We start from the raw sequence: 57671 nt of genomic DNA on the forward strand, positions 1-57671 counted from the left end.
TAAAGATACGCTGGGTCACCCAAATAAAAAATACAACTAATCATAAATGCTTGCTAGTCAGTTAATTAAAAATATTTCCTGCAAAAATCCAAGCACTTTTTGAAAAACCGAGGAAAACAGGAGACTAACAGCTTCATTTATTCTATCAGTTCGAAGTGTATTATTTTCAAAATGCAATTTTTCGGGAAACATCGAACTAATAACTTGCCGTTTCTTGTCAATATCTGCCGTTTCATAGATATAATCCAACTTTAAAAGATTGTCAATCCCTTTATCAAGCAGGTCTTTAATATTCATATTATTATCAGAAAGTCCGTTGAGTTTAGCTTCCAACTTTTCAACCTTACTGCTGTAATCGGACTTCATTTCTCTAAAATCTTCCGGTTCAATCTGTTTAGAGGATAATAAGTCTCGGGTGTATTATTACTTAGCTTCCATATCCTTTATTATATTTCAACAATTGTTTGGACTTGCTACCCTCAAGTGCACACTGAGTTAAGAGAAACTTTTATAACTTAACACTTAAGGCTGGAGAAAGAAGAGTATTAGACAAGGATATCAAAGTGATGAGCGTTGAACTGAGCAATAGCCGCACAGACCTTGGTTCACTGGAAAAGGAATTGGATATTTCGTCGGTACTTTTATACCGCTGGCGCAGAGAATTGTCTGCCAAACAAAACGGTAGTTTCTCGGGTAATGGAAAAGTTGTATTGAGCCAAAAGGAGCAGGAGTTAGCTCGTTTGAAAAAGGAAGATCGTGAAACCCAAATGGAGCGCGACATTCTAAAAAAGGCTGTAAGCATTTTCTCCAGGATAGATGGCAAATATTCGGGTTCCTAAAGAGCCATCGGAAGCTATTTTCCATTGAGAAAATGTGTAGGTTTTTTTAGGTAATCAGGAGTGTTACACTTTGGGCTGAGCAATGGATTATAGCATACTGCCATTGAAACCCATGCTATTACAGAGAAAGTCAGGGTTATTCAAAGTAAAAGTAAACAATCTTACGAAAGTCCCAGAATCACTCATGAATTGCTTAAGTTGGATATAATGGTACCCTGTCCGATGGTTGCCAGACTGATGAAGAAAGCAAAAATAAGTAGCATTGTTAAAAGAAAATTCCGTGTCACAACACATTCTGAGTACAAATACCCGGTTGTGGGAAATAAGCTTAACAGGCAATTCAAAGTGGACAAAATAGCCACTGCTTAGGTATCTGACATCACCTGCATTAAGACGACCCAAGGCTGGTTATATCTCACCATCAAATTGGATTTAGCCGCCGGGAGAGTAATTGGGTGGGTACTTAGTTCAACAATGAAAGCTATTGATACTGTGATACCTGCATGGAAAATGGCTCATAAAAACAGGAGTATTACAAGTGAATTAATTTTTCATCGCACGGGCGACCCCGTCAGATAAAGGGACAGAATATTGTGGCAATAGGTAGCAACAAGACCGGGTCATCGAAGCGATATCAATTATATTTAGCTACAGAAGATATTGACCATACTAAAACTAAAGCAAAAAGTACTCAAACAAACGGTATTTGTGCCGCAGTGGAACTGAGCGTTTTCAACATACAATTCAGGATAAATTGTATGTGATAGCCTTTCCTAAAAAATGTATCATTCTTTATCAGAGCTACAAAAAGACTTAGATTCCTGGTTAAATCATTACAATACCCAGAGAACTCAGACAGGCAAATATTGCATTGGTAAAACACCAATGCAAACTTTTATAGATAGTTTACAGTTAGCTAAAGACAAACTATTGGACGAGGTCTTTAAAATAAAAACATTAGAAGACAATAAAAAAATGACTGAAGTGCCAATTCAGTCATCTAATCCAGAGTTTAACTGGAATGCTGTTAATATGCTATCAGACAGATAATTTTAGTACCCTTCTTTCAGTTTAAGTCTTATCTATTACAGATCAAATTTCTCTGGACATTATTTTTCGAGTCAATAAAATTCGTATTTCACTTAAAAAGGCAGTAAATATTCTGAGAAAAAGGTACTTTCTATTTGTACAAAGGATTTTAAACAGTTTTATTTTCCCAAAAACAGGCAAATCACTACAATACAATTGTATATTTAGCACCCTCTGCATTCGATTATTAAAAGCAGTTACTACACCTCCTCCAAGTATATATTTTTTTTTCGTTGCCCAGGCATCAAACAAAGCACGAATTAAAATCTGTAATCTTTTAATTTGGCCGGTACACTTTTCAAAAAAAATAAAAGTAATTTCGGCACAATCGTCTTCTTTGTAGCCCTGTTTAAAAAGGTTTTCACGCTGGTCAGCAGTCAAAAAATCATAATACCTTAAACTAGGATTCCAATTGGTCGTTGATACTGCATAACCTCCCAGAAATTCTGCCTTAGCATTATAAAACAATCTTACTTTGGCATTATTGAGGTAATCTAAACTCGTAGTGGTATTACCTGACGCTTTATCATAAGATTGTGCAAAAAATAAAACGTCTAATTGGTTTTCAGCTAATTTACTCTTCATTTTAAAAAAAAATTGATTACCAATTTTTTCAATGAGAGTCTAAGCCAATATTTATTTTATTTATTGCATTTTATGGTAAAACCATGAGTTAAATCACGCCCTATTTCATAAAAACTGACTCAAAATTAATGGTTTGTTCAATACTATCACAACTGCTTTAATGCGAATGGTTTCCTGATCAGCTCAGAGGTTTTTTTTGGGGATAAAATTATACAAAACAGTTCTTTTTCATCAATATTGCGATGCTTTTAACACTTGCAATCTCAGGATCGTTGAAGAGTAGTTTCCCTTTTTTGATAATCCTCTTTTTTAGCGTATTGATTGTGCCAATTTGGTTTTTAAAAGCTGCTGCCAAATCAGAAGATTTCATCTCGGGATGATAGGCAATTTTGCGAATAATTCTTATTTCCTGAACGCTAAAGAATATTTTATTTGTCTCAAAATATAAAGAAGCATTTTTGCGAAGCAAATCCTCTAAGTTAAACATTTTGTCTCCTTTGGTATCTAAGATTCTAGGGAGTAACTCAGAACTTATATCTTCAAGATATGGGTTTGTAACTGTAAATTCATTAAAGTAATGTGTGAGTTCCTGCCGGTTTTTATCGTACCTCCATTGCCAAGGGCTTAAGGCCCGCTTGCATAAAACATAATGACCTTTTGCGTGTTTCAAAGCTATATCAACCACGTATCTCTGTTCCCTGAAACCTACCCTAAAACCCTTATTGCTTACAATTTGAAAAGTTATTTGAGCTAAATGCGTTAAAAACTCTAAATAGCTAGGATGAATAATGCTTAAATATTTTTCAAGACTAAAATCTTGTTCACTATATCCAAGCCATCTTTCAAGTCCATTGATATGCTCAAGTCGATTGTCATTAGCAGAGACAACGAAAAAAAACTTTTCATGCCGTACTACTTCTTTCATTGACTCTATTTCCTGCTGCTGTTCTTCTATACTTACTGCTTCAGGCAGATCGTGATATTTCTTTCGGGTAATAGCCTTTTTAGCATTTTCAATCTGATGGTTTTGTGTTACCGGAGAGAGCATAGTTTTTTGTATCTAAGGTAGGTACAAAAATATAAAAATTTAGAAAAATACTTGTTCCATTTAATAAGTTCTGGTTAACTTTAGGAGAGTGACAAAAAAGATATCTGCTAAATATACTTCTCTAAGATTGTTTAATTTCTGATAGAAATGATATTTGAGATTCGTTTATCTACCAAGGTTCGATTTCGGAGTTGAATTCTGATCCAAAATAAGAATACAAAAAAAGATTATAATATTCTCAGTAAAGTATAATCGCATATAATGCGCCAATAACAACACTAATATAAAAAAGTAAATGAGCTATTTCTTATATGGAGCCAGTGTACAGGGCATACAGGATTTTATATTCCAGACCAACAAACTTAAAGAAATTGGTGGAGCAAGTGAATTAGTGGAGCAAATATGTACCTCAGAATTCTTCAAAGAAGCAGGTATTGATGCCAACGATGAGAATATTATCATCAATGCAGCCGGTAACATTAAATACCTTTTTAATGATGAAAACAAATGCCAGCAGTTAGTCAGAAAATTCCCAAGAGCTATTGCTGAATTTGCTCCGGGAATCACTATTAGCCAGGCCGTTTTTAAGCTTGAAAAGACCGGGAAACTTTCAGATGCCATCAACGCCCTGGAAGAAAGGCTAAAAGCTCAAAGGAACAACCCTCAAAGTCCGGTAGAGATAGGATTTATGGGGTTAGAAAGAGCACGTAGAACAGGTGGGGTAGGAAGAGAATATATTGAAAACGAAGTATATGATGCAAGTAGCAAAAAAAAGATTGATGCATTTGCTAAGTATAGAAAGCAATCTGACTCACTGAATTTAAAATCCTCCCCCAATTTATACCAAAAATTTTTTGGCGCTGACTTGGAAGTTAACAAGATTCCTTTTGATGTTAATCAAATAAATAAGGATTCCTCAAGCCCCTGGCTTGCTGTAATACACGCTGATGGAAACGGATTGGGTAAACTGGTACAGCGATTGAGTAGTAAATTAAAAGAGAAAGACACTGAAGTGGCAAAAAAAGCATTTGCAGTATTTTCAAGACAATTAGATGAGGCTACCCAAATCGCTGCTAAAACAGCCTTTAAAAATCTAAACTTAAATGCATCTAAAGAAGAAAAATATCCGATTCGGCCGATTCTATTAGGAGGGGATGACATCACACTCATCATTAGGGCAGACTTAGCATTCGATTTCACTGTGAACTTTTTACAGGAGTTTGAATATCAGACACAAAAGCGACTGGCATTTCTGAGTACTGATTATGAGATAACCGAATTTAGAAATGGTCTAACAGCATGTGCAGGTATAGCTTACATAAAATACTCATACCCTATTCATTATGGCTTGCATCTGGCAGAAGAACTTACTAAAAAAGCAAAAAAAGCCTCGAAAAGTATCAAAGATCAGAAGTTGCCACCTTCAAGTATTTCATTTTATAAAGTTCATTCTTCTTTTATTGAAGATATAGAAGAGATAGAAAAAAAGACATTGACTGCAGGCAATGTTAGGTTTGACTACGGCCCTTATTTTCTTATGAGAACTAGTGAATTCCCGGAAGTTAAGGATTTATTAAAACTTTTAGCAGTATTAGATGAGCATAGAAATGATAAATCAAAAGGTGTTTCAAAGCTAAGGCAATGGATTTCAGAACTCTATAAAGCTGAATCAACTGCAGATTTTATGCTAAAACGGATAGGGGTGGTTGATGCTAATTTCTACAAGGAAATGGAATTAGACAAGGCAATTGTGAATAATAAAACAATGATTTATGATGTACTACAACTATTCTCATTTTTATAAGGTATGCTAGAAATTCACTATAAAATTAATTTTCTGAGCGATTGGCACATTGGTTCCGGGCTTGCGGGTGGGCCAGAGGCTGATGCTATCGTTCTCAAAGATAAAGACTCTCTGCCATATATATCCGGCAAGACAATCAAAGGGCTTCTTCGTGATACTTTAGAAGATTTAAAGGCGGTGAATAATCCGGAAATTGATATTGAACAGATTTTTGGTGGAAAAGACTCCAATTGTCGCTTCGTAATTAGCTTTTCGAATGCTGAGTTAGTTAATGGAGAAAAAACAGAAATCACCACTAATGAACTCAGTGAATTCCTGTATCGAAATATAGCCTCAACAGCCATTGAAAAAAGCGGAGTAGCTAAGCAAGGTGCCTTACGGGTAATGGAAGTATGTATTCCGCTAGAACTAACAGGTACTATTTCAAATATTAAAGACCTGGCAATGAAAGAAACGCTCCTGCAATGTTTGAAATGGGTAAGGCATTTGGGAGTAAACAGAAACAGAGGCCTTGGGCGATGCAAATTTACTGAGATTCTAAAAACTGAATAAAATGATTGAAATATTATATACCTGCACATTATTGACAGATATCGTTTTGAACTCAAAATTGGCTACTGAGGGCAATATGGAAACCCTGGATTTTATTCCGGGAAGTAACTTCTTAGGCATTGTTGCTGATGGGATTTATACCAACCATAACCCAGATGCTTACGATGTTTTGCATTCTGATAAAGTTTTATTTGGAGATGCCCATATTTCCGATAAGCAAAATTTAAAAAGTTATGCCATGCCTTTGGCGCTGTTTAAAGAAAAGTCAGGCAAAGGTGAAATATGTGTTCCGTATGCTATGAGTGAGGCTATTTTCGAAAAACTCAGAACTGATGGTATTCAGTTAAAGCAGGAACGCAAAGGATACCTTACTGAAACCGGAGTGCTTTTTAATGATGTCAAAAAGAATTTTGCTTTAAAATCGGCTCAGGATAGAGAAACCAGAGGTTCTTTAGACAGCCAGATGTTTGGGGTTAGTTCTTTAGAAAAAGGGCAGACTTTTACGTTTACTATTAAGTATGAGTCGAAGGATTTGCAGGAAAAGGTAGAAGCCTTTCTGAAAGGCCAAAAGCAAATCGGTAAATCAAAAACAGCACAGTTTGGGCAAGTCTTCATTGAACCCATTGATAAGGCATCGACTGTAAACCAGATTCATAATGAAGGCTACCATGTAGTATATGCAGAAAGTAATCTCTGTTTCTTTAATGAATCAGGTCATCCCACATATCAACCCTCTACCAATGATTTAGGAATAGCTGGAGGTAAAATTTGCTGGAAAAAATCCCAGATTAGAACCTATACCTACTCACCATGGAATTTTAAAAGAAATACGCCTAATACCCAAAGACATTGTATTCTAAAAGGCTCAGTTTTCTATGTGGAGGGTGGTTCTATTAGTAATTCTGAAAATGTTGTTGGTGAATATACTAACGAGGGGCTTGGCAGGGTGTTGTATAATCCAGTTTTTTTAAAAGCCAAAAGTGATGGATTATGGGATTTTAACTTAAGTGAGCCTGAGTTGGACAATGCAGATAAAAAGCCTGAAAAAGTTCCGATTAAATCCCTAATTGGGCTATATCTCAAATCCCAAAAAGAAAAAAATAAAACGGAAAACGAAATCGCAAAAGCCGTGCATGACGCAGTTTATGGTAATACTGGTAATGATAACCCAAAAAATGTTAGTCCCAGTCAATGGGGTGCAATCCGAGCAGAAGCCTCAAAAAGCAGTTCGACCAATAAGTTATACCACTGGCTCTTTAGTGAGGATAGTGGTTTTGTAACTAATGGTGTTTCTGCAAAAAAACATTGGAATAAAGATCGTAACAGAGAGAAACTTGAAGCAATAATTAAAGCTAATTGCCATTTGGGAACTGTATTCGTTGCCAGGTATGCTGAAGAAATGGCTAAAAAAGCATCAAAACCAAATAAAGAAGATGACGTATAATCATAGATATATTGCACGGATTATTCTGGAAGCTAAAACAAGCCTTTTTGTTGGCTCGGGCGAGTCATCCTTGCTGAAGGATGCCATTGTTCAGAAAGACCATCTGGGCTTGCCGATGATTCAAGGTACCTCTTTAGCAGGCGTATTAAGCCATTCTTTTTTTGACCAGTATGATCTGGACAAATTTGATAAAGAAAAAGAAGAACTTATCAAACTATGGGGGTATCAGTTGCATGGTAAAGAAAAAGAAGCTTATCAAGCTTATTTCAAGGAGAATTACCCCGACATAAAAGAAGATAAAATACCTGCCGGCTATGGTTCAAGGTTTAAAATAAGCTCTGCTTATATGCTTTATGAAAAAGACAAGGTAGCCGAAGGCTTAGATAAAAGCGATATTGAGTCGGTCTTGTCAAAATTTGAAAGTCTGCCTGCAAGGCAACATGTCAGGATTACAGATAAAGGTGTGTCAGACCCCCGTGGGTTATATAACCATGAAGTAGTCTATGCCGGAACCCGCTTTATTTTTGAAGTAGAACTGATTGGTAACGAATGCGATAAAGATACCTGGACAGAGATGCTTAACCGCTTGTATCAACCTTCATTCAGATTGGGCCAGGGTTCCAGAAAAGGCTTTGGTAGTTTGCAAATTGAAAGAGTTGATCACAGAATTTATAACCTAACAATCGAAAAAGACTTCGAAGATTACCTGAACTTCGACCCATCATTTAATAAGCAGAACGATGGACTTATAGAATTCAAAGCAACACAATCAGATAATTTATCAGGCTATACTCTTGAATTAAAGCCTGACAGTTTTTTTATTTTCAGTGAAGGGGCTGGTGATGCAGAAGTAAATAACCGCCCGGTTATGGAAGAAACTGTTGAGTATCATGAGAATGGGGGAATTTCATTCAATAATAAAACGCTGATACCTGCTTCTTCAATTAAAGGGGCGATAAGCCACAGAGTAGCATTTCATTATAACAAACTTCATAAAAGATGGGCCGGAACTGCTGAGGCAAAAACCAGCGATGACAATGAAGCGGTAATAGCTTTGTTTGGCACTAAAAAGGACGATAAAGAAGGCCAGAGAGGATTCGTGATTATAAATGACATCTATTTCGATGAAGAAGTAATCAATGACAAAATATTCAATCACGTCGCCATTGACCGCTTTACTGGTGGAGCGTTGGAAGGTGCTTTATTTTCAGAAAAAGTATCAGCATTTACATATAAAGAGGCAAGACTAAAAATTGAGATTTATTTGGAAAAAACCGATTTTGAGGATAGCCATATTATAAAGGCTCTGGAGTTAACTCTTGAAGATATTTGCAAAGGGCTTTTGCCGTTAGGTAGCATGATTACCAAAGGCCACGGTATTTTTACCGGTTTATTAAAAAAGGATAAAACAGAAATTTTCAATTATGAAGCTTAACTTACTAACAGATATCCCTGATTACCAATACGAAGGGTATGTGTGGATGTCAGACAAACAAAAACCGGAGGTATTCATGAATAAGCCATTTAATGCAAATGGACACCAGCAAAACCCATTCATTATTGAAGGATTATTGTGGGCTAAAAAAGAAAAGGTATCCATACATATCAGGCACACGGGTAAGTATCTAATCCATAAGTATGAAATGAATGACCAAGACTTATCTGAGGATATTAATCAATATTTAGCCCATAAAATTGAAGGTATCAAAAAACTTAAGTTTAAACAAGTATGGGAGCCTGAGAAAGACCCTTTTTGTGAAGATATGGAAGTATTGAAAATGAAAGCGTTGGTATTTATCGGTTTTGAATCTGAAAACACTAAATAATTATGGTAAAGTCACCTTATAATTTTGTTCCGGCACCTGAAGAAGGAGAAGTATTTACGCCTGAATGGGCTGCATTAGTGAGTCATGACGTTCCATTTGAAGATGGTGAAAGCGGAGAAATAACCGTGAAAATCACCGCTGAAACGCCGATTTTTATTAGGAATGGCCATGCGGAAGGCAAGGATGAAAATGAATTTTGTCATGTGGGTGATGGAGAAAATAAGAAGTATTTTATACCCGGCAGCTCTATTAAAGGAATGCTTCGTAATGTATTGGAGATTATGAGTTTTTCACGGATGAAGCAGGTAGCAGATGACAGATATGCATTCAGAGACTTAACAAGAAATAGTCTCTATATGCGGTCTTATAAAAGCCAAGAGGTTAAGGCTGGATGGCTGCATCAGTTATCAAATGGCGATTGGCGAATTGAAGAGTGTGAAAGTATGGCATTTATAAGCCATGTTGAACTCGCTAAAGCCCCCTTCAATATGGGTTTTAGAAACGAATTTCTTAATAAAAGTCCAGCTGATAAAAGTAAGAATGCCGTATACAAATATCAAAAAATTGAAAACCAAAGTCTTAACTATAGCTTTAGGGTTATAATTGACAGGCGCAATTCTAATAAACCAACGGCTGAATTTGATGAAATTGGTATTCAAGGCACTTTGGTTTTCACTGGCCAGTCTGGCAAACGTCAAGAAGATGGAAAACGCCATTCCGGAAAAATAAATGAATTTGTTTTCTTTGATAATCCAAATCCAACTATGATTGATGTGAGTGAAAAACAGATTAAGGATTTTAAGTTTATCTATCTTGACCACGACAGCAAGAACATATCAACCGACTGGGAATTCTGGAAAAGTAAATTAGAAAATAATCAACGAATACCCATTTTTTATTCTAAAGATAGTCAAGGGAAACTCAAACATTTCGGATTGGCATTCATGTATAAATTACCATTTGAATATAGTATACATGAGATAAAACCTATTGCCGGTTATAATAAAGGAGGTGTCGATTTAGCAGAGCTCATTTTTGGATACTCTAAAAATAAAGAGTCATTAAAAGGCCGGGTGATGATTTCTCATGCTTTTTCTGAAAATGCAGTACCCTTAGAATTGAGAAGAGAAATATTTGGTAGTCCTAAAGCCTCTTATTATCCATTCTACCTAAAACAATTTAAAACAGCGCATGACGGTAAAACCGAATACTATACCTATCAAAATAATGAAAGTTCGCTAAGGGGATACAAAAGGTATCCAACCCAAAAGGGGATTCCGACAGGATTATTTGATGCTAGGTATTCTGAAGAACAAAGAAAGAACTTTACGGTTTTTTCAAGTTTTATTCCATTAAAAGAAGGAACTGAATTTACGTGTAAAATTCGATTTCATAATTTAAAAAAAGCCGAAATAGGTGCTCTCATTTCAAGCCTTACGTTTCATGGTGATACCAATCAATACTCACATTCTTTGGGCGCAGCAAAGCCTTTCGGCTATGGTAAAGTGAAAGTCAAAATAGTGAAATATCAAGACCTTAAATTCGATGCCTCTGAATACCTGAAATCATTTGAAGATTTAATAGGTGAGGATAAACTGTTTTCAGAGCCTGTCAGACAATTGTTGGCGATGGCTTCTGCCAATGAAAACCTGAGCTATCCTAAATTGGAGGAGTTTGTAACCATAAAAAACAATGAGGAGACTATCAGCAATTATAGTACTTCGCATATAAATGCAATTTCAATTACCAGAAAGCTGCAAAAAGAAAAGAAAAGAGAGGAGTTAAGTATGGATTATGACTTATCGGGAATATTGAGTTTCAGAGAATTGAGAAACAAAATTAAAGCGGATTTTGAAGATGAGGTGCCAGCTGGAATAAAACAGGCAATTTATGAATGCATTAAAAGAGTTTTTGATGAGAAAGAAACAAAAAAAGCATTCAGAGATAAAAAAATCCTGGATAATCCCTGGCAATTACCAATCTCTATCTGGCTTGGCCCAGAGCAGGCAAAAGCATTATATGATGAACTAACCAAACCATGATACAATACAAGATTACGCATTCAGAAAATTGGAATTTATTAGAGTTTGAATTAGCTCAGAATATACAACCTGCAGATTTGAAGAAAATAACACTGCCAGATTTGAAGGACTTCTATAATAAAGGGGTCGTCATTTCTGGTCGTGGGCCTGTGTGGCTTTATGGGGTGCTGATTCATCATTTTCATCCGACTCGTTTTATTGCCACTTTTGAACCCCGCCTGAATGCAGGGGTTGTGATTGAAACACATGAAACTGAATTTCAAATAGGGAATTTGATACAATTATAATCATAAAATGATACAGCTATGAGTAAGGAATTTTACCATTTTATTATACACAAATACTCATCCAAAATATCAATCTGGATAGGAGTATTTGTGTTTTTTGTTATCATTCTAGCCATAATAAATAAGAGAAATAATTTATGTTCTCCTGATGGCTGGTGGTCAGACGTAATTGACCCTGTAATTACAATATTCGGACTTGTAATGCCTGTTTTATTGTGGGTTTTTCTGTTGAAAAATGAATGGGAAGAAAACCTGGATAAGAAATTGACGGTTCATTTTAAACTCAAGGATTACTACGTGATGTCATGTTTTGAAGTGTATCTTTCAAGTGCTTCTGATATACGTAACTGGGGCCAGCAAATCGGGCAGCAAATGAACAGTGGAATGATTTCGTTTTATCCTTATCTGAGCCAGAAAGGGCCAGAAATAAAGGTAGACCAACATAAGAAGAAGTCCTATTTGCTTTATGAGCTCACAATTTATTTAAAATCTGACGAAAGTGGCAAGTATATTCCCATAGCAAAGGGAGCTTCGGAGCTTAATCCGGATGAATATAAAATATGGTTTGACCTTGACAGTGAAATTGCTGGTTATGAAACGTTAATTCTAAAGCCGCAGAAAGTACTGCCCACCTTAGAGGAAGTTAAGGCAGAACACTTCCGAAGGAAACTTTAACAATAATATATGTCAAGTCAAATAATCCCCTCCATTCTGGTAAGATTCCTGGAGTACGAGCTTCGGCCTGACCAGATACAGGATTTTAAAACACAAATTAATAAAATTGTAGATGGGCAGGTGGCCGAGTTTCATAACCATATTGATAATAGCCAGCAAACCCGGCTTGGTTATCCGTACGTACAGTATCGTTCTATTAAAACCCTAATGCAGAACGATAGAGGCGATATGCGAAACTTTCATCTTGCCGGATTGTTCGGTGTTGCCGATGGCGTTGAGATAATTCTTGATTTGCTCAACCGGATTTATCAGACAGGCAAACCTAAAAGTTTATACCATTTTGAGGTAGAAGAATATCAGACATCGGTTATGATGACCCAAACCCCGCAAAAATATAAAATCAATCATTGGCTGCCGCTTAATACGGTTTTCAGAAAAGAGGAGAACCAAAAAACCGATAATTACGGAAAGTGGAAATCTGAAATGAAAATGACAGACAGAGTGCTCTTTTTAGAAAGTATTGTGGCAGGGCATATCAAAGATTTTTGCAGTGAAATAGGCTTTAGAATACCAGACAGGCAATTGTCGGTAAGCCTGTTGGATTACCGCACCCTGGGTAAAATAAAGTACCCTAACAACGACCACCACGATGTACGATACGAGGCCTTTGATGTAATTTATGAGGCCAATATTCAATTGCCCGAATACCTGGGCATAGGTAAAGGCAAGAGCAAGGGCTTTGGCTGGCAAACCACAACTGAACACCATCAATTGATTGACCCGCAACGGTTGAAAGACTACCAAAAACAAAAACAACAAAAAAACTGGCAGCAGAGCGGCTAAACTCAGATTAACTGCCCTTTTACCTACCGGCAATTGATTATTTTAGGTAATTGTATTGTGCTTATGGCTTTAAATACCGAAAATATTAAGTATTTCAGAACCCTGAAGAACGGACTGTTGAGAGCCCGAACTGTTGAGAAAATGTCTCGTTTGCTTGGGGTTGAATTAAGAATACTTGATTTTCTGGCGGTAGAACCATCATACGATGAATTTGATGTACCTAAGAAATCAGGAGGTTTCAGGCACATCGAAGACCCTGACGATGCACTTAAAGAAGTGCTCAGGTTACTCAATGATTATCTTCACAGAATTAGAACAAGAGTGGCAGATAAACTGCTTGGAGCCGGCCTTGAGCGAATTCAATATTCAGTATTTGCAGGGCCTCTTACTGATACGCAAAAAATTAAACTGTTGGTGGACATGGAAAAAATACTAGGAGAACTGCCCAAGAGTAATTTTTTATTGATACCACTCAGCCCGAAAAACATTGAAAATGCCTGTCATTTTGGAGAGGTTCCTCCTGATTGGGAATACCTTCTCGGGAAAAGGCTCACACTTTTTTTATAATTGCAAATTTAGGGCAAATGCATAATTTACGTAATTATAAAAACAACCAAATAAGTAGTATCTTGTTGACTATAAATGTATTATAACCCATTAAGGGTAGAAATGAAGACCTTTTCAAGATAGGATTACGACAATCATGCTTGGGAATGTTGAAGCGATTACTTTGTAGAAATGAAGACCTTTTCAAGATAGGATTACGACAGTCCATTTAATAACTGTGTGATGTTCAGTTTGTAGAAATGAAGACCTTTTCAAGATAGGATTACGACAGTCTCATGCTCTACAACATTGCAAAGCACTGAGTGTAGAAATGAAGACCTTTTCAAGATAGGATTACGACCGTTGAAACCTATCAATTGGAGTTAGTTTCTGTACTGTAGAAATGAAGACCTTTTCAAGATAGGATTACGACATCTGAAGCCAGAAGCTGAAGAGTTATTTCCTCTGTAGAAATGAAGACCTTTTCAAGATAGGATTACGACTTAACAATGTCAAATATTGAAGAATTTCTAAATATGTAGAAATGAAGACCTTTTCAAGATAGGATTACGACTTCAAAGAAGACGTTGCCCAAATACGACCAAAACTGGGTAGAAATGAAGACCTTTTCAAGATAGGATTACGACCCTACTGCCTTACCCAGTACTAAATCTTTGGTAGAAATGAAGACCTTTTCAAGATAGGATTACGACCCTACTGCCTTACCCAGTACTAAATCTTTGGTAGAAATGAAGACCTTTTCAAGATAGGATTACGACTACGTCTTTTTCAAGCGAGATTTTTTTGCCTCTGGTAGAAATGAAGACCTTTTCAAGATAGGATTACGACACTTTCTTTAGTCTGAAAGGTTTCTAAAACTTGTGTAGAAATGAAGACCTTTTCAAGATAGGATTACGACAATAACATTAACCTTTGCCTCGTAATCGTTTAATCTGTAGAAATGAAGACCTTTTCAAGATAGGATTACGACAACAAGTCAACTAAATACCTTTCGATATTCCCGTGTAGAAATGAAGACCTTTTTGAGATAGGATTACGAAATTGTTTACAGAAGTAATTAGATGTGCCATTTTTGTAGAAATGAAGACCTTTTCAAGATAGGATTACGACTATACGTCGGCTGCCGGCACTCCTTTTCTGATTGTAGAAATGAAGACCTTTTTGAGATAGGATTACGACTTTATTAAATCCAACACTTGCACCAACTCTCATAGAAGTAGAAACGAAGACCTTTTTGAGATAGGATTACGACATCAGGCAGAACAACATTAGCGTCTAACGGTTGGTAAAAACGAAGACCTTTTTGAGATAGGATTACGACTCCAAAAACAAAAGTAGATAACTTCCGTTGGAGTAGAAATGAAGACCTTTTTGAGATAGGATTACGACACTACAACAATTGACTTAGCAGCAGAGTCTAGTTTAGTAGAAATGAAGACCTTTTCAAGATAGGATTACGACCATTGTGCTCATCGCAGATGCCGACGATTTCATGGGTAGAAATGAAGACCTTTTCAAGATAGGATTACGACATGATCCATCACACGCTCGCTAAGGACAGCATAAAGTAGAAATAAAGACCTTTTCAAGATAGGATTACGACTTAAACCGAACCATCCAGCACCATACTCATACTTTGTAGAAATGAAGACCTTTTTAAGATAGGATTATTTTTTGCTGTAACTTTATATCACTTCATAAATGGTATTTTACTTTAAATTTCTTTGCTATGATTATGCTTTGTGTTTCAACTGAACAAAATACCACTAACCTTATACCGGCTATTCAGCTCACTGAAATTGATACGGTAGTAATTATTGAATCAGCAAAAGCCGAAATGAAGCATTGGTCGTTTGGGATGATAGAGGTTTTGAAAAAAAGAAAGATTAAGACCGATAAAATTGCCCTGAAAGCCGGTGATGGAAATGGAGGTGAAGACACCCAGGTGGAGTGGATTGTAATGAAAATAAATAAATATCTGGAGCAAAATATTAAGCCTGCAGATCCCATTTACTGGAATATCGGCGGGGGGCTCAAGCCTTTCATCCTTGCCATGTATCAATGCTTTATTCAAAGAAATGGGCGGCTTGATAAAATATGCTATACTAACCCATTTAATTCTAAACCAAGTATTGATTTTATACAAAACCTTAACGGAACACAAATTAGCAGCAGTAGTATCATTGATGTCGATTTGAATGCCTACGAAATTATAGCAACCTATGGTTTGAAAATTAGTAGTGCAAGGCAATTTTACAGCAAGAAAGAGCCAAAAACTATTGATTCATTTCCTGACTATTTTAGATTTAAAGAATTTAGGAATTATGTTTTTGAATTACCGAAAGCAAGAATTGTTGATTTAACAGAAGATATTGATTTAGAAGACCTGGCAGATATTTTTAATGATCCACAAAAGTATGCTTTTTTTATAGACTCCATTAAAAATGAATTATACAAGCGCTTTAGTAAGGAAAGTGTTAGTAAGCAAGAAATTAAATCTGCACATGAGGCCATGCTTGCTGGAACAAACATAAAGCAACAACATTTTTTTGAAGGCGAAAAAATGAACAAATTTGTTGATTATCTGCGCTCGTTCATGATAAAAACAAAAGATGATTTTCATAATTCTCTTTTCGCCAAAACAATTAATTATCAAAATAAAGTTAATGAAATTGACATAAAAAATGAAGAATTACATACCCAATTAAATGCTAAAAGCATTAGGGTTGATGATACTCTTTTGAAAACACTGGGATTTAATAGTGGTGCAAGGTATTTTGAAGGTATAATTGAAAAAAGGGTGTATGAATTTTTAAAATCAAACAATCATAAAATCATAGAAGCATTTTCTAATGTAAGCGTTGCCAGCAACGATACTTTAATTGCCGAGTATGATGTCCTTTTGCTTACTAATCATGGTACAGTCATTGCTCTTGAAGCCAAAACCTTTGATTTTACACAAAAAGATATGGATGCAAGACAATTTAACCTTGAAAAAGCATCAAGTAGAATAGTAGAAATGTATATTGTATTTCCGTATGACCCGGAAGACTTTAATGAAGCCAATTTCCCCGGAAAACTTGCGGATTTACCTTTTAAATTAAAGGAAAGAAATATGAATTTTCTGGTTATTGCCGATAGTGTCAACAGTAAAGACTTCCGGGTTAATCGTGTAAATAATAAATTAGCAGAAGTCGATAACGGCGGGCTTCAAATAAACAAACTGGAAAGCCTTTTTGATAAATTAAGTAAGTAAAGATGTTTTAAGTTTTATAAACGACTAGTCCTAAAAGAGCGATACAGGCTTAATAATATGTCAAGTCCTGAATTAGGTTGACAGGTTTTATTGTGATAAAATTGTTTAAGAATTTTATATCTCGTCCTGAAATAAGTTAACAAATTTAAGTCCGAGTATTTAACTGAAGGCCATCCGATAAATAATCAATTGGATGGCCTTTATTTATTATATTGACCACCTGAACAGCAACCGTGTAGCCTAAAAAGCCAACAAATTTGAATACCAAAATAAAGAAAAGGAAAGTAAGTCTAAATGTAAAGAATTAGCCTTAGCGCAAGGACTTATAATGCGAGTATAGGGCGGTTTAATTTACAGTCTCGTCACGGCTTTTTATCTACTCTTTCAAAACTCCAACTGGCCTTACATTTTTGCCTTCTTTTTTCTGCAAGGCATCGCCTAAATCTTCGCGTGCCACATCAGCGACCTTTAGCAACTCGGCCACAATTTCGGGGTGCTGCAATTTTACATCGTATTCCTCACCTGCATCGCGTCTCAGGTCATATAATGCCAACTGAACCGAAATGATTCCATACTTGCCTGCAAAGCCGTTATTACCCGGCAAAACGCCCTCATAAGAACGTTCATATTGGTGTGGCAACATCAGTTTCCAATTGTCTCGTCGTACGGCTCTTAACTCGTTAAATGCATAATAATAATAGAAGTATTTGCGGGGACTTTCAGTAACGTTACCTTTCATTAAAGATAAAATCTCAACACCATCAATTTTCTGATCCGGTAGCTTCGTGCCACAGATTCTTGCCAGCGTAGGAAAAATGTCTAGCGTAGAAGTAAGCTGGTTACAGATTAAACCCTCAGGGATGGTGCCTTTCCAGCGCATCAGGCAGGGTACGCGCTGCCCTCCTTCAAAAACAGTACCTTTCCCTTCTCTCAATCCTCCTGTAGAGCCTCCATGGTTGCCAAAGTTAATCCATGGGCCATTGTCGCTCGTAAATATCACCAAAGTGTTTTTATCCAGACCATTTTCTTTCAGGGTTTTCATTATTTGCCCTATCGACCAGTCAATTTCCATCATCACATCGCCATACATACCCTGTTTGCTTTTACCTTTAAACCTGGCAGATACCCCTAGCGGAACGTGGGTCATAGAGTGGGGCAAATACAAAAAGAAAGGCTTGTTGCGGTTTTTCTTAATAAAGCCAACTGCTCTTTCGGTATACAGGGTAGTCAGTTTGTCTTGACCGGCCAGGTCATTGATGGTTTCCTTGGTATCATTGTTTTCTATTAAAGGTAAAGCAGGGTAGGTTTGCTTTCTGTAATCGTTTTCATTAGTTATAGGTTTACCGTCATAATCAACCGGCCACATATCGTTAGAATACGGAATACCCAGATACTCATCAAAACCCTGCTGCAACGGCAAAAATTGTTTATGATGCCCTAAATGCCATTTACCGAAAATACCAGTGGCATAACCCTTTTGTTTGAGCATTTCGGCAATGGTTACTTCATCGGTATGAAGCCCGATTTTCTGGGAAGGATCCAAAGCCCCGGCTATACCTACCCTGTTTGGGTAGCAGCCTGTCAGCAATGCTGCCCTGGACGCGCTGCAAACCGCCTGCGCGGCCAGAAAATTGGTAAAACGGATACCCTCCATTCCTAATTTATCCAGATTGGGAGTCTGGTAACCTAAGGCTCCGGTGCTGGTCAAGTCTCCATAGCCCATGTCATCCATAAAAATCAGCACAATGTTAGGGGATGATACAGCAGCCGGTTTTTTCCATGAACTGGCTCCCAGCAAAAAGGTAAATGCCAGTAAAAGAATCAGGTTAAGTCTCATGTTCGTAGTGTTTTTATGAAACAGCACATGCAAATAAAAAAATAACAGCCAATTTTTCAAATGGCTGTTATAGATATTATAGAGGTATAGATTACTGTAGTTTCAAGTCGAAGATTTTATCTGTAAAAATCCACTTTTCACCCGGCTTTGCAACAGGCAGGGCCTGCTGATACTTCCACATCAGGGTTTCCCATTCCTGCACTTTGGCATTAGTGGCATCCATTTCGGCTTTCCGTTCAAAAGAGAAATCATCCTTTGTTTCCATAATCATAAACAGGCGGTTACTGATGCGGTAAATTTCCATGTCCATAATTCCCGCCTCTCTTATACTCGCTGCTATTTCCGGCCAAATCCGTTCATGATATACCTCATATTCGGCTATCAGCGCGGGGTCATCCTTCAAATCAAGTGCCAGGCAAAATCTTTTCATCTTATATCAGGGCTCTGTCTAAATGTACATAACCCCCATCTACATGAATCAACTGACCAGTAGTATGGCTCGAGCGCTCCGATAACAGAAATACCACCATGTTGGCAATTTCCTCGGCGGTGGTCATACGATTCCCTAAAGGTATTTTCTCAGTAATTTTCTGCAAAGTCTCTTCCGGGTTTGGCAGGGTCTTTATCCACTTTTCATACAACGGTGTGTAGCATTCTGCCACAATCACCGAGTTCACCCTGATACCATATTTCAGCAACTCAACGGCCCATTCACGGGTTAGGGCGTTGCGTCCTCCATTGGCAGCCGCATAGGCAGATGTACCTCCCTGCCCGGTCTCTCCGGTTTTTGAGCCGATATTCACAATGCTACCTTTGCTTTTCTTCAACTCTGGCAGGGCATAGTGGGCAATCAGATAATAATGCACCAGATTTTTGTGTATTGATGCCATAAAGGCTTCATAGCTGCCGTTTTCCAGATTCACGCCATCGTTTACACCTGCATTATTTACCAGGCCGTCAATGCGGCCAAACTTGGCTATCACCTGTGCTACTGCATTTTTACATGCTTCGGGTTCGTTCAGTTCAGCGCCAACCTGAAAACCATTACCGCCAATGGCATCCAGCGTTTTCTGATTATCAGCTTCATTACGGCCAATAATTACAGGTATTGCTCCTTCATTGGCCAGAACCTTCACAATGCCTTCGCCAATTCCCTTGGCGCCACCGGTTACTATGATTACTTTATCTTTTAAATCGAGATTCATTTGATTCAGTTTTTTGAATAGTCTACTGCTACTTGTTTTTGGGTTCCCAGTCCATCAATTCCCAGTTCAACCACGTCGCCGGCTTTCAGGTAACGTGGCGGTTTAAAGCCCAGACCCACCCCGAAAGGTGTACCGGTTGAAATAACATCGCCCGGTAGTAAAGTCATGAACTGGCTCAGGTAATGAATCAGGAACGGAATTTTAAAAATCATGTCGTCAGTGCTGGAGTTTTGTAGTTTTTCTCCGTTCACTGTCAGCCATAATGGTAAGTTGTGTGGATTTTCTATTTCATCTTTAGTAGCGAGGAAAGGCCCCAGTGGAGCAAAAGTGTCTGCACTTTTGCCTTTCACCCATTGTCCGCCTCTTTCTATCTGAAATTCTCTTTCTGAGTAATCGTTGTGCAAAGCATAACCGGCCACGTAGTCTAATGCTTCTTCTTCAGAAACGTACGAAGCCTTTTTACCAATAACAACCGCCAGTTCAACCTCCCAGTCTGTTTTTACCGAGTTTTTCGGAATAATCACCTTATCGTAGGGGCCGCAAAGCGCGGTGGTAGATTTAAAGAAAATAATGGGTTCTTTCGGAATCGGTGCGTTTGTCTCTTCAGCATGCTTGGCATAGTTAAGGCCTATACAAACAATTTTTGAAGGGCGCGCAATGCAAGAGCCAATGCGCACATCAGCAGGTACTTTCGGGCAGCTGTCTGCATTGGCTTCTACCCATGCGGCCAGACGCGCCAACCCATCGGTACCGAAAAACTTCTCGGTATAGTCTTCTTCAAACGCTGAAACATCAATCCGGGTGCCATCTACTAGCTCAACACCTGGTTTTTCCTGCTCAAACTCACCAAAACGAAATATTCTCATAATCAAAATTTTTTATCTGTATTTACAAAAATTCATATTACAAATTCACCCCTCTTTTCCAGGGCATGAAATCGTCCTGACCCAGCTGCTGGGCCTTTGTCTGATAGGCACCGCTGGCAAGGCCAATGCAATATTCAAGTAATGCTTCAGCGGTCTGCTCAATGGTTTTTTCACCGGTTATGATTTCGCCACAATCAAAATCAATTATATCAGACATCTTTTTTGCCAACTGGGTATTGGTTGAAACCTTTACAACCGGACAAACCGGGTTACCCGTTGGTGTCCCTAAACCAGTTGTAAACAATATAATTGTAGCGCCAGAGGCCGCCTTACCTGTGGTGGCAAGTACGTCGTTACCAGGCGTACAAACCAGATGCAAGCCTGGCTCTTTAGCTAGTTCGGTATAATTCAATACATCAACAATCGGAGCAGTTCCTCCTTTTTTGGCAGCCCCTGCCGACTTGATGGCATCGGTAATCAAGCCGTCTTTTATGTTTCCTGCCGATGGGTTCATGTCAAAACCAGCGCCAACGGCTTCTGCTTTTGCAGCATAGTCGCGCATCAGGTATTCAAACTTCTCGGCTTTTTCTGTGGTTATGCAGCGGTTAATCAGTTCCTGCTCTACACCACACAGTTCAGGGAATTCGGCCAGATAGGTTGTACCGCCCAAAGCCACCACGAGGTCAGACAAATGACCCAGCACCGGATTGGCCGATATACCCGAGAAGCCATCAGAACCGCCACATTTTAAACCAATATTCAGTTTGGTAAGCGGGGCCGGCTCACGCGTCAGCTTATTGGCTTCAATTAAGCCTTTAAATGTCTCTTTAATTGCTGCCGACATCATGTCGAACTCCGTACCGTAAGCCTGTTGTTCAAATAACAGCACAGGTTTATCAAAATCAGGGTTACGTTTTTTGATTTCGTCCATCAAATCGGTAAACTGGGTTTTCTGGCAGCCCAGGCTCAATACAGTTATACCGGTTACGTTAGCATTATTGGCATAAGCAGCAAAAAGTGCCGCCAGTATTTCAGAATCCTGGTTGTTTTCACCACAGCCCGACTCATGTGTCAAAAACTTGATACCATCCAGATTCGGGAATAAACGGTTATCTGCTATGGAAGCCCCGTTTACGGCCTGATTATAGCTATCAACGCTGGAAGAATCACCTTTCTGATGCAGATGCACCAAATCTTCTACCTGGCGCAGATAAATATCCGGAAAAGCATAACCCAGCGCCTTGTCAAACGCTTCTTTCAGTTTTAGTATATTGCGGTTTTCGCAGAATACCAAAGGTACTACCAGCCAGTAATTGGCTGTACCCACCTGTCCGTCTGAACGATGGTAGCCCATAAAAGTTCGGTCTTTCCACTTCGACACATCAGGAGCCTGCCAGTCTGTCTGAGGCACTCTTTTGTTTACAGAGTACGCTTCCGACTCATGCTTCAGGTTAAAAGTAGTTATCTGTTCTCCACGTTTAATAGGCTGTGTAGCTTTCCCAACCAATACACCATACATGGTTACGTGGTCTCCTGCATTTAAATCCTCCGTTACAAATTTGTGCTTGGCTGCTATAGAACGTGGTAATACGTAATTTTCTCCTTCAAAATCTATACACTCTCCCGCTTCCAGATTCCGAAGCGCTACTATCACATTATCAGAAGGATTTACTTTCAGAACTTTATGTTGCATATACTAATTTGTGAATTAAATAATATCTTACAAAAATACAATTCATTCTTTTGTTTTTTTTATGAAATGTTATACACTTTTGATGAAATATTATCAACTTTACATCTTCAGGCGCATAATGTTAACATTATATCAATAATCAGTGCAGGCAGTACTTCGTAAAGTTAATATTTCGGCAGATTATTCATTCGTTTCCCGTAAGGACAAACTACCTGTTCTTTATGACAAATGGCATTTCCATCCTGAGCTTGAGCTCACCTATATTATAGAAAGTAAGGGTACCCGTTTTGTGGGCGACAGCATTGAAGAATTTGCTGAGGGCGATATGGTTTTACTGGGTGCCTACCTACCGCATGTATGGCGGAACGATGTGGGTTACTATGCCGAGGGCTCAGACCTGAAAGCCGTGGCAATGGTGGTGCAGTTTTTACCCGATTGTTTCGGTAAGGATTTCCTGCACCTGAAAGAAATGGAAAACATCAACCGGCTTATCGAAAAATCGAAGCGGGGCTTAAAGATTTCAGGCATCACCAAAGCCCATGTATTGGCCTTGTTTTCTCAGCTGGTTGAAAACCAGAATGGCGTGCAGCGTATCAGCCTTTTGTTACAGATGCTTGAATTAATAGCCAATTCTGATGAGCTCGACTTCCTGAGCAGCGAAGGCTTTGTTGAGTCTTACCATCGTTTCGGTGCCGATACCATCAACCGGATTTATGAATTTACGCTTTCACATTTTAATGGTAAAATTCTGATTGAAGAAGCCGCCACAATTGCCAATATGTCGGTACCTAATTTTTGCCGCTATTTTAAAAACCGTACTCAAAAAACCTACATACAGTTTCTAACCGAGGTACGCATTGGCTATGCCTGCCGTATGTTGATAGAAAACAAAAAGAGCATTCAGCAGATTGCTTTCGACTGCGGCTTTCATAATCTTTCTAATTTCAACCGTTCTTTCCGCTTGCTAAAAAAACAAAAACCTACCGATTACCGGCAGGTTTTTGGGGGGTTAAAATCCTGATTTTATTATTTCAGTGAATTTATCCAGGTAGCAATTTTTAAGGCATCCTCTTTAGGTACCTGTGGCATAGGAGGCATCTCGGTAGCGTAATCAGGCCAGTTTTTAGGATTCGGCTTTGCAATTAAACCCACAATTTTGGTATCTGAATAATTGCGTTTGGCTACGTCTTTAAAGGCAGGGCCTACCTGGCGTTTATCTGTTTGATGACAGGCAACGCAAGTATGTTTCTGCAATAATGGTTTTATTTCGTCATAAGTCGGCACCACTTTTTTGGCAGGGGTTTTGGCTGTTCTGTCGTCAGGTGTTACCAGTTTTTCAGCTTTTACGCTTGTTCCGGTTACTGGCAGATTAGCAGGGCGAACCAAATGGCCTGTCAGCTTTTCACCAGCCGGAATATTATTAAGTGTATAAAACGCAGTATTGTGCAGCAAACCTTTGCTTTCAGCATCTTTTACACCATCGGCTTTTATTTCATGTATAAAATGGTCTCTCAGGCCTTCCACCAACAATCTTACTTTCAATCCGTCTTCCGACACTTTCAGACCTTTTACATTCAGAAACTTCTCGCCTACTGTCGGGCTGCCATATACCGGATGATACTTGTAAATAAAACTGCGTACCTGATAATTTTTAAAATCGGCAGCGGTAGCTTTGTTTACGGGTTTGGTAAACTCAATTTCAAAACCATCAGGCATTGCTCTTACGGCTTTCATTTCAAAAGGTGTTTTGCCCGTCCAGACAAGACGTTCTACTCCGGCAGTTGTATTTCCGGCCGAACCCCATCCACGGTTGGTTTCCCCTAGAAATAATGAGCCGTCTTTGCCCCAGGTCATACGTAAAATACCAGACTGAAAGCCCTCACGGAACATGAAAGAAGCGCCCTGGTATTCGCCGTTTACTTTTTCAATAAACACTCTTGAGATATTACTCTTACCCTGGTCGCCAACAAAAAGCTGCCCTGCAAATGGCCCGAAGCCCCCTGCAGTTTCATCTTTCAGTATTTCAGAGGTAGAAATCCCCAGCACACCGTGCGGCAACCACACGGCAGGTGTTTTCAGTTCAGGAATATCCTTTTTCAGTTCAAAAAGATACACGCCTCTTTCGTTTTCAATGTTTTCGGGCTTTATGTAATAGCCATTGGCATCTTTGTCTCTTCTTGGGTTCACTTTGGCAAACAATTGCTCTGCCGTCAACTTCACCGGCGATGCCGGGTCGCTTGTCCAGCGTAAACCTGCCGGATGCCCCATAAAATCGCCTTTGTTAACCTGAGCAATAAACCCAGAACCCATCCAGTCTCCCTGGTTGTCGCCATACCAGAACTCCCCGTCAATCATACCAATACCACACGGAGACCGCATACCAGTGGCATAAGGCTCTATTTTGCCGTCTTCGGTAATTCTTACTGCCCAGCCTCTCCAGGGTACTCGGCTTTCGCCTCTCCACCATTCTTCATCACCAAAAGCTACGTTGCCGGTAACAATCATTGAGCCATCCGGTAAAAATTTAGGGCCGTAGCTGTATTCATGATAATGGCCTGAAATCGGCAAAGTTGCTATGGTTTCATATACATCTGCTTTGCCATCACCGTTTTTGTCAATCAGTTTGGTCAATTCGCCTCTTTGTGCACAATAAAAGGCTCCGTTTCTGTAAACCAGACCCAGAATCTCGTGTAAACCACTGGCAAATTTCTTAAAATAAGGTATAGCCGTACCTGCCATTGAGGGGTTGCTAACTACCCAGATATCTCCCCTGCGTGTGGCAAGCGCTATGTCTCCATTGGGCAAAGTAGTAATACCGCCCACTTCAAGCAGCATGTTTTCTGGCACAGGAAGCGTAATGATGCGGTAATATTCATTTTCGGCGGTATTCTGCGCCCATGCAGCAGACATTATAGCCACCGAAAAAAGGATTGTTTTAAATATTTTCTTCATGCTTATAGAATTTTAAAGCCTCTGTTTTACCAAATAATCGAATAACTGATTTTCTCGCCCAACGGAGCCACCAACTCCTGCCTGCCACCTAGCGTTCTGATGCTGGCAGTTCCTTCATTTATTTTAATCAGATAGGCGTTGTCTCCTATAATGAAAGTTCCGTCAGCTTTCTTGCTGATAACCTCTGCACTTGCCAGTCGTGCGTACAAGTTGCTTGCTGTTCCGGCAACAGAAATATCGCGTTTCAGCATTTTGCCTTCTTCTACAGGCACTATTTTGTCTGATACCTTAGCGCCATAAATTTCATATTTAAAAGTAGGCTGTCCGTTTTCATCGAGTTCATATCCTTTGGTACGGAAAGTCGCATCAACCAATCCCCAGGGTTTGTCTTGCGTTTCTAAAACAGCCAGCAAGGGGGAATCGCCAAAAGGCATTACACTGCCCATAGGTTTCGAGCTGCCATCGCCTCTGTCAAGCCACATCGGGGTGGTGTTCAGATAATTTCCTTTCCAGGCCTGAAACAACGCACCGTTATCAAGATTATAAGTAAAGTGTACATTTTCTTTGTTACCAACCGAAATGGCATGCACAATACGCTTGTTTTTACCTCCCTCAGTAATATCCATAAACGAGCGCAGCAATACCGGTTCAGCAGCTGTACCTAACAATATAGGCGACGACGGACTATTAACCATTGCTGAATTAGCCGAATGCAAAGGATGCTTACGTACCGTTTCTGATTCTGCATATAAACCCAACATTGGCTGTAACCAGCCGTCGGCTTTCCAGTAATATAACTCAAACGGTACTTCTCCGGCTGGCAATGTTACTGTTACGCTTCTTCCCTCCAGGTCAGATGCCCTCCAACCATTTTTAAATGCTTTCTGGCCGTTAATGCTCATTTCTGTATTACCGCCATGCGTAGTAGTAAAAGTGTATGTTCCGGCATCAGGCACTACAATTTTACCTGCATATTTTACGGCAAATTCATTTTCAGCGTTTGATACCGCCCAGTTCAGAATATTACCGGCACCGCTGTATTCAGGTTTTATTTTTTCTATGTCGGCAATTGTTCTGAAGTTCCCTTTATACACACCATATTTCAGGTCTTTAAAGCTCAACACTTTCTGGTTATAGCTTTTGTACTTAATGTTTCTGATAGCCACATTGCCGTGGTCTCCCTGAAAACGAAGAGGTCCCATGGCTACTTCGTTGTCTTCCCATGCACCTCTGGTTTGGCCGGTAAGCTCTACATTCTCATGGATTAATATTCCGTTCAGGTAGATTGACAGAATTCTTGCGTTAGCTATTTTTTTGCCAGAGGCATCAAACCTTGGCGCTTGAAAAGAAATCTTAATATTTTGCCATATACCCGGCGCTTTGGCCACGTTGATGCGCGGTGCTACACCCTGATACCCTTTTGAGCCCTCTGGCTTTGTGTCGTCCCATCGTTCGTAAATTCCGCCCAGGTCGTTGTATTTCGGTAATTTTTTACCCCAGCTGTCAAACAACTGAATTTCGTAACGGCCTTGCAGATAGATGCCCGAGTTTGACCCCTTGGCCATCATGAAATCTAAATCAAGGTCCAGGTCTCCGTGCTCCATTTTGGTGAGCAGATCCATTTCAATGCCATATTTTCCCTGAGGGTGCTCGCATAATAAAATGCCTGTATTTACACCGTTTGCAGCATCTTTTTTATGTAAATCATTAGCTTTAGTGAGGTCTGCTTCCACCGCACCGACAATACTCCATTGTCCTTTGGTAGGTCTGAATGCATCCATGTTATTCAATGGAATTACCTGCTGTGCTGAAACGGCACCGGCAAATAACCCACAGAAAACGAGATTCGTGAGGAATTTTTTATTCATTGCTTGGTTTGATTTGAAACAACAAATGTAATAGCATTTATCATTAATTGAAAATAGCTATGGTTAGAAATGAATTTCAACGTCTTCTGAGAGATATATCTGCAGCACCTCTGTGCCTGCTTCTAACACTTTCTTATAAAGTCGCTCATAAATACCTGTTGTCATTCGTTTTGTTTGTAAACTTGCATCAAAAACCCTTAGCCTTTCCTTAGTAAATGAAATCGAATCGTATCATTCTGCTGCTTATTTTCTTTGCCGTTGGTTTTGTTCTCTATTATAAAGACCAACCCGGGCCTCTAGGCAAAATATGGCAAACGGCCAGCCATTACATAAAAAACAAAGATTCTGCTCAAAATCAGTTAAATCCGTATAAAGCGCCTGAACCGGCCAGCCAACCGTCTCAAACGGGCAGGAAATCAAAAAACCATAAAAAGGAAGACAACTTTTCTGCAACCAATGAGCCAACGTATGAACCTGACCAGATAGACCTTACTTTACCTGATTACGTATTACCTGCCATTCAGAAAAACGATGAAATTATCAGGCACAAAAACTACACGCTGCGGTATGAAGAAAAATACGAAATACCTGCCTGGGTAGCCTATCAACTGCGTGGAACGTTTACAAAGGGTAAAGCCGACAGAAGTGAGAACCAGTTTGTTCCAGACGGTAAAGTAAAAGAGGCGTCTGCTTTATCTGCCGATTATACAGGTTCTGGTTATGACCGGGGCCATATGGTACCTGCCGGAGATTTTAAATGCTGCCAGGGGTTAATGAATGAAACATTTTTTATGAGCAACATCTGTCCGCAAGTGCCTGAATTGAATCGCGGAATATGGGAAAACATCGAAAGCCGTATCAGAAGCTGGGCTTTAAGAGATAAAGAATTGTTTATTGTAACAGGGCCTGTGCTGAGCAAAAACATGAAAACCATTGGTAGATATAATACGGTTTCTGTACCAAAACACTATTATAAAATTGTGTTGTATTACCCTAAAGGCAGCACACAAAAGCCACGGGCCATCGGGTTTCTGCTCCCCAATTCAGCCGAATTGAATAAAAAGATGAACACCTACGTAGTTTCTATTGACGAAATTGAGCAGAAAACCGGCCTTGATTTTTTTAGCAAACTGCCCGATACCATTGAAAAACAACTGGAAGCAGCAAGTGATTGGTCAGCCTGGACAAAAACACAAAAGTGAAGCGTTTATAACTACAGTATTTGCATTGAAAATCCCCCTCCTTTTTCAAGGAGGGGTGGTTAAATTTCATAAACTCTATAAGCCTTTGTTCGTAGAACTTGCCTCACTACAAAACCCTTTGAATGATATTTCCGGTGGCCTTTTCTTTCAGAATTACCTTCTTGCGGCCGTCTGGTAAAAATTCATCCTTTATATGCCAGTGGTCTGCATCAAAATCTACAAACGGCGACGGCTCCGTTACATCTGTTCTCCCTCGCCAGTCTATAATTTCTACCGGCTCCCACTTTTTAGTTTTAGCCGATTTGTAGCAGGCATCTATTACCGCATTAACTATGTAGCCGTCATAGAAACTTTCCATTGGCGTACCTCCGTTATCCAGGCTATCAAACATATCCGTAAACATATGGGTATAGCCCAATGAATTTACCTCATCGCCCACCGGAAACAACCAACCTGAGGCACTTTCTGCCTTTTCAGCCACGTAGCTAGACTCCTGCGCTGCCGTAAACATTTCAAAACCGGTACGCATAAAATGGTCTGTTCTGATAACCCCTTCCGTGCCTGACACTTCGTCTCTTAAATCCATGCCTCCCCTGAACGACCAGCTCACTTCAAACTGTGCAATAGCGCCACTGGCATATTTTACCAGAGCAATGGCATTATCTTCTGCTTCTATGGGCTTTACCTGTGTGGCAGCCCAGCACATCACCTCAACGGGTCTTATATCTTTGCCTATGTAGTTGCGGGCAATTTCAATACAATGGCAGCCCAGGTCTACAATTGCGCCACCACCGGCTTTCTTTAGATCCCAAAACCAGCTTGAGTGAGGCCCGGGATGCGCTTCTCTGGAGCGCGCCCACGTTACCCGCCCGATTACCCCGTTTTTCACCGACTGCAGGGCATGCAGGGTTTTAGGGGTATAGGCCAGGTCTTCCAGATATCCATGAAAAATACCGGCCTTCTCAACCATTTCAAGTATTGCTCGGGCTTCATCTCCTGTGCGGGCCAGAGGCTTTGTGCATAGCACCGCCTTTTTATATTTGCAACAAAGTTCAATAGCCTGAAAATGCAGGTCATTAGGTAAACCTACAACTACTACGTTTATGTTCTCATCTTTGATGGCGTCTTCCATGCTGGTGGTATACTCGGGTATCCCCCACTCTTCGGCAAAAGCTTTGCCGCGTTCTTCGCTTCTTGAATAAACAACTTGTACACGGTCAGGTCTGCGATGCTCATGAAGAGATTTGGTATAGAACCAGCCAATAAGGCCGGTGCCCAGCATAGCAATTCTATGAGGTTTGTTACTCATGGTTAAAATATTTTAAGGTTGATAGATTGGGGGCGGCTTGTCTATACAAGCCCAATGCAAGATACTAAAGAATCAGGAAACCCAAGAGGTAGAAATAAAAAAGAATCTGCCACACAGGTAGCAGATTCTTTTCCGGTAATATCGGTATGCACGGCAGGCTTAGCCGTTAAGTTTCAGACGCATTTCTTTTTTAGCGGCTCTGAACCAGATAAAAATCAGAGTAGGCACTGAAAGGTAAGTAATAACAAGCAGATACAATATTCCGTCATTAATACCTGTTCCTATTTCGCCTCTGCCTTCACTTAAATTGCTGCCAACGGTGGCACGGCACATAGCACATTGCGCCATTGAAACTGAGCAATTAAATAAAACCACAATAACCGTTACCGCAAATAATTTTAAGGCTTTCATGTTTTTAAACATAATATGGTCTGATCATAATATACGCAATCACACCTGTTATTGAAACATACAACCAGATAGGAAATGCAATTCTTGCAATCTTTTTGTGTCTGCTCATCTGATTACTCCACGAAAAATAATACGTTCTTAAAACCAGTGGCAACACTATAAAAGACAAACCTATATGGCTTATCAACACAAAGAAATAAATGTAGCGTATGGTACCTTCGCCGCCAAACTTAGTGCTCGGATTCGAAATATGATAAGCTACATAACACAAAAGGAATAATGCACCTAATGCAAACGCACCCGTCATTACACGCTTATGCTGGTCAATCTGCCCCTGCTTAATTAAGTAGAAACCATACAATAACAATACTGCCGTTAAAGAATTAATCACCCCTATTACATGAGGCAAAGTACTTGTCCAGGCACCAAAATCTATCTTTTGGGGAATCCCCAACAACAATGCTACTGCTACCGGTATCACAACCGACAACAGGTTTATCCACAACATGGATTTTCTTTCTAATTGCGCTTCCATCTGCTTATTTTCCTCTATCGAGATTTGTTTTGATCTTTATAAATTTCTTCTAAAACTTTTATTTCTGCCTGCAAACGTTCTATATCTGCATTAAAAGTTCCATCATATATTCCTCTTATGTAGCCATCTTTATCTATCAGCATTATCTTCTCTGAATGGATAAACATCTCATCTACATTTTTTATGTTCTTATCATACTCTGACGCATCTGCCACAGGTAATTTATAACCTTTAATAGCCAAATCATAAATTGCCTTTTTTTCGCCCGTCAGAAAAAACCACTTCCCGTTTTTGGCATCAAATTTCTTTGCATATTCTTTCAATACCTGAGGGGTATCATGGTTCGGGTCTACCGAGTGAGAAATCAACAATACATCCGGGTTATCCATAAACACATCCTGTACCCTAAGCATGGCCGAACTCAGTTTAGGACAAATAGTGCCGCAGCGGGTAAAGAAAAAATCTGCAACGTAAATTTTGCCTTTGGTTTGCTCTGAAGAAAACTTCTGCCCATTCTGATCTGTCAATTCAAACGCAGGTATCTGATGAAAAACCGTGTCGGCACCTTTCATCAAAACCATTCCCCTATCGTCCGTTTCAGGCATAAAATAGGGTAGCTTGTAATAATTATTTCCGAACAACTTCAGAAATATAAATATAAAAGCCGGAACTACCAGTATCACTACTAGTATTCCGGCTTTGATAGTATTTTTACTCATTTTGGAAATATGAAACGTTCGAAACCGATATACCCACCTTCCACAATCAACGCTATAATCAACCAAACCACAAAGATACAAGGTAAGATGATTGTCCATATCAAAGATTTCACTTCATGCTTTAAGTGCATAAAGATACCCACAATATAATAGGCTTTGACGATAGTCAGAATCACAAAGATTCCAATCTTTGTCCATTTATAGTGGTCTGCATCAATTAAAAATGCAATTACGAACTCAAATGAAGTAATGATTAAAAGTATCCAAAACGTTTTCCAGATCTCTTTTGTTTGCGCTGGAAGTTTTTCTCCGTGAGGTTCTGAATGATGAGCCATTTTTTGTCTAATATTTTAAGTTTACTCAATCTATAGATTGAATTTTCTGAAATCAATATCCAAGCCAACTACACAAGGTAGAAGAAAGTAAATACAAATACCCAAACCAGGTCTACAAAGTGCCAGTATAAGCCAACTTTTTCAATCATTTCGTAGTGTCCGCGTTTTTCATATACACCATTAGCGGTGTTATAAAAAACCAGTACGTTAAGCACCACACCAGACAACACGTGAGTTCCGTGGAACCCTGTTATGAAGAAAAAGAAATCAGCAAATGCAGGAGGCCCATATTGGTTTTGAACAAGGTTGGCACCAAAAATTTTGGTTCCGTTTGCCAGGGTTAGGCCCTCTTCTGTACCATGAATAAAGTGTGACCACTCCCATGCCTGAGAACTTAAGAAAGCTATACCACCAAGGATAGTCCATAACATATATTTCTCAACATCAGCTTTATCACGACGATGACCTGCCTCAACAGCTAACACCATCGTAACCGAACTCATGATTAGAATAAAAGTCATGATACCCACAAATACAAGTGGAGCCTCTATACCATGCAAAAAAGGTACGGCTTCAAATACACGTTCTGGTATTGGCCACCAGGTAGTAGAGAATTCAAAGTTTTTTCTTAATCCTTCAAAGGTCGGAAAACTAAACCGTACCAAACCATAAGAAACCAGTAACGCTGAAAAAGTAAACGTATCTGAAAGGAGAAAAACCCACATCATCAGTTTTCCATATCCAACTTTCATAGGTTGGGTTCCACCTTTCCAAATCAAATGTTCAGCGGTTGTTGAGGTATTTGCACTTGCCATAGCTGATAGTTTCTGAATATCAAACCGGTCGGTTAGGAACCAGCCTGAATCTTGAAATTGTAAAATGTTTATCTAAAATACAATAAAAATACAAATAAATACACCCATAGTAGGTCAAGGAAATGCCATGAAGTGGCGCAAACCTCTACCAGTAAAGTATTCTTCGAGTTAATCTTGGTTCTGAACGCCATAATAAAAGTGGCTATCAGAATACCCAGACCAATAACCAGGTGCGCCATGTGCAGGCCGGTGAAAATGTAAAAGAATGAACCCGAAGGATTACCCTTTAAAAAAACACCCTGCTGCTGCAGATTTTGCCAACCCAGGTACTGCATAACCAGGAACGCAATTCCAAATCCGAAGGTAAGCGCTACTGCCAGCTTTAATGTCGGTTGTTTATCAGCCTTAGCTGCCCTCAGGGCAAAATGCATAGATATACTACTGATAACTAAAACAACAGTGCTAAACCAGAATATTTGAGGAATCTCGAATTCTACCCAGTTACCTTCTGCTCTTCTTACCAGATATGCACTTGTTTGCGATGCAAACAACATAATAATGGTAATAATAAAGAGCCAAACCATAAACTTCCACTTGTTTACCGACAAAACCACTTTGGGCTCTTCGGCAATTTTATTTGCAGGAATCTTTACTATTTTCTGACTCATCTTTTTTCGATATCTATAGGTCTTAAAGTTTATCCAGAAGGTATGCAATCTGCACAACTGGAAGATAAATAAAAGACCCGAACATTAATTGAAGTGCGGCTTTACGATCAACCTTTCGCATTAAGTGAAAAGTTTGCGCCAGAAACAACACCCCGAAAATCATGGCCACAACGGCCGAATTGATACCCGTAATACCCATGTAATATGGAACCCAACATAAGGGTAACAAAAACAAGGTGTAAATCATAATCTGAATAGCCGAGTTTAAATTTTGTCCACCTTTAGAAGGTAGTAACTTAAACCCTGCCTTATTATAATCTTCATCAAGCACCCAGGCAATTGCCCAGAAGTGCGGAAACTGCCAGAAAAACTGAATAGCAAATAAGATGCCTGGCTCCATTCCGAAATGGTTAGTAGCGGCTATCCAGCCAATCATCGGAGGAAAAGCCCCCGGTAATGCGCCAACCGCAACGGCAATGGGTCCCACACGTTTCAGCGGAGTATAAACAAAACCATACAGTACCATCGATAATAAGGCTACCAGACCGGCTCTGAAATTGAACTCATAAAACAAAATATACATGGCAACCGCAGCCAATACCCAACCAAAAAAGGCCGCCTCTTTAACAGAGAGCCTGCCACTGGGTAGAGGTCTGTCTTGGGTGCGCTTCATTAATTTATCCAGATCTTTTTCAATTATCTGATTAATAATGTTCGCCGCCGCCGTAGTTGAAAAAGCAGCTATACAGAAAAGAACTAACTTAAATGCATCAACTTTGTCAGCCCCTAAAATAAAACCAAAAGCACCAGAAAAAACCACTGTCGCCGATAACCGAAACTTAGTTATATCGTAGAGAGCTTTTAATTTTACACCAATTATATTTTGACTAACGGATTGATTCATTACTTAAATAAAACTCCTGAACTCCTCTAAAAACTCTTTCTTTATTTAATAAAAGATACAAAACAAATTGTATCCCCAACATCAAAATAGCTACTGTTAAATGTACAGGCTGGGCAAAATACGGGAAACCCAGATAATTTAAAAACAAACCTGTTAACATTTCAACACCTAACAAGGCTATCAAAGCAATCGAAAAACGGTTAATAATCCCTTTGCTACTACTATTTCTTTTTAATCGATAGTAAAAGAATAAATGCAAAACTGTAACTACAATTGAGAACCATCTGTGCATTTGAAACTTACCACCCAAATTAGCAATCCATTCAGACCGCATATCAGACCCCATTAGTATCGCAACCTGATCTATCGTTTCTCTTACCTGTGTACCCAAAAGAACCTGTCCAGTAGTTACCAGAATCAAGGCAGTAAGTAGAAAACTCAACGACCCTGCATCCTTTACCTCTTCAACAATTACAACTTTTGTGTAAGAACGGGCAACTGCATACAAAAGAATGAAAACAATTACAACAGAAAGCAACATGTGCAAGGTAATAATTACCGGATGCAATTCAGTTGATACAACAATTGAGCCCAGCCATCCTTCAAAACCAACCAGAACAAACGCCAGAAAACTTAACCAGACAATTGCTCTATCCTTCGCTCTAAAGGCTAAAAACGAAGAAATAAATGTAGCAAATATTAAAAGACCAATTGTAACGCCAACCAAACGGTTTACATACTCAACCCAGGTTTTAACGGCATTAAATTCAACTTCACCTTTAAGTTTTGCACCAAAAATCTCTTTATAATTAGGCGGAAGCTGCGAAGCGTCAGTAGGCGGAACCCAACTTCCAAAACACTTTGGCCAATCAGGGCAACCCATTCCAGAGCCAGAAGCACGAACAATCCCCCCTACCAGAATCAACACATAAACTGCGCCGATTGTCCAAATACCCAGTCTTCTGAAAACTTGCATACTTCTACGCTTTTCTTTAACCGGTAGTTCTATTGCTAAAACTACCGGTCTATATTATAACCTGAAAATCAATCAGGAATACTGTAATCATATTTGATACCTTCAATATCCTTCTCAGTTTTAATTTCTTCGTTCTCTTCTTCCAGATTTGATTCAGGAGTAGCCGAGAAAGGTATATTCTGAGGGATAAAGTCTTCAGCAGCACCGGGCTTGCTGTAATCATAAGGCCAACGATATACGGTTGGTATTTCGCCAGGCCAGTTACCATGGCCAGGCTCTACAGGAGTTGTCCACTCTAAAGTGTTCGAACGCCAAGGGTTTGCAGTTGCCTTCTTACCCCAGAACATTGAATAGAAGAAGTTGAACAAGAAAATTAAGTTAGCTGCAAATACTACAATGGCAGCAATGGTACTTAACTCTGCTAAATCCTGATATTTAGATGTAAAATCGAAACCTGTATAAGAGTAATAACGTCTTGGGAAACCAGCGATACCCAGATAATGTTGCGGGAAGAACACCACATAGACTCCGGCAAATGTTATCCAGAAGTGAATATAACCCAGAGTTGAGTTCATCATTCTACCAAACATCTTAGGGAACCAGTGGTAAACACCAGCTACCATGCCAAAGAATGCAGCAGAACCCATAACAAGGTGGAAGTGAGCTACCACAAAGTAGGTATCATGCAATTGAATATCCAAAGCACTGTTACCAAGAATAATACCTGTAACACCACCTGATACGAAGAATGAAACAAGACCAATTGAGAACATCATGGCTGGCGTAAATACTATATTCCCTCTCCACATGGTAGTAATATAGTTAAAGGCCTTAACCGCCGACGGTACCGCAATAATCAGGGTTAGCAACATGAATACCGACCCAAGGAAAGGATTCATACCAGACATAAACATATGGTGAGCCCATACAATAAACGCCAGGAACATAATTCCCAACATTGAGAAGATCATAGCACGGTAACCGAAAATCGGTTTTCTTGAGTTAGTAGCAATGATTTCAGAGGTCATACCCAAAGCAGGAAGGATTACAATGTAAACCTCAGGGTGACCCAGGAACCAGAACAAATGCTGGAACAAAATCGGGCTACCACCCTGGTTAGGCAATGCCTGCCCGTTAATATAGATATCTGACAAATAGAAACTTGTGCCAAAACTACGGTCGAAAATCAATAACAATGCTGCTGACAACAATACAGGGAACGAAAGAATACCCAATATGGCAGTAAAAGTAAATGCCCAAATCGTTAGCGGCATCTTATCAAACGTCATACCTTTTGTACGTAGGTTGATAACCGTAGTTACGTAGTTTACACTACCCAACAAACTAGATACAATAAATATGGCCATACTTACCAACCATAGTGTCATACCGGTACCAGAACCAGGAGCAGCACCAGATAATGCACTTAAAGGTGGGTAAACAACCCATCCGCCACCGGCAGGTCCATCTTGCACAAACAATGATGCAAACATAATAACACTTGAAAGGAAGAAGAACCAGTATGACAACATGTTCATAAAACCTGATGCCATATCTCTTGCTCCAATCTGAAGTGGAATAAGGAAATTTGAGAAAGTACCACTTAAACCTGCAGTCAATACAAAGAATACCATGATGGTTCCGTGCATTGTTACAAGCGCAATGTAATAGTTAGGGTCAAGCTTTCCGGCATCATCAAACCATCTCTCACCCAGAATCGGTTTTAACCAACCCAGGTCAATACCAGGATAACCTAATTGAAGACGAAATACTAATGACAGAAAACCACCAATCAGCGCCCATACAATACCTGAAATCAAATATTGCTTAGCAATTACTTTATGGTCTTCAGAAAAGATATACTTTCTGATAAAACTTTGCTCGTGGTGTTCGTGAGCGTGGTCATGGTCATTGGCATGTACGTCTGCGTGTGCTACTGCTGCCATAATTTATTACTATTTTAAGAATTTTCTGTTGTTATAAAGAATTACATAGAAGCCGCTACTGGCTTAGCTGTTGTGGTTGAATCAGATGCGGCCGCTTCACCACCAGTATATTTCAAGGCTTTGGCTTTCAGATTGGCCGGAACCTTGTCAATAAACTCAGGTTTAACAGACAATAATGGTTTTTGCTCTTTTTTCCATTTTTCATAATCTGCCGGCTCATCAACAATAAGATTCAGCTTCATAGCAAAGTGGCTACGACCACAAACCTCAGTACATGCAATCTCATATTTAAAATCAGGGTTACCTAATTCAGCACGCATATCAGCAGTACTTTTATCGGCAACAAACCAGAACTTGGTAGGCATACCCGGCACTGCATCCATCTTCACACGCATGTGAGGAATAAACACACTGTGCAACACATCTCTTGCTCTGATCTTCAACAATACAGGTTTTCCTTTTGGAATATGTAGTTCTGTATTACTTGTAAAATCATCAAATGAATGTTCGTCGGTGAAATCAACACCAAACTCATTACCTTCCGAATCGTTGATTAATTTGTAATTGTAGTTACCCAATTTCTCATCATCCACACCACTATAACGCACCATCCATGAAAACTGTTTTCCTACAACCTCAATTACTTCTGCATCTTCAGGCGCATCAGACATGATTCTGTTCCAGGCTCTTAAGCCCGTGAAAACCAAACCTGCCATTACAATCGCAGGAATCAAAGTCCATACAATTTCAAGGGTATTATTATGAGGATAATAATAAGCCTTTCTGTCTTTTTTATAACGGTACTTTAAAGGGAAGTAAAAAAGAACAGAGTTAACCAAAAAGAAAGCCAATGTAATAACAGTGATACCAAACCAGAACCAGTAATCAGTTTCTTTTCCATGTACAGAAGAGGCAGAAGGCATATCACCAAAAGCCATCAGGAAATCTTTCTTGGCATAGTTAAATGACCATACAACTCCGATTACACTAACAATCCAGAATATAAATAGACCAATGGCATTAGAATTATTTGCACCATCAACCACCGAGTCATTTTCTTCCTCCGTCTTTCCCTTTACACCTTTCAATAGAGTTTGGGTTTTGGAAATAACCAAAATGGTCAGTACCAAAAACACAACAGCTAAAATAACAATTAATGAGGTCATGTTACTAAAAATTTACAAGTTATAAGTGCCTAATCCTTGTATGTTTTAAAATTTAATCGAAAAAACCGGTACCTTAAAAAACTTTTCTGTATTAGATATCGTGGTGCAAAGCTTCCTCTTTAAACGGATGTTTCTGAGGAATAAGATTGGCTTTCGACAACTGATTTGCAACAAAATAGATAAACAAAGAAGCAAAAGTAAGTGTAGTACCCCATTCAATGATACCAATTCCACCCTGGTCTTTGGCAATACCAGGCATGTGCATCTGATAAAAGTCAAACCAGTGACCAATCAAAATAGCACCACAGGCAAGTTTCAGGAAGGTAGGTCTTCTTTTAGAATCACGTGCCATCAGCACAAGAATCGGGAAGAAGAAGTTGAGAACAAAGTTAATGTGGAATGGCCACCAGTAACGTCCGTCATACCCTGTGAAACGCTCGCGGAAATAAATTGTTTCTTCAGGTAAATTGGCATAGAAAATCAAAAGATACTGCGAGAACCAAACGTAAGTCCAGAAAATCGAGAATCCAAAGATGAACTTTCCAAGGTCATGCAAATGGCTGTCATTCACATACTTCATATAACCTTTATCTTTCAGAATCAGAACCGTAAACATAATAGCCGCTAAACCAGATACATGCCAGCTTGCAAGGTGATACCAACCAAACATAGTAGAGAACCAGTGCGTATCAATTGACATTGATAAGTCCCAGGCTGCAGTAGATGAAGTAACAGCAAAGAACAATAAGAATACTTTAGAAATATTACGGCTTTTGTAATAGTTATCCAAACCGGCTTCCTGATCTTCAAGTAAAGAGAACTTGCGAACCTGCATCCATAGGAAGTACCACACACCAACATAGGCAATCAAACGGATGGCATAAAAAGGAGTGTTCAGATACCATGCTTTGGTTGCGATAATCTTGTCATAATTCTCGCTTCCTTTATCCATAATTCCCTCGTGAGTCCAGTGAAGAATCATGTGGCGGGTTGAAGGAATAGCAAAAAGGATAATAAGAATGATACCCGGAACAATAATGAATGATGGGAAGGCTTCAGCTACACGTTTGATAGAAACAGACCAACCCGCTTTAGCAACGTAATTGTAGGCAATGAAAAACATACCTACTACTGAAATTCCAAGAAAATAGACACTATTCATCCATAGGTTTCCGATGAGACGGTTGATAAGAGTAGCACCATGATGCTCTCCACCACCATGCTCGCCATGACCACCGCCATGGGCTGCAGCGGCTCCATGCTCGGCGCCGTGCGACTCCCAAACGCCGATTGACCAGCCTTTGTGTAAAAGAAACATTCCGAGCGCAACCAAAACCACACCTAAGGCTGCAGCAATCAACAACTTGCTTTTCAATCCGGAAGTAAACTCAAATCTTTCTTCTGTTGAAGGAATTTCGTGAGTATTATGAGCCATTATTCTTGAAATTTGAACCCCTCCCCTAAAGAGGGGTAATCATATTAATATTTCTAACACGCCCCATTAGGGATGGGGGTGAGTTATTAATTTCCTAATTGTAATCTGTGAACGTAGTGTACAATTTTCCAACGTTCTTCAGGATTAACCTGAGAAGCATGAGGCCACATTCTGCCTTTTCCATAAGTAATTACATGGAAAATATGTCCGTCGTTCATATTCTTGTAAGCATCACTGGCATAATTCGGTACCCCTTTGTAAACCTTACCTACAGGGCCGTCACCTGCTCCGCCGTCGCCATGGCAGTGCGCACAGTTTCTTTCGTATAAAACCTTACCTTCTTCTTCTGCGGCTTCAGACCACGGAATAGGGTTCTTCAAGGTTACTTCTGCAACGGCAATACTGTCTTTAGGCAGATTATAAATCATCAGGTCATTTACCTTAGTGCTATCATCCAGCATGAAAGAAGTATGATAGTTTGAGCGAGGAATAGTACCCGCCACTGGCGACCTCATGTTTTTGCCATCCACATTTATAGTATTCTCACGCCATTGTGTCAAGGGCTCGTAAGCACGAGAATTGTACATGTTAGGTGCAAACTCCCAACCAGTGCTGTTATTATCTTTACATGAAGATAAAACAACTGATGAGAAAGATGCAACTGCTACTGCAAGCGTGATATTTCTGACTGAAAATTTCATTTGAAAACAAATTAATGTATAACTATCTGAGCCCGTTACCGGATACCCGTCAATGTTCTGTATGTAAATTGTATTGAACAACCCTTCGGCAGTTCATTGTTTTCTGATTTTATGCCTCTTTCACATTTACTTCAGCGGCACCTGACTTCTTTAAAATATCAGTTATCTCGCCTTCTGATAGTTTATTTTTAGCTAAATCAATTGCCATCACAAACTTATCATCTGTACTTCTTACATCAAAGATGATTGGTTTGGCGGTTGGCCCCATACCCTCCATAATAAAGAAAGTAAACGACATACCAAATGAAGCTAAAAGTACGGTCAGCTCAAATATGATAGGTACGTTGGTAGGCCATGGGAAAAAGTTCTTACCACCCACGTTAATCGGCCAGTCGATACCCATTGTCCAGAAGGTTAAAACAAGCGCGCATATTGTTCCGGTAATACCAAACAGGAATGCAGCCACACCCATTCTTGGGCGGTCATAACCTAAAGCACGGTCAAGTCCGTGGATAGCGAAAGGAGTATACACCTCATGAATTTTAACACCGCTGTGTCTTACTGAACCCACTGCGTGTAATACCTCATCTTCGTCTTCAAAAACACCAACTAAATATTTGCTATCTGCCATTGTCTGATAATGGTTTCTTAAATCTAATAATTATGCTTGTTTCTTTACTTTTTCAGGATATTTTTCTGAAGATGACTTCAAAACTGATTTTACCTCGGCCATATTGATAACTGGTAAGAATTTGGCAAAAAGGAAGAATGCAGTAAAGAAGAAACCGAACGAGAAAATATAGTCTGAAATATCTCCCATACGTGGGGTAAAATATGTCCAGCTTGATGGAAGGTAATCTCTGTGAAGAGAAGTTACGATAATTACAAAACGCTCAAACCACATACCGATATTTACTACAACCGCCATCACGAAAGATATAACGATATTCTTACGGATTTTCTCAAACCAGAACAACTGCGGAGAAAGAACGTTACAAGTCATCATGGCTGCGTAAGACCACCAAAGCGGCCCCGTAGCTCGGTTAATAAATGCATATTTCTCATACTCAACACCCGAGTAGGCGGCAATGAAAAACTCAGTGATATAAGCAATACCTACAACAGAACCCGTAAGGGTTATGATTTTATTCATTAACGAGATATGCTCAAGAGTAACGTAATCTTCCAGTTTATATACAACACGCGTAACCAGCATCAGGTTTTGAACCATTGCGAAACCTGAGAAAATAGCACCCGCCACAAAGTACGGAGGGAAGATGGTTGTATGCCAGCCAGGAATAACCGAAGTGGCAAAGTCGAAAGATACGATGGTGTGAACTGAAAGTACCAGAGGAGTAGAAAGACCTGCAAGAATTAACGAAACGTCTTCATATCTGGCCCAGCTTTTCGCACCACCTGTCCAGCCTATTGCCAATGCACCGTACACTTTTTTGCGAACACCGGTTGCACGGTCACGGATAGTTGCCAAATCAGGAATCATACCAATGTACCAGAATAAACATGATACTGAAAAGTAAGTAGAGATAGCGAAAACGTCCCAAACAAGAGGAGAGTTAAAGTTAACCCATAACGAACCGAAAGTATTTGGTAATGGTAATGCAAAATAAGCTAACCAGGGGCGACCCATGTGCATTACAATGAATGAAGCCGCACAAATTACGGCAAAGATGGTCATCGCTTCTGCCGCACGGTTAATGGAGGTTCTCCACTTCTGACGGAACAATAACAATACTGCCGAGATAAGTGTACCGGCGTGACCAATACCTACCCACCATACGAAGTTGGTGATATCCCAGGCCCAACCTACAGTTTTATTTAAACCCCACACTCCCAGACCTTCCCACCAAGTCCACAATACCCATGCAGTACCATACAATAATACCAGTACTGATATTCCGAATGCTACTTTCCACTCTTTGGTAGGGGCGCCTTCAACCTGCTTACAAATATCTTCTGTTATATCATGGTAAGACTTACCACTCAATACCAGCTTCTCTCTTATAGGTGAAACTACGTGCATAGTTTTTTTTGTTTATTGAAAATGCTAAATTCTTAAAAAATTGACTTTAGAAGTCTTAATTATGAATGTGCTTCGTGTGCCGCTTCTTCTTTAACTCCTGCAGCTTTAACTTTATCTTTATTACGGATTTTAGTTAAATAACTGATTTGCGGTTGCGTGTTAATCTCTTCAAGTACGTGGTAAGCTCTTCCTTCTTTTTCTACTGCCAGTACTTTTGAAATTGCAGACTCGGGGTCAAGCATATCTCCAAACACAATTGCATTAGTAGGACAAGACTGCGAACAAGCTGTTTGGATTTCTCCATCAACCGGACGACGTTTTTCTTTTTTGGCTACCAGCTTACCTGCCTGAATACGTTGCACACACATTGAACACTTCTCGATTACACCTCTTGAACGAACAGTTACGTCTGGGTTCAATACCATACGACCCAGGTCGTTGTTCATGTTGTAATCAAAATTGTCATTTTCAAAGTATTTAAACCAGTTGAAACGACGAACTTTATACGGACAGTTGTTGGCACAATAACGAGTACCGATACAACGGTTATAAGTCATTTGGTTTAGACCTTCAGAGCTGTGGGTTGTTGCCAAAACTGGGCAAACAGTTTCACAAGGAGCATTAGAACAGTGCTGACACGTCATCGGCTGGAATACAACCTCCGGGTTATCAGAAGCAATTTCCATCGCTCTGAAACCACTTGGGCTATAACCTTCTTCATGTGGCGCATCTGAGCTATAATAGCGATCCAGACGAATCCAGTGCATTTCTCTGGCACGGGCAACTTCTGCCTTACCTACAACCGGAATGTTGTTTTCTGCCTGGCAGCTTACAAGACATGAACCGCAACCGTGGCAAAGGTTCAGGTCAATGACCATTCCCCAGCTATGGTTTTTCTTTTCATGACCATTCCAGAGGGTAATCTGGTTGGTTTTCTTGATACCATCTGAAGTCTGCAAAGTAGGCTCAAAACGGCCTGCTTTAACATTCTTAACATATTCACTTAGAACAGACTCCTGAATTATAGACTCACGACCCATTACGGTGTTGTGCGTTTGTGTCTGAGCTAGGGTATATCCGCTCTTGGTTTTTTCTAATTTAACATCACCAGCCCAGTATTGACCGTTGGATACTAATGGGAAAACATTGGCACCTACGTTACCAGCCTTACCTGCTGCTGTACGACCATAGCCTATTGCTACAGAAACGGTTCCATGCGCCTGACCCGGTTGAATCAACACAGGTAGTTCAATTGTTTTACTACCTACAGTTAATTTAGCCCAGTCTCCCTGATCAATACCTGCTTCTTTGGCTGTTATTTGCGAAATAGCAATGGTGTTTTCCCAGGTTACTTTAGAGATTGGATCGGGCATTTCCTGTAGCCAGGGGTTATTTGCCTGATTACCCGTACCTATGGCAATAGATTCAAACGCAGAAAGCTCAATACCAGCACCTTTTATACCAGCTATAGCAGTAGCTGCACCGGCCAGGTTACCGCCAAAAGAAGCAGCAGTTGCTAGAGCTCCTGCACCCGGCTCATAAACACCGTCATGCAATGCCTGCACCCAAGACTTACCACTTAATATATTTTTGGTCCAGTTTGATTTCAGATAAGCCTGATAATCACCTGAAGCACCAGCCCAAATCAATAAGCTTGATTCAGCCTGACGGGTATTAAATATAAGAGAGATAGTTGGCTGAATTAAAGAGTAGAAACCTTTCTTTGGTTCAGCATCACCCCATGACTCAAGATAATGTGGAGCCGGAGCAATATATTTACATCTTTGAGCTGTTTCGTCGGCATTAGCTGCAAAAGAAACCGAAGTGGCAACCTTGCTAAGCGCTTCACCTAACTCAGCACCTCTGATGTGGTCATAAACAGGATTTGACAGGAACAATACTGAACTTACCTGACCGCCTTTCACTTCGTTGATGAAGGCGTTCATTTCAGTATCATTACCCTGACGGAAATAAACCGGATTGCTCAAATCAATAGTTGTTCCGTAGCTGCCAAGCAGGCTATTCAGAGCATTTACTACCGTTTGAACTGCCGGATTATTTGAACCAGACACTACCAATGCCGAACCTTTGGCAGCAACCAAATCTTTAGCACATTTGTCGAGGTTCTGAACTTCAATGGCAGCACCTGAAATGACGGCACCACCTAAAGCAGCTGCTACTTTATTATATAGTGCAATTGCTACCGCTCCTTCTTGTGAAGGTTTAATCATTGAGCGATAATCAGCAGATGCACCTGTAATCGTCATACCGGTTTCAAACTGATAATGACGTGACATATCGTTTTTACCGCCCTTGCCACTAATTAAACGGCGATTTTCAGCCCATTGAGTAGCAAAAATATCTGGTGAAATCCATGTTCCCAGGAAGTCAGCATTGATACCTACCATAACCTTAGCCTTGCTGAAATCGTAGCTTGGCACAACTGCCTGTCCGAATGATTCGGCATTGGCTTGTATCAGACCTGATGCTGAATTAGCATCGTAAGTTACATGCTTGGCAGTAGGGTATTTGGCAACAAAATCAGCAATTACTTTCTTGAAAGTTGGAGAAAGTATTGTATTGGAAACAATTCTGATATTACCTCCTTTTGAAAGCCCGGCAACCACTTCTTTATCCAGGTCTTCCCACGATATGTCTGAAGTGCCTTTTTTAGGGGCTTTCAGTTTTTCGTTATCATAAAGACTCAATACTGAAGCGTGTACACGTGCGCTTACTCCGCCTTTGGTAAGGCTCGACATCTTGTTACCTTCAATTTTAACAGGACGTCCCTCACGGGTTTTAACAAGAATGCTTGAGTAATCACCACCTTCAGCGTAAGTTGAGGCATACCAGTTAGGAATACCCGGCTCAACATCTTCAGGTTTGTTCAGATAAGGAATAGCCTTACGTACCGGTGCATCACAAGCAGCCAGCGAAACCGCAGCCAATCCAAAACCTAATACTTTCAGGAAATCACGGCGGTGAGTAGGTTCAACCGTGTCAATATCGTCTAAATTAAATTCACGATTGGCGTTTTTAACGAACTCAATATCGTTCTTTAATTCTTCAACCCCTTTCCAATACCTTTTATTAGTATTCTCCATGAGCAAAAATGCTGATTTAAGTATTTATATGTTAAATCCTTGTTAAAGGGACTTAATATCTTTGATTAATTTATTCTAAAACTTTACGTATTCGGTTTACAGATTAATAGTGGCATCTTGCACACTCTAAACCACCGATATCAGAAACTTTCATTGTACCGTTACTTGCGGCATTGTGGGCTTCCATTAGCTTATCATAATAAGCGTTATCTTTACCATTTACCTCAGTTTTACGGTGACAATCAACACACCAGCCCATTGTAAGTGTGGCACGTTGTTGCACTACTTCCATTTTAGCTATCTCACCATGACAATTGTTGCAATCAAGACCGCCCACATTTGTGTGTTGCGCGTGGTTGAAATAAGCAAGGTCTGGCAAATTATGTACACGAACCCATTCAATTGGTTTGTTGGTTTCAATTGCCGTGTAAATCTTCTGGATTTCAGGCGACTCACGCTTGATTGTGTTATGGCAGTTCATACAGATGTTAGCTGAAGGAATACCAGATTGTTTTCCTTTATAAACACCTGTGTGGCAATAAGCACAGTTGATTTTCATTTCACCGGCATGTAGTTTGTGAGAGAAAGAAATAGGTTGTTTAGGAGCATAGCCCTGATGAACACCTATACCATACAAACCGTCAAAGGTAGCTTTGGTAGCCAGTAACACAAACACCCAGATAATGGCTGAACGAACCGTTTTGTTAGAAACAATCTGCTTAATGCTCAATTGAATTTTCTCACCCGCTGACACCGCAGAACCTTCTGTGCCTTCTGTTGTACCGGTAAGCTTGTTTAACAACTGTAGAATACCCAACAAAGCAACCAGTACAAGACCCATGATTACCAGCAGGGCAATCATAATTACGGTTACAAACTTGCCGCTTCCGGTATCACCGGCAGTAGCAGTAGCAGTTGTACCACCACCGGAACCTGCCGTAGGAGCAGCCGGAGCAGAAGCAACTTTAACGTAATCAAGTATGGCGCGCACCTGCTCGTCAGTAAACGACGGGAAGGCGGTCATAGGAGTTTTGTTAAACTTTACGAAAAGCTCGTTTGCATACTTGTCGCCGCTTGCAATAACACCCATTGGGTTGTTAATCCATTTTTTAAGCCAGGCAAAGTCTCTGCGGGTTTCTACACCGGCCAGACCAGGCCCTACTACTTGCTCACTCGTCGGAGCATGACACTGCGCACAGTTTTCTTTGAATAATTTCTCTCCAAGTGCTGTGTCTCCTCCCCCTGCAGGTGCTGCTGCGGTAGCTGTTGAATCTTGTGCAAATGCGTTGCTGAAAGAAATGGTAACAACAACAGCAAGAGCTAAAAGTGATTTATAAAAATTACGAATCATATTATAAGTAAGTAGTATAACCTAATTTTCTGACTGCAAAACTACGCCAGTAATGTTTTCAATCAAATAGCTTTTTTAACTTTTTTTATTTTTTGCAGTAATTTAGAATAATTTTAAATAAAAACATAAAACACTGCAAATCAGCATTTTAACAAAAAATACCATTCCATGATTCACCCGTGCAGGGGTGCCTGGAATGGTATTTTAGCAAGATTATACGCACAAAAGAAACGTATATTCATTCTTAAATGTTAATTTTTTTCAGTTTAGGTCAGGGTATTAATGTCGTGACAAATATACGGCCAAGGGCGCTCTGTTACAATAGTTTAATCATAAATTTCTAGCATTTTAATCCTGCTCGCTGGCAGTACTCTGTCTTCAGGCATCTGCAAAAGGCTTAAAACCAGTGCGTTGTATTTTTACCTGTTATACGCAACTCAATGCATGCTGTATTTCTTTACAACAAAATAATTTGGCCTGCACTTCAAAAGTATATATACGCACAAAGCTAAAACCGGCCAATCTCTCTTATCTTAGGTGTGTACTATCAAAATAATAGGCTAAAATTCCGCACAAGGCTTTTAAAAACATAAGCCCATCAATAACTGTAAGATAAAAAAAGATGGTTCTTCGCTGTTTGAGCGCATAAGCCACCAGAATCATAGCCAGAAACGGAATCAAATTAAAAAGCAAACGGGTAACAGAAAACCCATTATAAATTGCAAAAGCAAGAAAACTGGCCATGCCAGCCAATGTAAGCGGCACAATGATACTGAAAATGGTAAACCGCAGCCCTTTGGCTACTACAAAAGTTTTGATATTGTGATTGGCATCAGAAGCATAGTCTTTGATATCGAACATGATACAAAGCACTGAAACAAACATGAAGTTCTTTAGAAAAAGCCACCACCCGGTGGGGCTCATGCTTTGGTTGGTCTGATGCGTAATATGGTAAAACACCACAGGGGTAAGGGTTATTAAACCCGCCCAGGTAAAGCCTATGATAAATGGCTTCAGCCACCCTATTCTTCTGAGATTAAAACTGCCCAAAAAACTTAAACCATAATAAAGCAGCGCGGCCAAAGGCGTAAGCAGCAATGGCCATAGTTGCCCTTTGCTGATGCCCGTTAGGCCAAACCTGTATTTGTACAAAAAATACAGAAGTATGATACCACTGCTTATCAGACACAACCTCTGGCTATAAAGAACGTAAACTCTGTACTGAATAAACCAACGGGTTCTGGGGTTTCTGGACGTCTTAATTGACGGGTCTTTTATGTACGCCAGCGTATAAAACCAGACAGTAATCGTAAATACCAGAACATAAAACAAGGGTGGGTTTAAAGAATAATTTTGCTGCAAAGAAGCCTCAATAGCCAATGCCACTGCACAAATGCCATAAAAATAGTTTCCGAAGAAAACTGTTTTGATAATAGACTGAAACATTAGACCGGCTAAATAATAAAACAGTTAATAAATGCCTGCGGGGCAATTCAGTTTCTGACCCAAACAACTGGAATACCCAGGTAAAGATAGTTGCTTTTGTAAGAAAACAAATGTCATAAACTTATAAATTGCCCATACACTCTGTTTGCTGTTGAAGCAAAACCATAAACCTATAACCCCGCTGCAACGGGTGCTACTACCGGCTTACAATAAATTATAAACTAAAAAGAGCGCACCCGAAAGCACGTTCTTTAAAACCAACTAAACCCCATTGAATGCCGATACCACTTAAGATACCGGATACTTCTTCATTATTTTGGCTACTCCTTTTTCAATCTGCCTGTCAAGTTTTTGGTTATTGATAGCAGACGAAATACTACCCTGCCATACCAGCTTATTGGTTTTGGCATCAATGGCATCAATTACCAGTGTACCCTCAGTGTAGGTGTATGGCGATGAATACCCCCCACCCCAGTATCCCATGTTATAAGGTACAATGAAACGGCCAATACGGGTGTATCCTATCATTGGGTAGGCTCCGCCATAACTAAAGCCACGGGTGGTTTCTTTCTCGGCATTCGTATGAAACCTCAACAACAAATCCGGTTGGCTGGTATCAATACTCAAGCCTTTGCTTAGCAAAGCCTGGTCAACATCCGTCTGAATTTTCTTGCTTACCAGTTCATTATTATATAATGGATTATTCGTCCGTATATCCGGCTCAACCCAGGCAAAAGTTCTGAACTTACTAAAATCGGCCGAAGGGTCTTTATGTGTAATAACCTGTGCGTCGGCACCTGAGATGCCCAGCCCAATCATCCCGATCAGCAGGGCTATGTTCAATAGGCTTTTCATCTTTTAAAAATTGTTTGTTCTGAATGATTGAAAACAACTTTTAGACAGCCCACGGTAAAAAAAGTAAATTACTACCTGCATTAAAATTTGTTAAAAAAATAAGCAGACTCAAACATAAAAAAGCAACAGATTAAACCAGTAAAATTGTTTTTGTAGATACCATTTAATCAAAAATTCAGGGTGAAAGATATGAACTCTAAGAATTTTTATTATTTTTGATTACAATTGCCAAACCAGAACTTATATGATTTTTAAAATTCAAATTAGCACTGATTTTGATAATCATCTTGAAAAGAGCTTTACCTATAGCCGTGAGCTTTTAACTTTCGACCTCCACACTGTGCCGATTGTAAAATCCACACTAGATTCAGACACCACATTGAGTAATTACCCTGAATACGTTTCGTATAACCACACCCTTGAGGGCCAAAGGCCTTACCAGTATTCTTAAGTGGTATTCCATACAACCAAAGTTAAAAATTTAAATCAGGTTTATTTTTAATTCAATTACTATGGAAAACATCTACCTTAATCACTGGGCAGTGCTGGCTTGTGCTGTCTTAAGCCTTGCCTTGGGTGCCTTATGGTATTCACCGCTTATGTTTCTAAACGGCTGGAAAACGGCCAATAATCTGACAGATGAGCAACTGAGAGCTAACAATCCGGCAAAAACCTTCGGCATTACTTTTGTGCTGGCGCTGATAACGAGCTATAATCTGGCGTTTTTTCTGGGAGACGACAAAACCGATATGGCATGGGGCGCTACGGCAGGCTTTTTAACCGGTTTTGGTTTCTGTAGTGCCATTTTTACAATTGTTGCTTTGTTCGAACTACGTTCGCTTAAATACATCCTCATTAATGGTGGATACATAACTGTTTACTATACCCTGGCCGGTCTTATTCTGGGTGCCTGGAGGGGCTAAGTATCGTTTTACATAAGCATATTTAAAAAACACCATCGCACATTGCAAGGGGTAAACGTAATTCATTAATAACTAAAACCTCTTGCTTTGCGCTAAAAAACAGTCACCCGGGTCTACCGGAAGCACCCTGCTGATTATTGTTAAAACCGATACTCAGCAATACTCAAATATTATATAGATTCCTTCCACCGATATCCCTTTCTTTTTTTGTACAAATCCACATTTTTTATAGAATGCTATAGCCGCCTGGTTGGCCTGCAGGCATTTCAGAGTAATTGGGGTCTTTAATTGCTGAATCATGGCATCAACCATCAATTTTCCAACTCCCATTTTCTGATATGACAAATGGACATAAATATGGTGTATAAAGCTATCAGGCTCATAGGCAGAAATAAACCCAACTATTACCTCATCAATAAACGCAACAAGGGTGTATTCACCCTGGGTATCGGTGTCGTAAGATTCTAATTGATAATGGCTGGTATTTAACCAGGTAAAGGTAGCCTTTCTTACCTGCATGTATAATTCTCTTAAAGCAGGTAAATCTTTCAATTGAAATGCTTCTATTTTTACTTTCAAAGTCTTTTAATTTTTTATTTCGGGATTGTCGCCAAAACTATTATGGTTTTTTGAATTTGCCAAACATCGCTTTCCAGTATTTTGAATATTTAATACCTCTGCAATGGCGTAGGCATAATTTTTATTAATTTAGCTTTATAACAACAGCACAACAGATATGAACGAAGAACTACTGAAAGAAATAGCAGCCCAACTGCGCCAGCCGCATGGCGAAATGGGCAATGAAATGGGCGACAGAATGAACCAGAGTAATGCCCTGATGAACCGCTTTGTCATTAAAAACCTTAATGCGGCTCCCGGTGATGCCGTTCTTGAAATAGGCATGGGGAACGGCTTTTTTGTAAATGAAATACTCAACAATAACCACGCGATTGTCTACACCGGTTGCGACTTCTCTGAAGCCATGGTTACAAGGGCTATACAACTCAATGAAACTTTGATAAACCAAGGGCAGGCGACATTCAAATTAGCCAGCGCCAACGATTTACCTTTTGATGCTGAAAGCTTTGATAAGGTTTTTACCGTAAACACCATCTATTTCTGGGATAACCCAACAAGTGTATTGAATGAAGTAAAGCGTATAATGAAACCAACTGCGCAATTGCTGATAACGCTGAGGCCAAGGTCTGTAATGGAAAAATATCCGTTTACCAGATTCGGCTTTACTATGTATAGTGCTGATGAACTAACGGCTTTGCTACTGGCAAACGGTCTTTCGGTAATCTATATACTGGAAGAAAACGAACCAGATCAGGAAATGGCAGGAGAAGTGATTAAGTCTTCTTCAATGATTGTCTGTGCACAAAAAAACAATTGATATACCTCTCAGCTAACCCACCATACGATTTGCAGCCTGGGATGGCTGAAAGCCGAAAAATTATCTGACCGATAGCCTTACAAAAACAATTATTTACCTTTGATGTAGATTTGAAGGTTTAAGCAAAAAAAATATGATCCTTAACTTATTAATATCGTTGCTACTCATTCACGCCGGTGAGCATCCGTCTGTAAACAACTTAATAAATGTAAAGGCAAATGCAACCAGTGTGGCTACACTCCAACGGCATGCACTTAAAGACACCACTTTTACCCTTAAAATTGAAAACGATAAGCGAGTAGTTGACAATGCCCTGAAGGCCAGACTAACAAAAGAAATAAAAACAGCTATTGTGGCCAATAAGCTTAAAAAACCTTACAAACTGGCAATGGGCTTTACTCGTGGTGCCCGGGATGTGGAGACCTTTCTGTTTGGCGAGCAGCTATTCTACTCTCTGGCCGAGAGTGGCTTTACAATTAATGGCAAACCCATTGAGTTACCTGATGCAAAACCAAACCCCATACCGCAGATAAAAGTCATAGACAATATAATATACGTGGTGCTGTCTAAAATGTAACCTGTCTGATGCTTTACTATTTTATAACGTCTATGAAAATTCTAAAAACCCTGCTTTTAATATGCCTGCGTCTTGGTTTGTTGGCTCAGTCAGAAACCAGCACGCTTAAACCTTTTGTATTAGGGTACATTGATGAAATCAACTCAGTACAACTGGGAGAGAAAAGGATTTTGAACATTTATCTGCCAGAAGGTTATTCAAAAACAGACACCACCCACTACCCTGTTGTTTATCTGCTTGATGGCTCTTATGATGAAGATTTTATTCATGTAACAGGCCTTTATCAGTTCAATAACTTCTCATGGATTAACCGCGTACCAAAATCAATTATAGTAGGTATAGCCAATGTAGACAGGAGAAGAGATTTTACATATCCAACTACGATTCAGAAAGAAAAAGATAGTTTTACAACCGCCGGGAAGTCCGCCCGGTTTATAGGTTTCATAGAAAAAGAACTGCAACCTTATATTACAAAAAAATATAATGCCGGTGGGTCAAAAACCATTATCGGGCAATCGCTGGGTGGTTTGCTGGCAACAGAAATTCTTCTTAAGAAACCTGCCCTGTTTAATCAGTATATCATTATCAGCCCAAGTATATGGTGGGACAACGGCTCATTGCTTGAACTGGACTCAGACATTCTGAAACCTAACTTTAACCAGCCGCTAAAGGTATATATCGGCGTTGGTAAAGAGGGGCTGGCGCCGTCTGAAACCCCAAGGATAATGGAAGTAGATGCCAACCTGCTGGTTGAAAAACTGAAAAAAGCGACAAACAAAAATCTGCATGTATATTTTGATTATCTGCCTCAGGAAGACCACGCCACTATTACGCACCAAGCCGTTTTTAACGCTTTGCGCTTGTTGAATCCGGTTACTGATAAAAACTGAATTTTAAATCGTTGATTAATCTCTTACCTTATTTTAATCGGCAAGGAAGGTCATTAAATAGCTTATGATTTCTTTGCGCTGTGGCTCGGTTGCATCCTCGTCCATATCATTATGAATAGTAGCCGGCAGTTTAATAACCGTCATTTTGTATTTCTTTTGTTCTTCTGCTGTTGGCAAAACACCCTCATCTGCGGGTTGGTCGCTTGACCGTAATGAATAAACCCTGGGCTTTGTTGTACGCGGCAGTTCCATTCTGCGGTTATCCAGAGTAACAATCTTGCTAATTAAATGTGGGTACTTATGCGCAAACAAAGCTGTCATGTCTCCACCGTTAGAATGCCCCACTAAAATTACGTGCTTAAAGTCAAGATGCGGACTCCTTTTTTTAAGTTCACTCAAAACAAAAAGTAGGTTAGCTGCACCCCTTTCCCAATTAGAACGCCTTACCACTTGTGGTTTACCGGTTAGTGGCAAAAGGCTGTCGGTAGGCAGTTCATGCTGTACACTAGCTACCAGGTAACCCTCTGATGCCAGATGATGAGTCAGGTAATTATACGCCAGATTAGCGCCTCCTTTGTTTTCGCCATAACCATGGCTGAAAATAACCAATCTCTGATGTTTAACCTTAACAGCAGGTGTAAAAAATGCTATAGGAATTACCCTTTTACGGGCAGTATCAAACCATCTGACGGTGTCAAGCTTTACCTCAAAATTCTTTTGAGCCAGTAAAACAGAAGAAAATGCAGAAAAAAAGAAAGCTAGTATAAATGCAGCAAAGCTTTGGTGATGGTTGTTTTTCATTAAGCACGTTTTTCGTGCAATTTATGAATTATCCAAAGAGTCTTACAGAGTGCTTCAAAGAAAATTGCTAGGCAGAAACCTTGTCATTCCCCTTTCAATCTTAAATGGTCTTCCATGACCGTTCAAATAATTTTACGGCACAAGAACTATAACATGATATAGTTTTGCCAGATATTTTAATCATAAAAGTTTCACCCTATTGTTATGAAATTTCTTAGTTCGTCGTTAATGCTATGCCTATTTGTTTTGCAGGCCATTTGCCAGCCTTTAAATACCAATAAGCTGGATAACCTCTTCAATACACTTGCCGAGAAGAAATTGGCAATGGGTAGCCTGGCTATCAGTATAAATGGCAAAGTACAATACAAAAAAGCAATTGGTTATGCTGATATTAACAACCATATAGCTGCAAATACGGGTACCAGATATAGAGTCGGTTCGGTATCAAAAATGTTTACTGCTGTAATGGTGTTCCAACTGATTGAAGAAAAAAAGCTCTCATTAACTGATAAACTAAGCCAATTTTATGGTGATATTCCTGATGCTGAGAATATTACGATAAGCCACTTGCTCAATCACAGAAGCGGATTGCACAGTTATACAGAAGATACCGACTACTCTACATGGATGAGCAGCGCTCGATCGCACGCCCAGATGCTGGCAATCATCAGAAAACTAAAACCTGACTTTGCGCCCGGTACAAAAGCCTTTTATTCTAACACCAATTATTTATTGCTCAGCTATATAATTGAGCAAATAGACCAAAAGCCTTATTCAGAAGCTCTCAAGCAACGCATCACCTCAAAAACAGGCTTGAAAGACACATACTTCGGGGATTTAACTGATATCTCCAAAAATGAAAGCTATTCATATAAATATAATGAAGGAAACTGGCATCAAATAAAAGAAACAGATTTGAGTATACACAGCGGAGCAGGCTCAATCGTATCAACCCCAACAGACCTGGTCAAATTTATTGAAGCGCTTTACGAGCGCAAATTAATTGGCAGTGCAAGCCTTAATGAAATGCAAACCATGAAAGACGGCTATGGAATGGGGATGTTTCCTTTCAGTTTTGAAGACAAAACTGCCTTTGGACACAATGGGCGGATAGAAGAGTTTTATGCGGCAGTCAGGTATTTTCCTGAAGAAAAAATGGCAATGGCCTATTGCACAAATGGTATTCTTTATCCCAGAGCAGATATTCTTACAGGTATTCAGCGTATATGCTTTAATAAGCCTTATGCTATTCCGTTTACTAATCCTACTCCATTGAGTTCGCATGATTTAGACCAGTACACAGGTATGTACACTTCAGACAACAGGGCAATAGTAGTGAATGTAGGCAAAAACCAATCAGAATTGCTTATAGAAACCAGAGGTAAAGCATTTGAGGTGCAACCCATTGGAAAACACTACTTCATGCAGCAAGGTTTGGGTTATTTCTTTGAATTTGAACCTAAAAAAAACACACTCCTGATTAAAGAAACAGATAATATTTACTACCTGAAACGTCAATAGAAATTTAATGACAACAGGAACGCTCTCATCAGCAATAACAGAATCCAGTAGCACAATACCACGGGATTCTGTTAGCGGACTTCAAAATTATGCCTTTTTACGGCAGGTATTTATACCGAATATTGAATAAAGCGGACAATAGTTTATCAAAGCAGTAATCAGGAAAATACCTCCTGCTACTAATGCCACTATGCCCCAAACCCCCGTTAATACTTTTGTAAAATAGAGTATCAGGGCCAGAAGTGCAACCAGGAATCTGACGATACGGTCGGTGCTGCCAATGTTTTTCATAGTAAAAGAGTTTAAAAATGGTATTGTACTACTGAAACTAATTATCGCCGCCGGGTTTTTGCGGTTGTTTATTCAAAAAGTCTTTCAGTAAATCGCCGAAAAAGAACCCGAAATACCCCCCGATTGGAATCATGGTCTGCCACTGCGATTTAAGCGGGCAGGTACCTGTCAGGCAGCCTATTTCTTTCCAGTACAAGTAACCGCCCAGGGCGCCGATGGCTGTAAATACCCAGACAATGAATCTTTTGTTTTTCATATAATATTATGTTCTGCGTCTATACCGGCGGTTATCAGGGATACTGCAGCCACCGGGGCCGCAACCAAAATTCATTACGGCCTGCACCACCAACAGCAGCCCGATAACACTGAGAAGCAACTGGTTTTCAATAAAGGCCATGATAATAATACCCATACCAGCTACCAGCCTTATGATGCGAACGGCGTTCCAGTCTTTCAATAAAGTTTTCATATTGCCTTTGTTTATCGCGGATAGCTTCCTATACCACCTGAAAGGTTGTAAACATTTTTAAAGCCCTTACCTGCCATTAAATGACAGGCCTGCGCACTTCTGGCGCCACTTCTGCAATAAAGCAGGTAAGTTTTCTGAGGGTCCAGCCCATCCAGCCGATTTTGAAAATCGCCGCTCATGATATCTGCATTAATGGCCCCTTTAATGGCCCCCTGTCTGTATTCCATGGGTGTGCGTACATCCAGCAACACAGCCTCTTTATTTTCGTTCAGCAGTTGCTTGAAGGCTTGCCCTGACACATCCTGATACTGCTTTTTGGTTTTAAAGAAATCGAACATTTTTTTGCCGTTTATAAATTAATTATAAACCAAATGTCAGCAAAAAATGATACCCCTGCAGTGATTTTTATCACACAGAGATAATTTATTTCAGAGCAGGGTTGTTGGACAAACATAGTCTGTTACAGCTACCCTGCCGGTTTGCTTAATTGCTGCAAAACCACCGGCCACGTCAATCAGGTTATGAAATCCGCGTGCTTTAAGAATAGAAATGGCTATCATAGACCTGTATCCTCCGGCGCAATGTACATAATAAGTATTGCCAGGGTTTACCTGAGCCATGTAATCATTCAGAAAATCAAGCGGCATATTCTCTGCACCCAAAATATGTTCTGAGTCATACTCACTTTTCTTTCTTACGTCTATTACGGGCAAGGCTGTTATTGTATTCATTAAATCGGCAAACTTTTCAGCGTCTACCTGCTGTACACTATCAGTCTCATGGCCTGCATTTATCCATTCCTTAACACCGCCTTTTAGGTATCCAATGCAATTATCATATCCTACACGAGCCAATCTGGTAATGGTTTCTTCTTCTTTGCCTTCTTCTGCAACCAGTAAAACCGGCTGTTTTAAATCTTTGATTAGCGTACCAACCCAGGATGCAAACTGCCCGTTAAGACCAATATTTACCGACCCCGGAATAAATGCCGCGGCAAATTCTGCCGCACCTCTTACATCCAGTATCAGGGCATCAGTTTCTTGTGCGGCTGCTTCAAACTCGCGCACATTTAATGCCCGCATGCCACGGCTCAACACATTGTCGAGGCTTTCGTAGCCTTTCAGGTTCATTAACACATTAAACGGAAAATAGGCCGGAGGTGGTACAAGGCCTGTCAATAAATCTTTAATAAACTGCTCTTCAGTAAGCGACGGGTTCAGCGCGTAGTTTACCTTTTTCTGATGCCCCAGTGTATCAAAAGTGTCTTTGCTCATGTTTTTACCGCAGGCACTACCCGCACCATGGTTTGGATAAACGATGAGGTCGTCGCTTAATGGCATTATTTTGTTTCGAAGCGAATGATACAGGTGCGAGGCCAGTTTTTCCTGTGTCAGCTCTGCTATCACATGCTGCGCCAGGTCTGGCCGGCCAACATCATTAATAAATAGGGTATCGCCTGAAAAAAGCGCCGTCTCTTTGCCACTTTCATCAATCAGCAAATAGCATGACGACTCCATTGTATGCCCTGGCGTGTGCAGCAGTTTTATCTTTACGTTACCTAAAGTAAATACTTCGCCATCGTGGGCTACGTGTGCTTCATAGCCCG

General features: G+C 39.8%; 58 protein-coding genes and 1 CRISPR repeat array (1 of these 59 running past the window's edge). Of the genes, 22 read left to right on the forward strand and 36 right to left on the reverse strand.

Annotation, left to right across the window (positions count from 1 at the left end; genetic code table 11):
* Positions 1-57 precede the first annotated feature (57 nt).
* Positions 58-366: a hypothetical protein gene (locus tag NZ848_RS08275; protein ID WP_259015098.1), complete on the reverse strand. Its 309-nt coding sequence runs from the start codon at positions 364-366 to the stop codon at positions 58-60.
* Between the two features lie 200 nt (positions 367-566).
* Between NZ848_RS08275 and NZ848_RS08280 the strand changes: the two genes are divergently transcribed.
* The 3 genes from NZ848_RS08280 to NZ848_RS21565 all read left to right on the forward strand — a co-directional run bounded on the left by NZ848_RS08280 (position 567) and on the right by NZ848_RS21565 (position 1889).
* The gene (locus NZ848_RS08280; protein ID WP_259015099.1) at positions 567-839 is read left to right on the forward strand and encodes a hypothetical protein; all 273 of its coding nucleotides are present in this window, start codon (positions 567-569) and stop codon (positions 837-839) included.
* 117 nt (positions 840-956) lie between these two features.
* On the forward strand, positions 957-1208 hold the full coding sequence (locus tag NZ848_RS21560) for an IS3 family transposase (RefSeq protein ID WP_390890873.1): 252 nt from the start codon (positions 957-959) through the stop codon (positions 1206-1208).
* 411 nt (positions 1209-1619) lie between these two features.
* Complete coding sequence (locus tag NZ848_RS21565; protein WP_390890870.1) at positions 1620-1889, forward strand: hypothetical protein; 270 nt, start codon at positions 1620-1622, stop codon at positions 1887-1889.
* 42 nt (positions 1890-1931) lie between these two features.
* On the opposite strand, the gene NZ848_RS08290 is transcribed toward NZ848_RS21565, so the two are convergent.
* A complete protein-coding gene (locus NZ848_RS08290) occupies positions 1932-2513 on the reverse strand; it encodes a hypothetical protein (RefSeq protein WP_259015100.1) in 582 nt (193 codons plus the stop codon).
* 208 nt (positions 2514-2721) lie between these two features.
* Positions 2722-3561 (reverse strand): hypothetical protein, encoded by an 840-nt coding sequence (locus NZ848_RS08295; protein ID WP_259015101.1) that lies wholly within the window; start codon positions 3559-3561, stop codon positions 2722-2724.
* Between the two features lie 295 nt (positions 3562-3856).
* On the opposite strand from NZ848_RS08295, the gene NZ848_RS08300 reads away from it, so the two are divergent.
* The 11 genes from NZ848_RS08300 (at position 3857) to NZ848_RS08350 (ending at position 16857) form a co-directional block, all read left to right on the forward strand.
* A complete protein-coding gene (locus NZ848_RS08300) occupies positions 3857-5365 on the forward strand; it encodes a Cas10/Cmr2 second palm domain-containing protein (RefSeq protein ID WP_259015102.1) in 1509 nt (502 codons plus the stop codon).
* A gap of 3 nt (positions 5366-5368) precedes the next feature.
* A complete protein-coding gene (locus NZ848_RS08305) occupies positions 5369-5917 on the forward strand; it encodes an RAMP superfamily CRISPR-associated protein (protein WP_259015103.1) in 549 nt (182 codons plus the stop codon).
* A gap of 1 nt (position 5918) precedes the next feature.
* Complete coding sequence (locus tag NZ848_RS08310; protein WP_259015104.1) at positions 5919-7361, forward strand: hypothetical protein; 1443 nt, start codon at positions 5919-5921, stop codon at positions 7359-7361.
* Positions 7351-8796, forward strand: coding sequence for an RAMP superfamily CRISPR-associated protein (locus tag NZ848_RS08315; RefSeq protein WP_259015105.1), 1446 nt, complete (start codon positions 7351-7353; stop codon positions 8794-8796). The genes NZ848_RS08310 and NZ848_RS08315 overlap by 11 nt, the downstream gene beginning before the upstream one ends.
* Positions 8786-9187 carry a TIGR04423 family type III CRISPR-associated protein gene (locus tag NZ848_RS08320; protein WP_259015106.1) on the forward strand — a complete coding sequence of 134 codons (402 nt, stop codon included), beginning with the start codon at positions 8786-8788 and terminating at the stop codon, positions 9185-9187. The genes NZ848_RS08315 and NZ848_RS08320 overlap by 11 nt, the downstream gene beginning before the upstream one ends.
* A 2-nt stretch (positions 9188-9189) precedes the next feature.
* Positions 9190-11229 (forward strand): TIGR03986 family type III CRISPR-associated RAMP protein, encoded by a 2040-nt coding sequence (locus NZ848_RS08325; protein WP_259015107.1) that lies wholly within the window; start codon positions 9190-9192, stop codon positions 11227-11229.
* Positions 11226-11516, forward strand: coding sequence for a CRISPR-associated ring nuclease Crn3/Csx3 (crn3, locus tag NZ848_RS08330; protein ID WP_259015108.1), 291 nt, complete (start codon positions 11226-11228; stop codon positions 11514-11516). Before NZ848_RS08325 ends, crn3 begins: the two co-directional genes overlap by 4 nt.
* Positions 11517-11534: 18 nt before the next feature.
* Positions 11535-12191 (forward strand): hypothetical protein, encoded by a 657-nt coding sequence (locus NZ848_RS08335; RefSeq protein ID WP_259015109.1) that lies wholly within the window; start codon positions 11535-11537, stop codon positions 12189-12191.
* Positions 12192-12200: 9 nt separating this feature from the next.
* The gene (locus NZ848_RS08340; RefSeq protein ID WP_259015110.1) at positions 12201-13034 is read left to right on the forward strand and encodes a CRISPR-associated endonuclease Cas6; all 834 of its coding nucleotides are present in this window, start codon (positions 12201-12203) and stop codon (positions 13032-13034) included.
* A 141-nt stretch (positions 13035-13175) separates the two neighbouring features.
* Positions 13176-13601, forward strand: a complete 426-nt coding sequence (cas2, locus tag NZ848_RS08345) for a CRISPR-associated endonuclease Cas2 (protein WP_259015111.1) — start codon at positions 13176-13178, stop codon at positions 13599-13601.
* Positions 13602-13697: 96 nt separating this feature from the next.
* Positions 13698-15275: direct repeats of the CRISPR family, unit length 36 nt; unit sequence GTAGAAATGAAGACCTTTTCAAGATAGGATTACGAC.
* 55 nt (positions 15276-15330) lie between these two features.
* Positions 15331-16857: a hypothetical protein gene (locus NZ848_RS08350; protein WP_259015113.1), complete on the forward strand. Its 1527-nt coding sequence runs from the start codon at positions 15331-15333 to the stop codon at positions 16855-16857.
* A gap of 376 nt (positions 16858-17233) precedes the next feature.
* Here NZ848_RS08350 and NZ848_RS08355 read toward each other — a convergent pair whose 3' ends face one another.
* The 5 genes from NZ848_RS08355 to NZ848_RS08375 all read right to left on the reverse strand — a co-directional run bounded on the left by NZ848_RS08355 (position 17234) and on the right by NZ848_RS08375 (position 22458).
* Entirely contained in the window at positions 17234-18694 is a 1461-nt protein-coding gene (locus tag NZ848_RS08355) for a sulfatase family protein (RefSeq protein WP_259015114.1), read from the reverse strand.
* A gap of 91 nt (positions 18695-18785) precedes the next feature.
* A complete protein-coding gene (locus tag NZ848_RS08360; protein WP_259015116.1) occupies positions 18786-19124 on the reverse strand; it encodes an L-rhamnose mutarotase in 339 nt (112 codons plus the stop codon).
* 1 nt (position 19125) lies between these two features.
* Positions 19126-19899, reverse strand: coding sequence for an SDR family oxidoreductase (locus NZ848_RS08365; RefSeq protein WP_259015118.1), 774 nt, complete (start codon positions 19897-19899; stop codon positions 19126-19128).
* 5 nt (positions 19900-19904) lie between these two features.
* Entirely contained in the window at positions 19905-20765 is an 861-nt protein-coding gene (locus NZ848_RS08370) for a fumarylacetoacetate hydrolase family protein (RefSeq protein WP_259015119.1), read from the reverse strand.
* 37 nt (positions 20766-20802) lie between these two features.
* Entirely contained in the window at positions 20803-22458 is a 1656-nt protein-coding gene (locus NZ848_RS08375; RefSeq protein WP_259015120.1) for a UxaA family hydrolase, read from the reverse strand.
* Between the two features lie 142 nt (positions 22459-22600).
* Here NZ848_RS08375 and NZ848_RS08380 point away from each other — a divergent pair, with 142 nt between their 5' ends.
* A complete protein-coding gene (locus NZ848_RS08380; RefSeq protein ID WP_259015121.1) occupies positions 22601-23479 on the forward strand; it encodes an AraC family transcriptional regulator in 879 nt (292 codons plus the stop codon).
* A gap of 5 nt (positions 23480-23484) precedes the next feature.
* Here the strand turns inward: NZ848_RS08380 and NZ848_RS08385 are convergent, their stop codons facing one another.
* Positions 23485-25410 (reverse strand): c-type cytochrome, encoded by a 1926-nt coding sequence (locus NZ848_RS08385; protein WP_259015122.1) that lies wholly within the window; start codon positions 25408-25410, stop codon positions 23485-23487.
* 26 nt (positions 25411-25436) lie between these two features.
* A complete protein-coding gene (locus NZ848_RS08390) occupies positions 25437-27278 on the reverse strand; it encodes a family 16 glycoside hydrolase (protein WP_259015123.1) in 1842 nt (613 codons plus the stop codon).
* Positions 27279-27493: 215 nt separating this feature from the next.
* Between NZ848_RS08390 and NZ848_RS08395 the strand changes: the two genes are divergently transcribed.
* The gene (locus NZ848_RS08395) at positions 27494-28480 is read left to right on the forward strand and encodes a DNA/RNA non-specific endonuclease (RefSeq protein WP_259015124.1); all 987 of its coding nucleotides are present in this window, start codon (positions 27494-27496) and stop codon (positions 28478-28480) included.
* A 106-nt stretch (positions 28481-28586) separates the two neighbouring features.
* On the opposite strand, the gene NZ848_RS08400 is transcribed toward NZ848_RS08395, so the two are convergent.
* The 19 genes from NZ848_RS08400 to NZ848_RS08490 all read right to left on the reverse strand — a co-directional run bounded on the left by NZ848_RS08400 (position 28587) and on the right by NZ848_RS08490 (position 49197).
* The gene (locus NZ848_RS08400) at positions 28587-29789 is read right to left on the reverse strand and encodes a Gfo/Idh/MocA family protein (RefSeq protein WP_259015125.1); all 1203 of its coding nucleotides are present in this window, start codon (positions 29787-29789) and stop codon (positions 28587-28589) included.
* 159 nt (positions 29790-29948) lie between these two features.
* Positions 29949-30200: a hypothetical protein gene (locus tag NZ848_RS08405; protein ID WP_259015126.1), complete on the reverse strand. Its 252-nt coding sequence runs from the start codon at positions 30198-30200 to the stop codon at positions 29949-29951.
* A 4-nt stretch (positions 30201-30204) separates the two neighbouring features.
* Positions 30205-30735, reverse strand: coding sequence for a DUF420 domain-containing protein (locus NZ848_RS08410; RefSeq protein ID WP_253529731.1), 531 nt, complete (start codon positions 30733-30735; stop codon positions 30205-30207).
* Positions 30736-30749: 14 nt separating this feature from the next.
* On the reverse strand, positions 30750-31454 hold the full coding sequence (locus NZ848_RS08415) for an SCO family protein (RefSeq protein ID WP_259015127.1): 705 nt from the start codon (positions 31452-31454) through the stop codon (positions 30750-30752).
* A complete protein-coding gene (locus NZ848_RS08420) occupies positions 31451-31789 on the reverse strand; it encodes a cytochrome C oxidase subunit IV family protein (RefSeq protein ID WP_101724295.1) in 339 nt (112 codons plus the stop codon). The genes NZ848_RS08415 and NZ848_RS08420 overlap by 4 nt, the downstream gene beginning before the upstream one ends.
* Before the next feature lie 68 nt (positions 31790-31857).
* Positions 31858-32604, reverse strand: coding sequence for a cytochrome c oxidase subunit 3 (locus NZ848_RS08425; RefSeq protein ID WP_101724296.1), 747 nt, complete (start codon positions 32602-32604; stop codon positions 31858-31860).
* A 68-nt stretch (positions 32605-32672) separates the two neighbouring features.
* A complete protein-coding gene (locus tag NZ848_RS08430; protein WP_259015128.1) occupies positions 32673-33272 on the reverse strand; it encodes a cytochrome c oxidase subunit 3 in 600 nt (199 codons plus the stop codon).
* 22 nt (positions 33273-33294) lie between these two features.
* Positions 33295-34176 carry a heme o synthase gene (gene cyoE / locus NZ848_RS08435; RefSeq protein WP_253529759.1) on the reverse strand — a complete coding sequence of 294 codons (882 nt, stop codon included), beginning with the start codon at positions 34174-34176 and terminating at the stop codon, positions 33295-33297.
* Positions 34160-35152, reverse strand: a complete 993-nt coding sequence (locus NZ848_RS08440; protein ID WP_259015129.1) for a COX15/CtaA family protein — start codon at positions 35150-35152, stop codon at positions 34160-34162. The genes cyoE and NZ848_RS08440 overlap by 17 nt, the downstream gene beginning before the upstream one ends.
* Before the next feature lie 68 nt (positions 35153-35220).
* Positions 35221-37098, reverse strand: coding sequence for a cytochrome c oxidase subunit I (locus tag NZ848_RS08445; RefSeq protein ID WP_253529774.1), 1878 nt, complete (start codon positions 37096-37098; stop codon positions 35221-35223).
* Between the two features lie 41 nt (positions 37099-37139).
* Complete coding sequence (locus tag NZ848_RS08450) at positions 37140-38264, reverse strand: cytochrome c oxidase subunit II (protein ID WP_253529777.1); 1125 nt, start codon at positions 38262-38264, stop codon at positions 37140-37142.
* A gap of 91 nt (positions 38265-38355) precedes the next feature.
* Positions 38356-39699 carry a quinol:cytochrome C oxidoreductase gene (locus NZ848_RS08455; RefSeq protein ID WP_253529780.1) on the reverse strand — a complete coding sequence of 448 codons (1344 nt, stop codon included), beginning with the start codon at positions 39697-39699 and terminating at the stop codon, positions 38356-38358.
* Between the two features lie 86 nt (positions 39700-39785).
* Positions 39786-40400 carry a c-type cytochrome gene (locus NZ848_RS08460; protein ID WP_253529783.1) on the reverse strand — a complete coding sequence of 205 codons (615 nt, stop codon included), beginning with the start codon at positions 40398-40400 and terminating at the stop codon, positions 39786-39788.
* A 109-nt stretch (positions 40401-40509) separates the two neighbouring features.
* Positions 40510-41031 carry a DUF3341 domain-containing protein gene (locus tag NZ848_RS08465; RefSeq protein ID WP_253529786.1) on the reverse strand — a complete coding sequence of 174 codons (522 nt, stop codon included), beginning with the start codon at positions 41029-41031 and terminating at the stop codon, positions 40510-40512.
* A gap of 30 nt (positions 41032-41061) precedes the next feature.
* On the reverse strand, positions 41062-42441 hold the full coding sequence (nrfD, locus tag NZ848_RS08470; RefSeq protein ID WP_101724305.1) for an NrfD/PsrC family molybdoenzyme membrane anchor subunit: 1380 nt from the start codon (positions 42439-42441) through the stop codon (positions 41062-41064).
* 59 nt (positions 42442-42500) lie between these two features.
* Positions 42501-45545, reverse strand: coding sequence for a TAT-variant-translocated molybdopterin oxidoreductase (locus NZ848_RS08475; RefSeq protein ID WP_259015131.1), 3045 nt, complete (start codon positions 45543-45545; stop codon positions 42501-42503).
* Between the two features lie 103 nt (positions 45546-45648).
* On the reverse strand, positions 45649-46896 hold the full coding sequence (locus tag NZ848_RS08480; RefSeq protein ID WP_259015132.1) for a c-type cytochrome: 1248 nt from the start codon (positions 46894-46896) through the stop codon (positions 45649-45651).
* Positions 46897-47424: 528 nt separating this feature from the next.
* Entirely contained in the window at positions 47425-48342 is a 918-nt protein-coding gene (locus NZ848_RS08485; RefSeq protein ID WP_259015133.1) for a hypothetical protein, read from the reverse strand.
* A 288-nt stretch (positions 48343-48630) separates the two neighbouring features.
* Positions 48631-49197, reverse strand: coding sequence for a DUF4136 domain-containing protein (locus NZ848_RS08490; RefSeq protein ID WP_259015134.1), 567 nt, complete (start codon positions 49195-49197; stop codon positions 48631-48633).
* A 244-nt stretch (positions 49198-49441) separates the two neighbouring features.
* Here NZ848_RS08490 and NZ848_RS08495 point away from each other — a divergent pair, with 244 nt between their 5' ends.
* Both NZ848_RS08495 and NZ848_RS08500 read left to right on the forward strand, forming a co-directional pair.
* The gene (locus tag NZ848_RS08495) at positions 49442-49648 is read left to right on the forward strand and encodes a hypothetical protein (protein WP_253529800.1); all 207 of its coding nucleotides are present in this window, start codon (positions 49442-49444) and stop codon (positions 49646-49648) included.
* A gap of 61 nt (positions 49649-49709) precedes the next feature.
* Positions 49710-50120 (forward strand): DUF1761 domain-containing protein, encoded by a 411-nt coding sequence (locus NZ848_RS08500; protein WP_101724310.1) that lies wholly within the window; start codon positions 49710-49712, stop codon positions 50118-50120.
* A gap of 153 nt (positions 50121-50273) precedes the next feature.
* On the opposite strand, the gene NZ848_RS08505 is transcribed toward NZ848_RS08500, so the two are convergent.
* Positions 50274-50699 carry a GNAT family N-acetyltransferase gene (locus tag NZ848_RS08505; RefSeq protein ID WP_253529804.1) on the reverse strand — a complete coding sequence of 142 codons (426 nt, stop codon included), beginning with the start codon at positions 50697-50699 and terminating at the stop codon, positions 50274-50276.
* A gap of 157 nt (positions 50700-50856) precedes the next feature.
* Here NZ848_RS08505 and NZ848_RS08510 point away from each other — a divergent pair, with 157 nt between their 5' ends.
* From NZ848_RS08510 to NZ848_RS08520, 3 genes are all read left to right on the forward strand, one after another.
* The gene (locus tag NZ848_RS08510; protein ID WP_259015135.1) at positions 50857-51516 is read left to right on the forward strand and encodes a class I SAM-dependent methyltransferase; all 660 of its coding nucleotides are present in this window, start codon (positions 50857-50859) and stop codon (positions 51514-51516) included.
* Between the two features lie 133 nt (positions 51517-51649).
* Positions 51650-52093, forward strand: coding sequence for a hypothetical protein (locus tag NZ848_RS08515; protein ID WP_259015136.1), 444 nt, complete (start codon positions 51650-51652; stop codon positions 52091-52093).
* A 32-nt stretch (positions 52094-52125) separates the two neighbouring features.
* Positions 52126-52983, forward strand: a complete 858-nt coding sequence (locus tag NZ848_RS08520) for an alpha/beta hydrolase (RefSeq protein WP_259015137.1) — start codon at positions 52126-52128, stop codon at positions 52981-52983.
* A gap of 33 nt (positions 52984-53016) precedes the next feature.
* Here the strand turns inward: NZ848_RS08520 and NZ848_RS08525 are convergent, their stop codons facing one another.
* Complete coding sequence (locus NZ848_RS08525) at positions 53017-53784, reverse strand: alpha/beta hydrolase (RefSeq protein WP_259015138.1); 768 nt, start codon at positions 53782-53784, stop codon at positions 53017-53019.
* Positions 53785-53988: 204 nt separating this feature from the next.
* On the opposite strand from NZ848_RS08525, the gene NZ848_RS08530 reads away from it, so the two are divergent.
* Positions 53989-55305, forward strand: a complete 1317-nt coding sequence (locus NZ848_RS08530; protein WP_259015139.1) for a serine hydrolase domain-containing protein — start codon at positions 53989-53991, stop codon at positions 55303-55305.
* 87 nt (positions 55306-55392) lie between these two features.
* Here the strand turns inward: NZ848_RS08530 and NZ848_RS08535 are convergent, their stop codons facing one another.
* The 5 genes from NZ848_RS08535 to NZ848_RS08555 form a co-directional block, all read right to left on the reverse strand.
* Entirely contained in the window at positions 55393-55596 is a 204-nt protein-coding gene (locus NZ848_RS08535) for a YgaP family membrane protein (RefSeq protein WP_259015140.1), read from the reverse strand.
* Positions 55597-55633: 37 nt separating this feature from the next.
* Positions 55634-55852 (reverse strand): hypothetical protein, encoded by a 219-nt coding sequence (locus tag NZ848_RS08540; RefSeq protein ID WP_259015141.1) that lies wholly within the window; start codon positions 55850-55852, stop codon positions 55634-55636.
* 6 nt (positions 55853-55858) lie between these two features.
* Positions 55859-56065, reverse strand: coding sequence for a hypothetical protein (locus NZ848_RS08545; protein WP_259015142.1), 207 nt, complete (start codon positions 56063-56065; stop codon positions 55859-55861).
* Between the two features lie 11 nt (positions 56066-56076).
* Positions 56077-56403 carry a rhodanese-like domain-containing protein gene (locus NZ848_RS08550; protein WP_259015143.1) on the reverse strand — a complete coding sequence of 109 codons (327 nt, stop codon included), beginning with the start codon at positions 56401-56403 and terminating at the stop codon, positions 56077-56079.
* Positions 56404-56493: 90 nt separating this feature from the next.
* Positions 56494-57671: the 3' portion of an MBL fold metallo-hydrolase gene (locus tag NZ848_RS08555; RefSeq protein WP_259015144.1), read on the reverse strand. It continues 244 nt past the right edge of the window; the window shows 1178 of its 1422 coding nt (coding positions 245-1422); its start codon lies off the right edge, out of view; it ends in the stop codon at positions 56494-56496.

Source organism: Emticicia fluvialis (genome assembly GCF_024793945.1).
GTDB lineage: Bacteria > Bacteroidota > Bacteroidia > Cytophagales > Spirosomataceae > Emticicia > Emticicia fluvialis.

Excerpts from the sequence above, each read along its gene's own strand:
- NZ848_RS08275 (WP_259015098.1), bottom strand. The coding sequence starts at position 366 with ATGAAGTCCGATTACAGCAGTAAGGTTGAAAAGTTGGAAGCTAAACTC.
- NZ848_RS08280 (WP_259015099.1), top strand. The coding sequence starts at position 567 with ATGAGCGTTGAACTGAGCAATAGCCGCACAGACCTTGGTTCACTGGAA.
- NZ848_RS21565 (WP_390890870.1), top strand. The coding sequence starts at position 1,620 with ATGTATCATTCTTTATCAGAGCTACAAAAAGACTTAGATTCCTGGTTA.
- NZ848_RS08290 (WP_259015100.1), bottom strand. The coding sequence starts at position 2,513 with ATGAAGAGTAAATTAGCTGAAAACCAATTAGACGTTTTATTTTTTGCA.
- NZ848_RS08295 (WP_259015101.1), bottom strand. The coding sequence starts at position 3,561 with ATGCTCTCTCCGGTAACACAAAACCATCAGATTGAAAATGCTAAAAAG.
- NZ848_RS08300 (WP_259015102.1), top strand. The coding sequence starts at position 3,857 with ATGAGCTATTTCTTATATGGAGCCAGTGTACAGGGCATACAGGATTTT.
- NZ848_RS08305 (WP_259015103.1), top strand. The coding sequence starts at position 5,369 with ATGCTAGAAATTCACTATAAAATTAATTTTCTGAGCGATTGGCACATT.
- NZ848_RS08310 (WP_259015104.1), top strand. The coding sequence starts at position 5,919 with ATGATTGAAATATTATATACCTGCACATTATTGACAGATATCGTTTTG.
- NZ848_RS08315 (WP_259015105.1), top strand. The coding sequence starts at position 7,351 with ATGACGTATAATCATAGATATATTGCACGGATTATTCTGGAAGCTAAA.
- NZ848_RS08320 (WP_259015106.1), top strand. The coding sequence starts at position 8,786 with ATGAAGCTTAACTTACTAACAGATATCCCTGATTACCAATACGAAGGG.
- NZ848_RS08325 (WP_259015107.1), top strand. The coding sequence starts at position 9,190 with ATGGTAAAGTCACCTTATAATTTTGTTCCGGCACCTGAAGAAGGAGAA.
- crn3 (WP_259015108.1), top strand. The coding sequence starts at position 11,226 with ATGATACAATACAAGATTACGCATTCAGAAAATTGGAATTTATTAGAG.
- NZ848_RS08335 (WP_259015109.1), top strand. The coding sequence starts at position 11,535 with ATGAGTAAGGAATTTTACCATTTTATTATACACAAATACTCATCCAAA.
- NZ848_RS08340 (WP_259015110.1), top strand. The coding sequence starts at position 12,201 with ATGTCAAGTCAAATAATCCCCTCCATTCTGGTAAGATTCCTGGAGTAC.
- cas2 (WP_259015111.1), top strand. The coding sequence starts at position 13,176 with ATGTCTCGTTTGCTTGGGGTTGAATTAAGAATACTTGATTTTCTGGCG.
- NZ848_RS08350 (WP_259015113.1), top strand. The coding sequence starts at position 15,331 with ATGATTATGCTTTGTGTTTCAACTGAACAAAATACCACTAACCTTATA.
- NZ848_RS08355 (WP_259015114.1), bottom strand. The coding sequence starts at position 18,694 with ATGAGACTTAACCTGATTCTTTTACTGGCATTTACCTTTTTGCTGGGA.
- NZ848_RS08360 (WP_259015116.1), bottom strand. The coding sequence starts at position 19,124 with ATGAAAAGATTTTGCCTGGCACTTGATTTGAAGGATGACCCCGCGCTG.
- NZ848_RS08365 (WP_259015118.1), bottom strand. The coding sequence starts at position 19,899 with ATGAATCTCGATTTAAAAGATAAAGTAATCATAGTAACCGGTGGCGCC.
- NZ848_RS08370 (WP_259015119.1), bottom strand. The coding sequence starts at position 20,765 with ATGAGAATATTTCGTTTTGGTGAGTTTGAGCAGGAAAAACCAGGTGTT.
- NZ848_RS08375 (WP_259015120.1), bottom strand. The coding sequence starts at position 22,458 with ATGCAACATAAAGTTCTGAAAGTAAATCCTTCTGATAATGTGATAGTA.
- NZ848_RS08385 (WP_259015122.1), bottom strand. The coding sequence starts at position 25,410 with ATGAAGAAAATATTTAAAACAATCCTTTTTTCGGTGGCTATAATGTCT.
- NZ848_RS08390 (WP_259015123.1), bottom strand. The coding sequence starts at position 27,278 with ATGAATAAAAAATTCCTCACGAATCTCGTTTTCTGTGGGTTATTTGCC.
- NZ848_RS08395 (WP_259015124.1), top strand. The coding sequence starts at position 27,494 with ATGAAATCGAATCGTATCATTCTGCTGCTTATTTTCTTTGCCGTTGGT.
- NZ848_RS08400 (WP_259015125.1), bottom strand. The coding sequence starts at position 29,789 with ATGAGTAACAAACCTCATAGAATTGCTATGCTGGGCACCGGCCTTATT.
- NZ848_RS08405 (WP_259015126.1), bottom strand. The coding sequence starts at position 30,200 with ATGAAAGCCTTAAAATTATTTGCGGTAACGGTTATTGTGGTTTTATTT.
- NZ848_RS08410 (WP_253529731.1), bottom strand. The coding sequence starts at position 30,735 with ATGGAAGCGCAATTAGAAAGAAAATCCATGTTGTGGATAAACCTGTTG.
- NZ848_RS08415 (WP_259015127.1), bottom strand. The coding sequence starts at position 31,454 with ATGAGTAAAAATACTATCAAAGCCGGAATACTAGTAGTGATACTGGTA.
- NZ848_RS08420 (WP_101724295.1), bottom strand. The coding sequence starts at position 31,789 with ATGGCTCATCATTCAGAACCTCACGGAGAAAAACTTCCAGCGCAAACA.
- NZ848_RS08425 (WP_101724296.1), bottom strand. The coding sequence starts at position 32,604 with ATGGCAAGTGCAAATACCTCAACAACCGCTGAACATTTGATTTGGAAA.
- NZ848_RS08430 (WP_259015128.1), bottom strand. The coding sequence starts at position 33,272 with ATGAGTCAGAAAATAGTAAAGATTCCTGCAAATAAAATTGCCGAAGAG.
- cyoE (WP_253529759.1), bottom strand. The coding sequence starts at position 34,176 with ATGAATCAATCCGTTAGTCAAAATATAATTGGTGTAAAATTAAAAGCT.
- NZ848_RS08440 (WP_259015129.1), bottom strand. The coding sequence starts at position 35,152 with ATGCAAGTTTTCAGAAGACTGGGTATTTGGACAATCGGCGCAGTTTAT.
- NZ848_RS08445 (WP_253529774.1), bottom strand. The coding sequence starts at position 37,098 with ATGGCAGCAGTAGCACACGCAGACGTACATGCCAATGACCATGACCAC.
- NZ848_RS08450 (WP_253529777.1), bottom strand. The coding sequence starts at position 38,264 with ATGACCTCATTAATTGTTATTTTAGCTGTTGTGTTTTTGGTACTGACC.
- NZ848_RS08455 (WP_253529780.1), bottom strand. The coding sequence starts at position 39,699 with ATGGCTCATAATACTCACGAAATTCCTTCAACAGAAGAAAGATTTGAG.
- NZ848_RS08460 (WP_253529783.1), bottom strand. The coding sequence starts at position 40,400 with ATGAAATTTTCAGTCAGAAATATCACGCTTGCAGTAGCAGTTGCATCT.
- NZ848_RS08465 (WP_253529786.1), bottom strand. The coding sequence starts at position 41,031 with ATGGCAGATAGCAAATATTTAGTTGGTGTTTTTGAAGACGAAGATGAG.
- nrfD (WP_101724305.1), bottom strand. The coding sequence starts at position 42,441 with ATGCACGTAGTTTCACCTATAAGAGAGAAGCTGGTATTGAGTGGTAAG.
- NZ848_RS08475 (WP_259015131.1), bottom strand. The coding sequence starts at position 45,545 with ATGGAGAATACTAATAAAAGGTATTGGAAAGGGGTTGAAGAATTAAAG.
- NZ848_RS08480 (WP_259015132.1), bottom strand. The coding sequence starts at position 46,896 with ATGATTCGTAATTTTTATAAATCACTTTTAGCTCTTGCTGTTGTTGTT.
- NZ848_RS08485 (WP_259015133.1), bottom strand. The coding sequence starts at position 48,342 with ATGTTTCAGTCTATTATCAAAACAGTTTTCTTCGGAAACTATTTTTAT.
- NZ848_RS08490 (WP_259015134.1), bottom strand. The coding sequence starts at position 49,197 with ATGAAAAGCCTATTGAACATAGCCCTGCTGATCGGGATGATTGGGCTG.
- NZ848_RS08495 (WP_253529800.1), top strand. The coding sequence starts at position 49,442 with ATGATTTTTAAAATTCAAATTAGCACTGATTTTGATAATCATCTTGAA.
- NZ848_RS08500 (WP_101724310.1), top strand. The coding sequence starts at position 49,710 with ATGGAAAACATCTACCTTAATCACTGGGCAGTGCTGGCTTGTGCTGTC.
- NZ848_RS08510 (WP_259015135.1), top strand. The coding sequence starts at position 50,857 with ATGAACGAAGAACTACTGAAAGAAATAGCAGCCCAACTGCGCCAGCCG.
- NZ848_RS08515 (WP_259015136.1), top strand. The coding sequence starts at position 51,650 with ATGATCCTTAACTTATTAATATCGTTGCTACTCATTCACGCCGGTGAG.
- NZ848_RS08520 (WP_259015137.1), top strand. The coding sequence starts at position 52,126 with ATGAAAATTCTAAAAACCCTGCTTTTAATATGCCTGCGTCTTGGTTTG.
- NZ848_RS08525 (WP_259015138.1), bottom strand. The coding sequence starts at position 53,784 with ATGAAAAACAACCATCACCAAAGCTTTGCTGCATTTATACTAGCTTTC.
- NZ848_RS08530 (WP_259015139.1), top strand. The coding sequence starts at position 53,989 with ATGAAATTTCTTAGTTCGTCGTTAATGCTATGCCTATTTGTTTTGCAG.
- NZ848_RS08535 (WP_259015140.1), bottom strand. The coding sequence starts at position 55,596 with ATGAAAAACATTGGCAGCACCGACCGTATCGTCAGATTCCTGGTTGCA.
- NZ848_RS08540 (WP_259015141.1), bottom strand. The coding sequence starts at position 55,852 with ATGAAAAACAAAAGATTCATTGTCTGGGTATTTACAGCCATCGGCGCC.
- NZ848_RS08545 (WP_259015142.1), bottom strand. The coding sequence starts at position 56,065 with ATGAAAACTTTATTGAAAGACTGGAACGCCGTTCGCATCATAAGGCTG.
- NZ848_RS08550 (WP_259015143.1), bottom strand. The coding sequence starts at position 56,403 with ATGTTCGATTTCTTTAAAACCAAAAAGCAGTATCAGGATGTGTCAGGG.